Raw genomic sequence first — 56,870 nt, 5'->3', positions numbered from 1 at the left:
CGCCTTTACGCCCGGAAAGGTTTTGGTGATTCCCCGCATTTCGAGCAGGATATCAGTCAAAGCTATCACCACGCCTTCAGTTGGATAAGGAATACGGAAAATGATTTAGCAACGGCTTTGAGGCCGTCGCTAAATCATTTGGCTGCCGCAATGCTTCAATACGATTATTTCAGTTCATCTTCGGTGTAGTAGCCCGAATCGACCAGAACCTGCTTGTAGTTGGCGCTGTCTACCGATACCGGCTCCAGCAGGAAGGAAGGAACCACCTTCACGCCGTTGTTGTAAGTTTTCGTGTCGTTCACTTGCGCTTCTTTGCCTTCGATTACCGCTTGAGCCATGCTAACCGCTACCTTCGCCAGCTCACGAGTATCTTTGAAGATCGTGGAAGTTTGCTCGCCGGCAATGATGGATTTCACCGAAGCAACCTCGGCGTCCTGGCCCGTAATGATTGGCATCGGCTTATCCGCCGTGCCGTAGCCTACACCCTTCAGGGAGGAGATAATGCCGATACTGATGCCGTCATACGGCGACAATACCGCGTTTACCGTGTCGGTAGCGTAATTCGCGCTCAGCAGGTTATCCATCCGGGATTGCGCGGTTGCGCCATCCCAGCGGAGCGTTGCAACCTGCTCCATTTTCGTCTGGCCGCTCTTCACGACCAGCTTGCCGCTGTCGATGTAAGGCTGGAGAACGGACATCGCGCCGTCAAAGAAGAAGTAAGCATTGTTATCGTCCGGGGAACCGGCGAACAGCTCGATGTTAAACGGTCCTTTGCCGTCCTTCAGGCCAAGCTTATCTTCGAGGTAGGAGGCTTGCAGCACGCCTACTTTGAAGTTGTCGAAGGTTGCGTAGTAGCTGACATGCTCGGTATTTTTGATCAGGCGGTCATATGCGATTACTTGAATGTTCTGGTCCGCCGCTTTTTGCAGCACGTCCGTCAGGGACTCGCCGTCGATTGCCGCAATAACAAGCACCTTAGCGCCCTTCGTGATCATGTTCTCGATTTGGGAAACCTGGTTCTCGATCACATCCTCCGCATATTGAAGGTCTACCGTGTAACCAAGCGCTTCGAATTCTTTCTTCATGTTGGCGCCGTCGCCTACCCAGCGCTCCGACGATTTCGTCGGCATGGAGATGCCGATTTTGCCTTTTTCGGCGGAGGCACCCGTATTTGTGCTTTCCGTGCTGTTTCCGGCCGACGCGTTATTTGTTGCTTTCTCGCCGCCATTGTTACTGCTGTTGCCGCCTTTGTTACTGCTGCCGTTCGCGCCGCAAGCGGCAAGCACCACGATTAATGCGGTTAACATCAGGATCGATAACACTTTTTTCATTTCTGTCTATCCCCTCTCGATTTGTGAGATGATTGAGCCGATAGACAAATCATACAAGCGGAAGCCTTTTAAATCTTTTCACTTCGTTAACTCGTTTTTATAAAAAAACAAACAAAAAAGACTTAAGCAGATTTATCTGCTTAAGTCTTTTTTGTTTATCTCAAGGCAATATCGCCTTCTCGAATATCGAGTGTTTCCCGCATAAATGCCTTTATCTCCTCAACTGCCTTCTCCTCGGCTTGAGCCGCCTGTATAAGCTTGGAGATCATCGGTTCTGTTAGGCCGTCATTCCGCGCTAAACCTTCCAGCTCACCGAAAGCCTCCGCCACGTAGTCATACTGAACCGATGCGGCTAGAAGCGAAGGCCAATAGGTTTCCAACACGGTAAAATAGTCGCGAATATCCCTCTTGGAAGCCGTATAGGATCGCAATGTTGCCTGCCATCCCTCATGATCATAGTCTCCGCTTTGCAGTGCTGATACTATTGCCGCATAAGCTTCTCGGCCGCAGGCATACTCCGTCTCGGGCAGGAGCGGATTATGGGTTTCCCAGCGGTATACCGCCTGCATCAGCGATTCCCTGCATATTTCCATATGGTCTAACGCAATCCTGTTCTCGAAGATCTGGTAATACCAATAAGGCGAGATCGGACTGCCGAAAGAGTTATACAGCATATATTCCACTTCATCGCTTCCGTTCGAGAGAATAAGGGATTGCTCCGCATCATCATAGCCAGCAACCACAACAAATTGATTCCTCCAAATGACGGCCCCTATTCCACTGTCTATTGCTTTTTTAATCTGGAATACAGCCGCTTCCCTATAGAGCGGTAATGTAGCATCAAAGCTAAAACCCGCATTTTGCGAAGAACCAATTCCTATAAAGTCCGCTGCGAGAAAATTCTCGGCTACCCAATTGTAAGCTGTCGGAGCTTCCTCCGTTAAACGCCGGTTTACGGTAAAACGGAAAGCCATTGAGGTCATGCCGGCCAACATCGCTTTTGAGCCATTTATCCAACCTTTATGATGAAGAACAGCATGCATAGCATCAATATAAGATTCCGAATCCACTGTCATTTTCAAGTCTGCGAGGATAACCATCGCTGCTCACCTCTCGTCATGTAAATCATTTAGGGGTATGAATGCCCCACCTGGGAATGATGGACCTTTTCGGATCCGGGCAACGGTCGGATATTGGGCGGAATTCGTTAACCGCTTGATCCTCTAGCTGCTTTGCTTCCGTTATATGGCCAATTAAGGCATCCAATTGATTGCGATCTATTTGTCTGGAGTCCTTGTTATGGATAATGGCATTTCGAATCAGCGGGAGCAGCTCATTTAGCTGCTTATAGAGCCGTATAGCTTCATCTATTTCAGGCCAAAGTCCTTGCGCCTCTTGCAAATAAGAAAGAATTTCCTCTCTTGAATAGCAATAGGAATCAAGGATATAGACGGCGCCGCCCTCATCATAGTCTCCTTGCCGAAGAGACTGGATCAAGAAGTCATACGCTAGCTTGCCGGATGCAATATCTGTATTGGGCAGTGTTTTATAAGGAGTGTCCCAGTCATAAATAGCAAGCCGCAGCGATTCAAGAATCATCAGCTCTCTTGCAATATCCACCTTCCCGCCAACCGCCTGACAATACCAGAACTCCGTAAAATTAAGACCCAAATTGTCATACAGGACAACATGCGGTTCATCCGACCAGCCATCTTTCACGAAAAACACCCGGTCCTCGTCATCATAGCCGTCAATAACTCCAAACTCCGGAATCCAATAAATAACCCCTGCCCCTTTATCAAGACTATCCTTCACCCACTCAACGGCATCCTGCTGGTAATGGCGGAAGGTCGGATGTCTCGTCCGTCCGCAATCATACACCGTATAAACACCAAGGTTGTCCATACCCGGCTTATGCTCGTTTATCCATTGCCCATACGCTGACACGGACAAAGGCAGCAGTCTTTCATGGACCGTAAATTTGAAGGCCATTCCGGTAAGTCCCGAGAGCCGATATTTAGGGCCCTCAAACAATCCGGCTGCAGTTAGGACGGCATAGAGACTATCGATATAAGATTTGGATTCCCGTTTCATGTTCAGCCCCAATTGTACGCTTGGCATAGCCCTCCCCCTAACTAAATTCCGTCGTTGTGCCTAATCGCTGTGCGATCTGCTCACACTTATTTTGCAGCTTACTTTTAAGCCATCTCGGAGCAATCAGCTCTTCCCATTCGGTAATAAGCAAATGCTGAAGAAAGCTGTCCGTATCATAAAAAGCAATGGTATAGATAAGCTCTTCTTGCGCATGTATGGTAAACCCCCTCCAGCTATTGCCGCTCAAAGGGGAGCTAAGTCTAATCTTCGCCATATACGGAGCGCGGGCTGGCTTGCTGCCATGTTCCAAGCAGTCGAATTCATTCCTCTTGGGCTCGCACTCGGATGCCCCATCCGCAATGGAAATCTGCAGGATTCCGTCCAGTCTAAGAAGAACCTGACGTTCATCCGCTCCGTTATACACGGCAACATAATCCGCATGATAACGGGATACGAAGCGGACTGGGACAACAAGCAAGTGACGTTCGCCTTCTTCATCCTTATAGAGCAGGTGAACGGATTTTTTGCCCGCTATAGCCTGGGAAAGCAGCTCCATGGCTTGAATAGTCCTCGGATTGGCATCAAATATGGGAAGCCTGATTCCGTCCGAATGATCGGAAGCCTCAAACCTGCTTAGCAGATCGGCCACGCGCTTTACGGACTCGGCGTTATCATAATTGTAGTGACGGTATCGAAGCGCAAGATATTTCAATATTTTTTGCTCTTCTTCCGACAAATACAGATGCGGCAGAACAAACGCCTCATCCTCGTAGCAATAGCCCCGATACTTCGCCACATATTTGAGCGGAGCGCGAAGTGACATTTCCATATACTCAATATCCCTGGCCGCTTGTCTCTTGGAAATCTCGAATTGTTTAGCTAGAAGGCTGCTATTCGGATAATGTCCCGCACGTACTTGTTGATCGAACCATCCAATGCGATGCATATTGCTCATCCTCACACAGCCTTCCTTAGTCGTTTCTATTTATTACATCATTTTCTAGAGATGGACTGCAATTAAATTTTCTAAGAGATTGCTGCGTCCACTCTCTCTTGTGCGGCATTTATGCACCGTTTGCAGACTTTCAGCGTTTTCCCTTCCGATGTCGTCTGCGTATACAAAAGCTTGATTCTTGTTCTGCTGCATACGGGACAAGTCCCTCTGCCTCGGGATGGAAGGTTCCACAATACGCGTCCTCGTTTTGTTTTTGACATTGTTCATGACCTCGTTTCGTTGTAATGTGCCCATTATAAAACAAGCGGTATGACATAAAATGTCATACCGCTTGAGAAGTTTTTAAAAAAATGATTCTCTTATGGGGCCAGTAAAAAGGACCTGAAAACGCCGCGAGCGTCCAAATGAGCGCATTATGCTGTACTCAATCCAATCTAGCATGAGAGACCGGACAAAAACGTTCCCTACGCTGTATGAAATCCAATGTAGCTCTTGCCCCACATAGAATTCGCTTTTGCCGCAAGAACTAGAGTATAGTAGGACTAGATAAATATATTCCAGGAGGCTAGAGCCATGTCACAGGAGATTTGGATTAACCTGCCGGTCAAGGATGTTCGGAAATCAACTGCCTTTTTTAATCAAATCGGATTCCAAGCAACTAACGTAGGCAGCGAAAGGGCCAAGCTTACGATCGGCCAGACCACGTTCCTGCTATTCCCCGATGCGGCGCTTGAGAAATTTTCTGGAGCGAAAGTTGCCGATACCTCCCAATATGCAGAGGTGTTGTTCTCGCTTGGCGTTAACAGCAGAGAAGAAGTTGATGAATTTATTCAAAAAGTAGAGTTTGCCGGCGGCAGCATCTTCGGCAAGCCTAGCGAATCGGACGGCTGGATGTACGGCGCGGGCTTTGCCGACCTGGACGGTCACCGCTGGAATCTGCTGTACATGGATGAGAGCAAAATGCCGAAAGGCTAATGAATAACGCCGGTAACCCTAGCCAGGTTACCGGCGTTGTTTTATACCCCGTACAATCTCCGGTATGCCGTTGGCGTCATCCCTTCATGCTCCATAAACCGTTTGTTGAAGTAGCTTACGCTCGGATAACCCGCCTCCTCCGCAATCTGGCCGATGTTATCGTCCTTCCGCTCGAGCAGCCATTGCTTTGCCGCCTGCAAGCGGCAGCGGGTAATAAAATCCATGGGCGTCATACGCGTGGCGTTCCGGAACAGCTTGCAGAAGTAATAAGGCGACACTCCCACCCGCTCTGCCCACTCCTCCAGGATAAAAGGCTTCACCGCATCCTGCTGCATAAGCGGAAGCAGCTCCATAATCCGCTCGCTTGAAGTCCCCGTCTTGTTCCCTTGCAGGGCAGACGCGTGCTCAACAAAAACCGTCAACAGCATATAGATGAGCATAGATAACTGGGCTGGCCGCAGCATCCGGTGAGTCTCCGCTTCGCATAACAGCTCTTCATGCGCCTGCTCCCAAATCTGGGGCTGCCTGAGCTTCCATAGCGGACTTTTATGAAAGCCCTGCTCGATCAAATAATCCCGAAGGCCCGTACCCCCGTAGAAATGAATCCATCGCACGTCCCACGGCTCATCTTGACTGCTGTAATAGCGCTGCTTCTGCAGCGGAAAATACAGCACGGCTTCCCCTCCCCGAAGCTCATGAACAACGCCGTCAATCTCCGCGTAGCCTTTGCCGGAAACACAATAATGGATGTTGAAATTGTTCAAAGCGCCCGCCTCCCGGTAAACGCTATGCTCGTGGTCAAACCGATAATGGCCAACCGATTCAGGCATGCAAAAATACGGCATATTCGGAAGCGTAAGCAGATGGCTTTGGCGTTTCATAGCAGGCACCTCTTTATGACAATATTGTTCTAATGGTATACAAAATAATATCATTTTAATTTTAATTATCTTCTCCTATAATCGCAATATAGTCATAAATCATTCAAACGAAGCGAGGGTGAAGCATGAGCAAAAAGCTTAGATGGGGCATTCTGGGATGCGCTAATATTGCAAAAAACGCGGTAATTCCAGGCCTTCATTTATCCGATTCGAACGAAGTGGCCGCAATCGCGAGCCGCGACGGAGAGAAAGCCAGACAAACGGCTGAAGAGTTGAACATTCCTACTGCCTATGACAGCTACGAGGCGCTTCTTGCCGACAGCTCGATTGACGTTATTTATATCCCGCTGCCGAACCATCTACATAAGGAATGGGCCATTCGCGCAGCCGAAGCAGGCAAGCATATTTTGTGCGAGAAGCCTCTCGCTCTGAACGCACACGAAGCGGCAGAGATGGCCGAAGCAGCCGACAAAGCAGGCGTTCTTCTGTCCGAGGCGTTTATGTATCGCTATCATCCGCGCTATCAACAGATTAAAGAGCTGATTGCTTCCGGTGCAATCGGTCAGATTCGCGGAATCCGAAGCGCGTTTACTTTCAACAACCCGAACGACTCCAAGAATGTCCGCTTCCGCAAGGCTTGGGGTGGCGGCTCCATCTATGACGTAGGCTGTTACCCGATTAACGTTGCGCGTCTGCTCTTGGATAAAGAACCGGAAGCGGTTACGGTTAACGCCCTCTTCTCGCCGGAGCATGACGATGTCGATATGATGGCCTCCGGCCTGATTGAATTTGACGGCAACGTATCGCTTACCTTCGACTGCGGCATGTGGGCGGCATTCCGCAATCCGCTGGAGATTCTTGGAACAGACGGTATTATCGAAGTTCCGTCCGCGTTTGTTACGCCAACGGCGGAAAGCAGCCAGATCTACCTGAACGCAAACGGTGAGCGCCGCCAGATTGAGGTACCGTACGTGAATTCGTATACGGCGCAAGCGGATTCCATTGCGCGTTCCATTACAAATGGTATTCCTCTGGAATTCCCGACATCCGATGCCATCCGCAATATGAAGGTTATTGATGCTTGTCTGTTATCTGCCCGTGAACACGCGAGAGTCCCAGTGTTGTAAAATAATAATCTCTGAGGAGGCTGCTAACTATGGAATTCTTAAAGCTGCAAGGATTGGACAAACCGGTATCCCGCTTGATGAAAGGGACGGACTATTTCTACCATGACTCTTATGAAAAAGCTGCTGCCAACATGGACGCCTACTTCGCTATTGGCGGCAACTGTTTTGATTCCGCTCATATTTACTGCGGCGGACAAAGCGAGGAAGTGATCGGCCGTTACCTGAAGGAGCGAGGCAACCGCGATCAATGGGTGATCTTGACCAAAGGTGCCCATCATGACCATAACGGCCCGCGCGTCAGCCGCGAAGCGATCCGCAGCGACCTGATGACCAGCCTTGAGCGCCTCCAAGTCGATACGATCGACATGTACGGTCTGCACCGCGATGATCCCAACGTCCCTGCAGGCGAAGTGATCGAGATTCTTAACGAGCATATCAAATCGGGCGCGGTGCAAACGATCGGCGTATCCAACTGGACTTGGCAGCGCATTCAAGAGGCGAATGACTACGCGGCGGAAAAAGGGCTTGTCGGCTTCTCGTTCAGCAGCCCTAACCTCAGCCTGGCCAAAGCTAACGAGCCGTTCTGGGCAGGCTGCGTATCCGTCGACGACGAGACTCTTGCCTGGCATGAAGCCAACCAGCTTCCGCTGTTCTCCTGGTCTTCCCAGGCTCGCGGCTTCTTTACGGGCCGCTTCACGCCGGAGGATCGCAGCAATGCCGATCTGGTCCGCGTCTTCTACAGCGACGACAACTGGGAGCGTTATGAGCGCGCGAAGCAGCTGGCCGAGCAAAAGAACGTCACGCAAATCCAGATCGCGCTCGCATACGTGCTGAACCAAGCATTCCCGACCTGTGCCCTCATCGGCGCCCAATCGCTCGAGGAGCTCCGCTCCTGCGACGAAGGCTCGCGCATCAAGCTGACCCGCGAAGAGATGGCTTGGCTCGACCTGAGCTCGGATAAGAAGTAAATAGAAGTTAAGAACGCTCCTCAATAGCAGGAGCGTTCTTTTTTACAAGTAAATGAATGGCTAGGTTCCCGGCCTCCTTACCATAAACCGCTCCGCATTACGCTTAAAGCCGAACTGCTCATATAATCCATGGGCATCCAGCGTACCCAGCAGTCCCGACAGTCCTTCGTATTGCTGCACGATCCACCCCACAAGCTCCTTGCCTAAGCCATGGCCCCGATGTTCTTCATCTATATAAACATCAGCCAAATAATAGACGGTAGCCCAATCCGTTATGACCCGGGCAAAGCCTACTTGCCTGCCTTCGCAATAAATTCCGTAGCATGTGGAGTTCTGGATCGATTTTTCAATCGTCTCCCTTGTCCGCTGGTTTGCCCAATAACTATTCGCCAGAAAGGCCTGAATCGTATTCAAATCAAGCAAGGACTTATCATCGCTAAACCGGTAATTGTTATATAGATGCTCCATGATCAATGGCCTCCTAAATTAACATTGTTGTAAAAGCAACTCGGTCATACCCCTCGGCAAAAAAGTTTTTCTCCTCATTAGCCAGATCAAACCCGATACTCCGGTAAAAATCAATCGTTCCTTGATTTCCCCGATGACCAAGCGTATACAAAATCACCTGCTTCTCTCCGAGCTCTCTCAGTCTATCGCAGATTTCGCTTAGCAGTGCCCGGCCAATACCTTTCCGTGCCGCACTCTCTTTAACAACAACGCCAACAATTTCGTAAAGACCAACCTCGTCATTAAAAATATAACCTGAGTGTCCGGTGACCTGACTCTTATCCTCCGCAACAAAATAATCGCTTCTGCTGCTAGAAGGAGAAGAGGCGAAATAGTTCGCCCACCTTACGGGATATCTAGCAATAACGAAAGGCGGAAATTGCAGGGGGTACTCTTGAAAGATAGGAATAACACGATCTTGATCGTTTTGTTGGAGCTGGCGGATAAGCAATCGAGTACCTCCTTCTGGCAGTGATATCATTACCCATATTTTACAATTAAATCTCTGTGCCCACACCCGTATCTTCTAAAATCACGCGAAAAAAAGCTGATGGAGGCCTTTGACCATCATCAGCTAATTTAAACGCATTATTTTTTATCCCGCTCATACCAATAACCCGGTATGCCGCGTTCCAATCGCATTAATGCTTCCAAGTAATAATAATCTCCCCAGATCATATAGTCATCCAGACCATTATTTCCCCGGACATGATAAGAGCCATGCTTCAGCAAGCCCTCCGCCTCTTCGCCAATCGTAGCATACTTGCTCACGAGGGAGCGCATCGTTTGATCCAGCCCCTGCTTGATCCAGCCGCGGTCGGCATCATCTACAGGCAGCAGCTCCAGCAGCTCCAGCATCCCGCAGGCCGTTATGGCCGACGCCGAGCTGTCGCGGCTTGTATCGGCCGTAATCGGGGCATTGAAATCCCAGTAGGCGACATGATCTTCAGGCAAATGCTCAAGAAAGTAGCTCAATAACCGTTTTGCCGTCCTGAGGAATGCAGCATCCTTGGTATACCGGTAGGAAAGCGCGAATCCGTATATGCCCCATGCCTGACCGCGCGTCCAGGTTGAACCATCCGTATACCCTTGATGGGTGCCGCCGCCAAGCGGCTCCCCGGTTTCTCTATCGAAATAAAAGGTATGGTAGGAGGAATCGTCACCGCGCACCAGATATCTTCTGGAAAGCTCGGCCTGCTTACGGGCAACCTCCGCATATCGCGGCTCTCCCATCACTTCCGAAGCCCAATATAACAAGGGCAGGTTCATTAAGCAGTCGATAATGATCCGGCCGCCGTTAAGCTCGTCGTTTTCCGGTCCCCATGCTTGCAAAAAGCCTCCTTGCTCACGCCATCGGCCGAGTAAATGATCGGCCGCCTTAAGCGAAAGCACTTGATAGCTGCCGTCCCTCTCTACAAACCATCCGGCAAGTGCCGATAATCCAAACAAAAACCCGATATCGTGATGCTCGATGCTTATTTTCGCATCCAAACGCTTCTTAAAGTCGGCAATCTGCCGCTTAGCCTGCTCTTTGAAAAAGACATCCCGGCTATATTCATAGCTTAGCCAAGTCAGCCCGGTATGAAATCCTTCAATCCAATCCACATTCCCGGACCATTCATAGCGCTTTTCGTTCGTAATATGCGGAAAAGCTCCTTCATGCATTTCCAAATTCCGCCGAACCTTGCCGACTGCATCTTCAATCGCTTCACGCCACATTGCCGTATCCTCCCTGCCCTTTAAGGCTAATTGGTCATGGCCCTTATACCAGTTCAAACGGATCCTGCGTGACGTCTAACCAGCCTTGCAGCTCCTCTTCCAACGCCAACAGCAGCCCCGTTTGCGGCCGCTCCTTCATCCTAACGGGATGAAGCTGGTACGGGTCTTTCTCCAGGTCATACCAGATGCGCTGCACTTCGGAGCCTGGCGTGTACCCTTTATGAACGACATACGTGTACTTTCTTGTTCGAATGCCCCGCCATCCGTATTTCCGGTTATCCAACCCCAAGGCGGAGTAGCTCTCGATTGCATCTTTTCTCCCAGGGAAGGCACAAAGAAACACCGATGAAATATCCGTATGGCTGGTTCCGAGAATATCGCCCGATACATTCAGCCCTTGGGCAGAGGCAGGAACGGGAATTCCGGCTAGCCCAAGCAGCGTAGGCATGATATCGACGCTATTAAAAAGCACATCCGTGCTGCCCTGCTTGATCGTGCCTCTCCAGCTCATCAAACAAGGGATGCCGATGGATTCTTCATGCCACGAATGCTTCGCCATCAAGCCATGCGAACCCATGAGCTCCCCGTGATCGGAAGAAAGCACGATTAACGTGTTCTCCGATAGCCCCAGCTCCTGCACCTCCCGCCAGATGCGGCCAAATTGCTCGTCCATTCCGGTTATCGCCGCGAAATAATCACGCGTATACCGGAGCAGCGCATTAATCCCGCTCTCAAACGGCTCTCCCGTATGGGCGGCTAGCTGATCCGGGCTGATATTCGGCCGTAAATTCAGCTCCCGTCCGTTGTATATGTCTTTGTATCGCTCAGGTACAAGCTCAAATGGACTATGCGGCGGATTCCAAGAGACAAACAACGCAAACGGATCCTTGTTAACCTCGCGTCCTTTTGTCCGGATAAAGTCCAGCGCCACATCCGTTTCATGCTCCAGAGACCACTGCTCCACTTGAATCATCTCCGGCGTGTCCTTCCAATAATGCGGCCTCATGTGATGATCGTACGCACCGTAGGAATACCAGAAATCAAAGCCGTGCCGTTTCGGCCCCGGCGGGGTATAAGCATCCCACTCCCGAGCACCGGATTCCGGCTCCGGGCATTCGTTCTGCTCGGGCAGATCCAAATGCCATTTGCCGATATATCCGGTCTGATACCCCGCTTCCTTCAAAACATCGCCGATACAGAGCTCATCCGGACTCAGCATGACGTCCGCCCCGTTCTTGCAGTTCGTATACACGCCATTGGATTGCGGATACCTGCCTGTCATAAGCGCTGCGCGGTGAGGGGAGCAAAGCGGCGTACAAGAAAGCGCATGGTTGAATACCAGACTCTCCTGCGCGAACCGGTCGATATTCGGCGTAAACACCTGATCTTCGCCCACAAACCCGGCAGCCTGCTTGCGCCATTGATCTGCAAATATATAAATGATGTTTGGCTTCATCTGATGTTCACCCTTTAACCGCGCCAGCGGAAATGCCCTCTACAAAGTGGTCCTGGGCCAAAAAGTAAATAACTATAGTCGGTATAATCGCGCACACGGCTGCCGCCATTAAAGGTCCATACTCCGTCGCATGTTCGGATTGGAAATGCTGCATGCCAAGCTGAAGGGTAAACAGGCTGTCCGAATTCAAGTAGATTAACGGACCCAGAAAGTCGTTCCAGGAATGCATAAAGGTAAAGATAGTCAAGCTGGCAATCGCCGGACGAATAAGCGGCAGGATAATACGCGCATACACCCCAAATTCGCTTAGTCCATCGATTCTGGCCGCCTCCGAGAGTTCTTCCGGAATGGACATAAAAAACTGTCTGAACAGAAAGACGCCAAACGGGCTAAAAGCTCCGAGCAGAATGAGCGACCAGTGCGAATCCATCAGTCCGATTTTCTTGATTAACACAAATTGGGGAATCATCATGACTTGATAAGGCACCATCATCGTTGCTACATATAAGAAGAACAGCTTATCGCGTTCCGGAAACTTCACTTTGGCAAAGGCATACGCAGCCGTCGAGCATGTTATGATCTGCAGCAACGTGGTTAGCACGGCGATTTTTATCGTGTTGAGGTAATAGGTGAAAAACGGAAGCTCTGTCCATACCTTGCTGTAATTCGACCAGAAAAAATGGCTTGGAATCCACTGAATCGGAAAACTGAATATTTCCGATTCCGATTTCACTGAAGCGGACAGCATCCACAGGAAAGGAACGACCATCGACAGGGCTACGGCAGTGACAACTGCGTACAGCGCTGTTTTTCTAAACCATTGTCCAAATTGCTGACGCCTTGCTATTGCGATCATTGTCTGACTTGCTTCTACTCGCGTACTCATTGCTTGCTTCTCCCCTCTCTAACCCGCTATATCCGTTAGGAATAATTCACCCATCGTTTTTGGCCTCTAAATTGAATCAGCGTAATGACGAGGATGATCGCAAATAGGACATAGGCCATGGCAGAGGCATAGCCATATTCGTAACGCTTGAAGGCTGTATCGTAAATATCGTATACAAGCATATGCGTTGAGCGGCCCGGTCCTCCCTTGGTCAAAACATAAACCAGGTCGAATACCTTAAACGAATTGATAATGCCCATGATAACCGTGAAGAAAATAACCGGCGACAGCATCGGCAGGGTAATATTGCGGAATTGGGATACCTTGCCCGCGCCGTCAATTTCCGCCGCTTCATAGAGATCCTTCGGAATTCCTTGCAGGCCCGCCAAATACAAGACCATGTAATAACCAATGGAGTGCCAGATACTGACGATAATGACGGATATGAGCGCCCATTGCGTTGACGCAAGCCAGGCGGGAGGATTAGCAATGCCGAGGCTTCTCAGTAATCCGTTTATCGGTCCCATGGTCGGGTTATAGAGCAGCTGCCATACGACGGCTACGGCAATGGTTGCTGTAATGTGAGGCAGGAAAATGGCCGTTCTAAACAACTTAACGCCTTTTATCCCTCTGTTAAGGGCGACTGCTGCCAAGATAGCGAGCATCAACGTAACGGGTACGGAGACCGCCGTCATAACCAAGCTGTTAATCAAGGAAATCCGAAACGTGTCATCGCTCCAGAGGCGCGTATAGTTTGATAATCCGGTAAATTGGATTTCGCCGAATCCGTTCCATTCGGTAAAGCTTATCAGGAAGGATGCACAGACCGGAAAGCAGATAAAGATTAAGAATCCCAGAATGTTGGGAAGTAAAAACGTATACCCTGTCAAACGATTACGCCTTAGCGACTTACTTGACATTTCCTCACCTCATTTGAAGCAGCCGGGCTTTGCTCTTCAAGCAAAGCCCGCCCTCTCTGCTCTGTGCGTTCCTTATTTTCCGGCTTTGTAATCGTCGGCGTATTTATCAGCCCATTCGGAGGCTATGCGCTGGCCAATCTTGTCGATGGCCTGTTCGGCCGATTGAGCACCCGTTAAGGCCAGCTCCCCTTCTTGCAAGTACACGCCTTGCACAAGAATGTTTTTTACGCCCGGCAGCAGCGGATATTCCGGATATTCCTTTTGCTCGACGAAGTAGTGAATGTTTTTGGGCTTCAAGCTGCCATCGCCAATATAGATCTTGCGAATATCGTCATTCATGTAGCCGGTGAGGAAGCCCTTAGCCGCAAACTGCTCTGCGCCTTTCGCGCCGCTCATGAATTGAACCACTTTAAAGGCCTCTTCTTTATGCTTGGAATCTTTATTTACCATCAGAGATACCGGAGTAGCCAGGCTTGTATTGGCAGCTACGCCATCCGGATGCGGGATAGGCACAACATCCCAATCGAAGTCTATCTTTTTCTCCGCCTCGGCTTGTCTAAGCTGAGCGACATGCCAGTCCCCGATCAGGTTCATCGCAACATTGCCTTTCTGGAAGGCGGAGTTGTAATGAGCCGAGGTCGAAATTTGCTCCGCCCAGCCCATAATGGAGCCGTCCTTTTCCAGATCCATCCGGAATTGCAGCCCTTCCTTAAACGGCGTTAGATCCTTGTCGATAATGGAAGCGCCGGTCTGAACGCCCTGCATATACCAGGTTTGCGCCCAAGGCTGCAGGAACGCGCCGTAAATTTTATTCGCCCCTTCGCCTTTGGTCATTTGTTTGGCCAGTTCGCGGAATTCGCTCCAGGTCATGTCGTCTTTCGGATAGGCTACGCCCGCCTGATCGAATAGCGTTTTGTTGTAGTACAGCATCCAGTTGGATTTCCGGTAGGGAAGTCCGTATACTTTGCCGTTTACTTTCAAGGAGTCGTATAGCGGACCATAACCGGAGACGTCGACGTTTTCTTGCTTGATATAGTCATCGAGCGGCTCCAGAATGCCCGTGTCCAGGAATACGTCCATGTTGCCGCCGAACAAATCGATATTGTCCCCGGAGGAGAGCTGCATGCGAAGCTTTTCGTAATATTGCGCTTGCGGTATAGTTGCGAATTCGACTTGAATATTAGGATTTTCCTTGCTGAACTCCGCGTAAGCGGCCTTGAACGTTTCCAAATCATCCTGGAGGACCGTGGCCTTCAAGTGAACGACCTCCGTCTTATCCTGCGCAGATGAAGCTGTGCTGTTATTGTTTGCAGTCTGCCCGTTAGAACCGCAGCCGGCCAGCAACCCCATCAATAATGAGCCCGTTACGGCAAGCTTTAAACTTTTCCTCATTGACACTCACCCTTTTTTTGATATGATTTGTGTGCGTTTTCTTAATTTGAATATTACGTAAATGCCGGGCTGGCCGATAGATGAATGTTTTATACCCCCACTTTGCACGAAGAGAAGGAAGTGACTTTTTTGCTGTTCATTACACTCTTACTGCTCATCTTCACGATTTTGTTTACGTATAAAAAGCTAAATCACGCCTCGACCCGCTTCATGTACGGAATTATTATCGGTTGGGTGCTTTCTTTCATCTCGTTCACCTTGTACCTTAGTAAATTCAATTATTACTTTAATGTCATTCATAGCTTCTTTGACTTCAGTCCAGGAACCTGGAACTATCTTGTATTAACCCAATTCAATCCGAACTGGCTTATCCGTATTCTGAATATCGGCGTCGGACTCTTCTACTGCTCATTGCTAGGCTTCGCCATAGCCTTTACGCATAGCCTTGGCCCGAAGAGTCAGAGAATCGGCTACGCGAGCATCCTATTCTATTTTGCGATTCAAACCGTCTACTTTGATCCTTCCATTCAAATCTCTTTAAGTAATGAAATTCATCATCCGCTAGTGTTTAACATGATAGAAACCGTCTTAAAAGGCTTTCGCTACCTCATACTTTTTGTTGCGTTTGGCTTGCTGCTCAATTATTATTTGAATTATCCGAAAATTAGGTTCATTAAAAATTTAACCTTATATCATGTCCTGCTCTTTATTCCGCTTGTCGTCATCCATCTGTTTCTTTTCTCATGGGCCCCGAAAGTACTGGTGAGAGCCACCTATTTGAAAGGGTATTATAACTATTTGCAGCCGCCGTTAAGCTATCAATCCATTCTTCTTCCGGTGTTTCCGTATGCGATTTATTTGATTCTATTCTTGATGATCTATCTGGTCTATAAGTTTAATTCGATAGAGAATTACCGCAAAAATCGCGATATCCAAATCAACAAAAGCATTGATACGGCCACTCTCGGTACGCGAGCTTTTACCCATGCCCTGAAGAATCACTTGATCGGTATTCAATCTGAAGCGGCTTATCTAAAAGAGCGCCATCAGGCTGATCACGAATCCTCATATAGCCTTGATTTGATCCTCGAATCTTCTCATGCTGCGTTAAACAGCATCAACGACGCCGCTGAAAAATTAAAAAATATAAACTTGAATCTGCAGCCGATGTCTATCGACCTGCCGGTACAACAAGCGGTTGCCCGGCTATCCGAGCTGAATGTCCGCTGCAAGGTGGAGTCTTCGCCAAGTTTGTCGCCAGCCATTTGCTATATAGATTCGAACCATTTGAGCGAAGCCATTTATAATCTGCTTCTTAATGCCAGCGAATCCTTGCAATTCCGGGAGGACGGCCATATCGCTATCGAAAGCAGCCAGCAGAACGGCTGGGCGCTTATCCGGATTTCAGATAACGGTCCCGGCATCGCGGACGAGCATTTAGAGACGATCTTTGATCCTTTCTTCACCACGAAAGCTTCGGTAAACAACTGGGGAATCGGCTTGTCCTATTGCCATAAAATTATCCTGGGACATGACGGCAAAATTGTAGTAGACAGCAAAAAAGAGGCGGGAACAACCTTTACGGTGTTCTTGCCGAGCATTTAGATAGAGAAGCAGATGAAAGGGGATTTTTGTACCATGACACAACAAACCATCCGTATTCTCATCGCCGATGACATGGAAGCCCATCTTCGAAGGCTGGAGAGAACCTTCGCAGGGCATGATGAATTTATATGCGTGGCGCGTGCTTCCTCTGGACATGATGCGCTCCTCCAGGCCGGCCTGCACCAACCCGATGTCATTCTCATGGATATCGAGATGGAATCCCAATATGCGGGTATTCAAGCAGCAAAATTAATCAACGAGAAATACCCGCGCATGAAAATTATCGTCCTCACCGTTCACAAGGATGAGAATTTCATTTTTGCAGCTTTCCAAACCGGCATTACCGATTATTTATTGAAAAACGCAGCCGACATCGAGGTTCTGGACGCTGTCCGCGCAGCCTACATGAATGCCTCTCCCATCCGCCCGATGATTGCCGAGAAAATCCGCGAGGAATTTGCGCGCGTGAAACGAGCCGAGAACAGCCTGATCAATATTATTCAGATCATTTCCGATCTTACGCCAAGCGAGCTGCAGGTTCTAAGGCTGTTATGCGAGGGCAAGAAACGGAAGCAAATCGCGGAGGAACGCTGCGTCGAATACGAAACGATAAAGAAACAGATTAATTCCATTCTGCGAAAATTCCAAATGCCCGACTCGGCGATGGTCATTCAGACGATTAACGATCTTCGCATATTCGAGGTCATGAAGAAGCTCTAAAAAAAGCTGATGGCGGCTCGATAACCGTCATCAGCTTTGCTTTTTCACAGGCTTTGCAGCTGCTTATAACCCTCTGCGAAATTCTCGTAAGCCCACTTGATATGATCCTTGCTTTCGTATTTGCGGTAGGTGCATTCAATGACCATGATGAGATCGAGATAGAAATCGTACAACACGCGTCTTCGCTGCTCGGACTCGGTTAAGCCGTCGATGCCGTATCCCCCGCAGAACGCGCTCAACGTATTCTTCGCGAAACGTCCGAAATAGAACTCGCTAAGCGGATCGCCCCAAAAGGCACGCTCGAAGTCGATCAGCCCGGAGATTCTGCCTTCATGGACAAACACGTTGCCGTCCCACAAATCCCAATGGATAAGCGAAGCTTCCTTAACCACACCCAACAGCTCCCTGTAGCGAAGCACTTCCTTCTCAATCTGCGCATAGGACACCGGCAGCTCGACGCCTGCATCCTTGCCATCGGCCAGCACATCCGCCATCATGCCCTCAAACGCTTCCGCCCAGTTATCCTTCCTGCGGCCCTCCGGCTGAAGCGAGCCAAAGAAGCTGTTCTTATAGGCATTAATGGAACGGCTGTAGCCGCCAAGCTCGCGTGCGATGTTCTCCCGCTCTTCCAGAGAGAGAGAGTCCCTTATTTTATTCATGGCTGTTCCTTCTACATATTCCATGAAAAAATACTCCGCCGGTATGATCGCACAAGCAGCATCGTACGCATAGACGCGCGGAACAGGCAGTCCTGGCGTATTCGCAACGAGGCGCATGGCTTCTACTTCCGTCCGCATCATATTCCTCTCGTAACGCATGACCAGCTTATCCGCGGAAGGTGCAATCTTCAGGACGGTCTTCCGTCCATCCCCCAGCACAATCGAGTAAGCCATGTTTGCCCAGCCGTCCGTAAGTTCGCTTGCCGAACTATAAACCTGTCCAAAAGCTTCCCGTACGATCGTTTCGATCTCTTTGTCATTCAACCTGTACTTGTTCGCATTTTCCATTGCGCCTGACAACCTCCGGACTTTGGGATAGGTGTTAGCGGTGAACCTTGTACACGCCAGCTTTGCTTAAGCGGCGAATAAGCTGTACTTCTTCGTCCGTCAATGGCGGAATATCCGCGGCAGAGATATTTTGCAGAAGCTGCTCGCGGGAGCTTGCTCCCGGAATCGCCACGGCTACTGCCGGATGGCTGAGAGAATAACGAATCGCAAGCTGCGAGAGACTCCGCCCCTCCGATGTCAATTGCTCTAGTTGACCGCGAAGCTCAAGCAGCTCATCGAGCTCATAGTCCGGCACGCCTTTGGCCGGCTGGCGGTTTGCCGCAAGCGCGCCGCTCGCAACAGGCCCGCGCGCGATCAGGCTAAGACCCTTTTCCTCCAATAGCGGAAGCACCGTTTCCTCTGCGCGACGATCCACGATGCTATATTGATTCATAACGCTAACGATGGAAGACCGCGAAACATACTCCCGAATGACATTCGGACGGATAGACGAAATGCCGTATTCCCGGATTACGCCCTCCCGCTTCAATTGCTCGAACGCTTCGATTGTCTCGTCAATCGGATCCTCGATCGTCCCTCCGTGCAGCTGGTACAGATCGATGTAGTCGGTTCCCAGCCGTCTAAGGCTGTCTTTCACCGCGGATAAAATATAATCCTTCGACGGATCCCAAGCCCAGCCCTCCTGTCCGGCTATTCTCCGGTTGCCGACCTTGGTCGCCAGCACCACCTGCTCACGGCGTCCGCGGATGGCCTTGCCAACAAGTTCTTCGTTCCGGCCGCTGTCATACAGATCGGCTGTATCCAGCAAAGTAACTCCACGTTCCAGGGCTTCATGAACAAGGGAAATAGCCTTCTCTTCATCCGTGCCCAGCGACATGCAGCCAAGTCCAATCTCCCCTACGTATAATTCCGAACCGCCCAATTGATTTTTTCTCATCCGAATCTGCCCCTTTCTGCTATTCACCTTAAAGTTTAAGTCCGTTAACTTTCTTCTGCATCCTCCAGCAGCCATACCCCAACACGCCGAATAAGAATAGATAAAGGACCAGCAGCGGTACGCCTACCGTCCATAACCTGTCGCTAAAGAGGTTCCTCAGATTGAGCATATTGGCAAGCATGATGACCAGGTTAACGAGCATCATAACGGCCATAACCCCTTGCAATCTTTTGTACAACTGAATCAATGAGTCTCGGTCCGTATAGAGCCGAGGCTCCTCCCCAGGATGCCATTCCCTGCGAAAATAATGCCAGAGCGAGCCGTAAGAGCTGACATATTCCCAGCCTGCGTCCCGATACAAATCAATATACTCCTGAAACTTGCTGCTTCCAAGCGTTTGCCCCGTCTGGTAATCCAGTCTGTACGTATACCGGACCGATTCATCCTTTGCGAAGAAGCTGCTTGCCATACTCGCCTTCTTGAAATGCAATCCGTCACGGGACATATCGTTAAGCCACTGCTCTTCCTTCTCAAAGTTCCAGCTCATCGTCAGCCGGCGCCGCTTAATCAGCTTGTCACTCATCCGCCTCACCCTTTCTTCGCAATCAGAGCTTGCCGCCCTACGTTCAGAAGCTCTTCCAGTCTTGCGATCTCCGCTTCGACTACCAGCATGCCGTTCTCCGTAATGGCATACATTTTGCGGCGCGAGTCCGCTCCTTCCGGAACGGGATATTGCTCAATCAGCCCTTTGCCCAGCAAGGTATTAAGCGCCGTATATAAAGTGCCGGCACCAAGCTTAACGCGTCCGCCGCTCCTTTTCTCGGTATCCTGCATAATGCCGTATCCATGCGATGGCTCCGTATAGAGAACAATCAGGATATAATAAAACGCTTCAGTAAGCGGCAGCATCTCTTTCACACCATTCATCCTTCCCACTACTCGAACTATATCGTCTATCGATATATCTTATGCTTATATATTAAGTATCGATATATCGACTGTCAATATAGTTTATGGAAAATTTATCAAAACAAATCTCACAAAAAAAAGAACATGCCGAGAATTTCGTCATGCTCTACTAGGTTTCTTCTTTGCTTAGCGAATCGGGATATAGATGGTCATGCTGATTTTCTGCGGTGTGGAGTTCAGAACATCCGTCACTTCAAAGTCCGGTCCCTCTCCCCGCTCGTAATTGCTGTTAGGCAGCCAGGTTCCATAGATGTATTTCCATGCGTTTTGTCCAACTTCGGGCATCGTTCCGTTGCGGAAAGCCGCATATTTGCCGGCGGGAAGCTCCAGACAGGCGAAGCCGTCCTCTACCTCCGCAAACGAAGTGACCTCCTCGCCGATAAGGAACGAAAAGGCGCCATCCTCGCTGTAGCCATGGGGGATGCCATAAGCAAAAGCCGGCCGCGCTTTGTTAGGAATGCGCATAAAGTATTCATGATTGCCAAAGTGCGCATAGAAACCCGGAATCTCCTCGAAATACCGCTCGTTGTTCAGATTGGTCGGGTAGTTATAACCGATAATACGAGTCGCAGGCCGTTCAATGATGTCCGGTTTGTACATCGTCAATCCTCCTCGGATATTAGCCGTTAGTGCAACGAGATCAATGGGGAGCTGCAAGGCAACCTTCCCCTGATGCTTCCTGTACTGTGCCGGAGCCATGCCGAAATAACCGGCAAAAGCACGGGTAAACGCCTCCTGCGAGCCGTATTGGTAAGACACCGAGATATCAAGCACCGTTTGACGGGTAACTCTCAGCTCTTCGGCAGCTCTGCTTAACCTTCTCTTCCGAATGTATTCCTGCACCGTAAAGCCCGTAATGGCATGGAACAACCTTTGAAAATGGTACAGCGAAAATCCCGCCCGGGCGGCTATCGCCTCCAAGCTAAGGGCCTCCTGCAGCTGTTCTTCTATAAAGGTAATCGCGTTTTGGATTCGTGCGTAATGTTCCATTCGTAAGATTGATCCAGCTCCCTCGCTCATCGTTACGGCTATCCTATCAGGAAAACGTCTTTTATATTTGATCAGAAGTGCTCTTTTTGCACCCAATCGTATTCCATCAATTTTGCGGTATGCAAGGCTCTCTCCTTGCCATGAAGGCGACTGATGACATAGAGGGACATGTCGATGCCGGCGGAAATGCCGGCAGACATTACGATTTTCCCGTTATCCACATATCTGGCGGTCTCGGAGATTTCGGCGGATGCCGGGGCGACCTGCCTTAGTTCGTCGGTTGCAAGACGATTCGTCGTCAGCTTCAGCCCTTCCAGCACTCCCGCCTTCGCAAGGAGCAGCGATCCCGTGCAGACGGATAGAAGCAGCTCCGACTCGTCAGCGCATTTCCTGATCCAATCGGTCAGCACCTTGTTGTGCATTTCCTGACGGGAGCCCAAGCCGCCTGGGATAAGTACGATATCGGGCTTGGGACAGTTATCAATGGTATAGGCCGGATTAACGCTCAGATTGCCTAGGGCCTTAACGGGAGCTGTCTTTTCCGACACGGTGAACACATGAAAATCCTGCCCTCGATTGCTGCCCGTAATAAACACTTCGAACGGTCCCGTAAAGTCCAGCACTTCCACGTTGTCGTAGATCAGAATAGCTACATTTCTTCTCTTCTGCATCCGCTTCATCCTCCCCAATAAAAAAGAGCATCGCCTCTCTTCACGAGAAACGATACTCTGCCCAGGCGTACGGCTGATGACATATGTGCTCCCTCGTGGTTCTCCACGTTTACGCCAGTCGCACATACCATATATTTACTTTTATCATATACCGGGCATATTCGCGGAGCAAGCTAAATATTGCGGAAACAAATAAGGACAAGCTGACGTCTATGTATTGGAGTGTTCAAGGTAAAATTAAAGGCAGGTACAAAGGATGGGTGGCTATGAAGCTAAGCAGATGGCAGAAAAGCACCGCGTGTATACTGCTGCTCCTTATCATTTCCGGCGTTTTGGAATATAAGGGCATCATTTGGCATAACAACCTGTTTGCGTCTAAATACAAGGTAAGAGGGATCGATGTGTCCCACTATCAGGGCGAGATTGATTGGGGCAAGGTTGCTGGCAGCGGCAAATGGCAGTTCGTCTATATCAAGGCAACGGAAGGAAAGGATATGACGGATAAGGAGTTCAAGTCGAATTGGGAGCAAGCCAGAAGCCAAGGAATGAGGATCGGCGCTTATCATTTTTTCACAACTCAGAGCACCGGCACCCAGCAGGCGGCGCATTTTATCGAAGAGGTACCCAATGATCCCGCTAACCTCCCGCCCGTTATCGATATCGAGATTGCGCTTGATAAGGATGTCGCCCGCATTCAGCGGGAACTGACCATCCTCTCCAGCCATCTGGAGGAGCATTATAAGCAGAAGCCTATCCTGTACGTAACTTACGATACCTTTAATACCTATATAGATGGCAGCTTTAAGGATTACGAAATCTGGATCAGGGATATCGTCAAGCATCCGCGTTTACGAGGAGACCGTAGTTGGTTATTCTGGCAATACAACAATCGGGGCCATATCCCCGGTATCGATGCGTACGTCGACATTAACGTTTTTAACGGAGACAAAGAACAATTTAAGGCCAGGTTTGATCGCTAAAAAAATAGAAGCCGAAGCTTCTTGGGAAGCATCGGCCAATGGATTACTTTTCAATTTTATAGGTAAACTTCCACTCAGCCGTGTTCCCTGAATACCTGCCGCGATTCTCCGTCACAACGACCTTCAACGCTTTATTGACGGTTTTTGTGATAGACGATACCTTTACGGTATCGTTGGCTGAGTTGCTATCGGGAATTTTGTCCTGCTCTTCGGCATATGCCTTCAGCTTAATGCTATCCGTTGATTTCAAGCTTAGGGTAATGCTTTTGCTTTTCTGAACTTCCTTGCCATTCACGTAAGCCTTAGTCAACCACTCGTTACCGACATGGTTATTCTCAACCAACTCCACGCTGACAAGCGTCACTTTGAACTTGGTTGTTTTGTCCGAAGCCGAGACCGGTTGCATAAGCAGGGCAAAAACAGCCGTAACCGCCATAGCTACCTTCACAAGCTTACTCAATGCGAATGCCTCCCTCGAAATTTTTCTTAAAAGAAACTTCTCCGGGGCGCATGTTTATCCTGCTTCTTTACCATTTTCGCAATAATTAGACTTATTGCTCCGAGGATAATGCCTCCTCGATGGCCAGTTCCAAATCGGCCGGCTGCGTCGTTGGCTCGAATCGCGCGATAACTTTTCCTTCCCGGTTAACGAGGAACTTGGAGAAGTTCCACTTTACGCCGTCGCCTTCATACAGGTCCGGATGATTCTGCTTGAGAAAATTCTTCATCCAAAGCTCATCGGAATTGTCCGTGTCAAAGCCCCGGAAAGGTGCCTGCTCCGTCAAATATTGGAAGAGCGGATGAACGGATTCACCGCGGAGCTCCACCTTTTCGAACAGCGAGAAGGTTACTCCAACATTGCGCCGGCAATGCTCTTCCACCTCCGCATTGCTGCCGGGCTCTTTGCCATTGAACTGATTGCACGGGAAACCCAATATTTCGAAGCCGTGCATCCAATATTTTTCGTACAAATGTTGCAGGCCTTCGAACTGCTTGGAATAGCCGCATTGGCTTGCTGTATTCACGATTAGAAGAACCCTGCCGTAAAAAGCAGACAGATGAATAGGCTCCCCATTTATCTCATTAACCTGAATGTCATAGATGGACTTGTTCATCATTAATCCCTCTCCCCTTTTATATATTTAATCCATCATATAACCAAGAAGCCTATTTGAATAATATATAAAAACAATAATCTTCATAGGCAATTTCAATAAAGTATATATTGGAAAAAAGGCCTATAAAAGACCTTCTCCTTCCATAATTTCCGCAGCTTCTTTCAGGATAATCCGGTCACGCATCAACATAAAAAAGTTGGAATGATTATCCTCTTCGCCCGCCACTGCTTTTCCCATAATATCCAACGCTTGTGAGACAGACAGCCATTGAACGGACATTCCGAGCTGTTTTTCGGCTTCGGTGAGTGCAGCCGTACCCTCGCCATGCCGCGCTTTTGCCAGATAACAATGCGAATGCTGCAAAAAGCCGTTTCGATTCTTATGCTCCTCTATAAAGCCAAGCCTGCGGATTACTTCCGCTTCGCAACCGGTCTCCTCTTTTATTTCCCTAACAAAAGCCTCCTCGGGGGACTCCCCTTCTTCCATTCCCCCTCCAGGCAGCTTGTAGAGATCAGGCTCGGCCATATACATCATCGCAACCTGTCCCCGGTTGTTGAATAAAACTCCCCTGGCGGCACAACGCGAGACGGTATCCAAATAGGAAGGGCGGCCCCCGATAAAATCGCTGTCGGTTATTTTTATGTTGAGCATAGCCTTACGCCTCCTTCTTCTCCCTAATAAGTTCAAGAATATCAACAATCAATATTTTATCATCAGGCACCTTTACCCCAAACTCATCTTCGACTCGCCGCAGCTTCCTGTACATGGACTCTTCGGACGAGCATAGCTCCTTGAACGTGGACTTATCCGAAATAAACAAATCATAATAATCCCACCCGAATATTTTGTAAAAAAAACTAACCGCTTCCTCCTCGAGTTCGTCCATCCGAGTCTGGCTGGCGGCCCCAAGTACGGTAGTCCCCGGACGTGGCAAAGTATTTCCTTCTTTTTTATAAGCATCAAATGTTTTGACAAGGTCTAAATAAGCATCTTCCCTGTCATTTCCGTGTCCGCTCATCCAGCTCCAGCCTTTTATGCCTGCTTTCCAGCGAATCGCTGCTGCATTGGAATTTTGTTCGGAATATTCGATCGGATAATCATCCACGGACCAGTTCTTTTCATAGTCACGCCTTTTTCTAAAGACATATCGCGCTCCTTCAATCAGCACTGCCATGCAAAGGCTGGGAATAAGACTATTAACGGCGTTATCGGGATTAAAGTGCCTCGCAGAGGAATAAATGCCGTCGCATAATAGGAAAAGCATTAAAGCATATAAGAGCCATCTCAACCCTTTGGACAGCTTCCTAAGCCGTTTAAAGTTCAGCAAAGTTAAGTAAAATGCCACGATAAGAATGATCAGAATCATTGCCACTTCCGTTACGCCTCCCCTGCAATTTTAGGCCGAACCTTATAAATAACTATATTAAAAATATCCGTAGCCTGCGGGATTGAAATCGATTAATATAAGAGCATTGTAATTGTAATATTTTACATATGAAGTCACTTTTAAGGGGGTTAATATGCTTCAAGCTTACTGGTACATAACGAAAATGAAGCTTCTCGTTAATCTGACTTACCGGTTTGAAGTATTCACTTCCGTTGCAACCAATCTTATTCTGATGCTGGCTTCCGTATTCTTATGGCAGACGGCTTACAAAGGCGGCTCCGGATCGGTAGAATCGCTTAGCCTGCAGGATATTACGACCTACACCATTCTCTCGATCATTATCTCTACCATCTTCGTATGCGATGTACAGAATACCATCTATTACAAAATACGGGAAGGCCAAATTGTGACCGACTTCTACCGTCCTATCCCTCTTTTTGCCTGCTACCTGGCCGAAGATATCGGAGAGATGCTTAGCTCCTTGTTAAACAGGGCGCTTCCGCTAGTCGTATTTGCCTCCATCTTTTTTGGCATTCCATGGCCCGCTTCCTTCCAAAACTTCCTGCTTTTCCTTCCAAGCTGCCTGCTAAGCTACGCCATTCTATGGCTGCTCAGCGCGCTTATCGGACTGATTGCGTTCTGGGTGATGGAGCTTGGCAACATGGGCAATGTCAAGGACGCTATCGTCCGCGTATTGTCCGGCAGTATCGTTCCGCTGTGGTTTTTCCCGGAATCGGTGCAGACCGTCTCGAAATTTCTTCCGTTCCAATACACGTACCAGACTCCGCTCGGCATTTATATCGGCAACACAAGCATGCCAGAAGCCTTTACCTCCATGGCTGTTCAAGCCGTCTGGATCGCGGTATTGTATCTGATCCTGGCAGCCGGATGGGCGCGCACGAAGAAAAAAACGTTAATCCAGGGAGGCTGAGAACGTCCTTATGGTATCTACGATCAAGCATTATGTTTCCGTCGCTTCCTGCTGGGCGCGTCTCGCCGTGCAGCGGCAGCTGGAGTATCCGCTGTTCCTGTTCAGCTGGCTCCTCATGATTCCGATTCAATACTTCTCCGGCATCTGGATGCTCAAGATCATCGTCGACCGCTTCCAGGCCCTTAACGGCTGGGATTTCCCGCAGCTTACCTTTTTGTATGGACTTGGCCTGATCAGCCACGGCATCTTTGTCGTCTTCTTCATCAATACGTGGAGTATCGACCATATGGTCATTAACGGCGGCTTCGACCGTCTTCTGCTCCGGCCGATGAATGTTTTCTTCCAGCTCGTTGCGAGCTACGTTAATTTTATCGGGTTAATCGATTGCATACCTGGCGTTATCATCTTCCTCTATGGGGCCGAAATCGCCGGCTTTGACTGGACGATTGCGAACATCGGCAAGCTGATTCTCGTCCTGATCGGCGGTATTCTGATCCGTGCCGCGCTGTTCACCAGCCTTGGAGCTATCGCTTTCTGGACCAAGCGCAACGGCTCCATGGTTGGCTTCGCCCTGACGATGCTCGAGCGCGCAACCATGTATCCGCTTAGCATGTACCCGTATTTTCTGCAGGCGTTATTCACCTTCATCATCCCAATCGGGTTCATCAGCTTCTATCCTGCCGCCGAGTTCCTGAATGCGGACAGCGGCGGCCTCGACCTTCCGCTAAGCTTTGCTCTGTGGACACCGCTCGTGGGCGTGATCTGCTTCCTGATTGCGGGCGGCATCTTTAAATTCGGCATGAAAAATTACGAGAGCGCAGGCTCTTAAGCCATAGGGGGATCGAACTGGAATGGAAACCGTTATCGAGGTTAAGGATCTCGTGAAAGAATACATTATCGTAAAAAAAGAAAGCGGGCTGCGCGGCTCGATCAAGAGCCTTCTTTTCCCGAAAAAAACGAAATTTAACGGCGTAAACGGCATCAGCTTCTCGATCGCGCCCGGCGAGATTGTCGGCTATATCGGACCTAACGGCGCCGGCAAAAGCACCACCATCAAAATGCTGACCGGCATCCTTCATCCGACCTCGGGCTCCATCAAGGTATGCGGCATCTCCCCGCAAGCCGACCGGAAGGCCGTCGTCCGCAAGCTTGGCGTTGTATTCGGGCAGCGCACGCAGCTGTATTGGGATTTGCGTCTCGGGGAATCGTTTGAGCTGCTGCGCCGGATTTACCAGATTGATCAACAAGCCTACGACGACAATCTCGCGATATTAACCGACGTGCTGAAGCTGCAGGAATTCATCAATACCCCGGTGCGCCAGCTGTCGCTTGGCCAGCGCATGCGCGGCGATATCGCTGCGGCCATGCTGCATTCGCCGTCGGTCTTATTCCTCGACGAGCCTACGATTGGGCTGGATGCCGACGCCAAGCATGCGATCCGCAACTTCATCAAGGAGATTAACCGAACCCGCGGCGTTACCGTTATTCTGACCACTCATGATCTCGATGACGTGGAGCAGCTGTGCAGCAGAATTATTGTAGTTAATAACGGCAAGCTTGTAGAGGACGGTCCCATCGGCTCCATCATTCACAAGCTTACTCCTCACCGTATGCTGGTAGTGGAACTTCACGAGCCTGCCCACGATCTCACGACTCCTCACGCTACGGTTATTAAGCAGGAAGGGCTGAAAATCTGGTACCAGTTCGAAAAGGAAAGCATCTCCGCATCGGAGCTTATCGCGGCCCTCTCGCAGAAGCTTCCGATTCAGGATATTAGCGTCAAGGAGCCTAATGTAGAAGACGCTATCCGCGAAGTCTATAAAACAACGGCAACTATGTAAGTACGGAATGAGAAAAGCCGGGGTTTACTCCATTTGGAGTGCACCCCGGCTTTCGCTATTATTCATAAAGAGCCATACCGCTTGGGCTGGCAGCTGTATCAATCTTGTTCGTCACCTCAAAGGTCTCTCCGTCAATGACGGTTACCCCGTCGCTTACCGCTACATAGATCCGGTTGGTCTTTGTATGAACGGCCACCGCCTTCGGGCAGCTGCCGACCGGAATGGTTTCGATAACCCTGTGTTTGGATGCATCAATAACCGAGACGCTGTCGCTTCCGGAATTCGTGACGTATACCAGATTGGCGAAGGTATCCACTCCGGCAGCATAAGGATTTTTGCCGATCCCTTCCGTTATTGTTTTTAAGACCGTGTTGGTCCCGCCATAAATAACGCTTAAGCTATCGCTTAAGTAATTCGGCACATAGAGGAGATTCGCGTCCTCGTGAATACCCGCAAGGCCCGGCTCATGACCGACAGGAATATCCGGGAACAGCCTTGTATGAGTATATCCGTCTATAACCGAAATATCATGATCCGGGCTGCCGTTTGCTACATAAATCCGGTTCGTATCGGTATTAATAACGATTCCGGCAGGAATGTTGCCGACGCCAACGGAATCGATAAGATGGTTGGCCTCTCCATCCAGAACATCTACGGTGTTAAGAAGCGAGCTTGTAATATAGACGCGGTTGGTCTTCACGTTAACGGCTGCGAGCGACGGAAACGGGCTTACCGGTACAATGGCTACCACTTCCTTCGTGCCCCCGTCCAATACAAAAAGCTGATGCTTGCTGCTGTTAATCGCGTAAATCCGGTTCGTCACCGGGTTAAGAGCTATCCCCTTAACGGAGCCGGCAGACGGTAACGGAATCGTATCGGTGACGGTATCCGTCTCCCCGTCGATAACCAGAATCTGTCCTTCATCCGATGAAGACACAAAAAGCTGATTACCTCTCATTACTGCCGCAGCTTTGGACTCAGTTGGAGCCGACATAGGAATTGGCGTTAGCGTAGGTGCTGGAGTTGGTGCTGGAGTTGGTGCTGGAGTTGGTGCTGGAGTTGGTGCTGAAGATGGAGATGATGTTTGAGCTGCTGTTGGTGTTGATACTGGTGATGGTGGAGCTACTGTTGGAGTTGATACTGGGGCTGGAGTTGGTGTTTGAGCTGCTATTGGAGTCGGAACGGCAACCGCTAGTTGCGAGACCTGGACTTCGGCCGAAGGCGGATTAATCGAAGGAACCGGTGCCTCTATAAGTTCGGCCTCGGATACCTCTTCCTCTTCGTAATCTTCGTAATCAATCTCTTGCCCGATCTCATCGTCAAGCATATCCAGCCATTGCGGCAGCGGCTGCAATTTCCTTTTCCGTAACTTCCGTAACGGATGTCTGTGCCGTTGTTGAGGAGTTACGGTTACAGCAGCAGCTGCCGGCGTTGTCTTCGGAACGCTTGGCTTTACTGCTTTTTTCTGTTTTTTCTTTGGTTTCATTGTTTGTTCTATGCGACTAGGGGGGCTTAGAAAGCCCGACTGCTTCTGAGGCAGGTACATCAGCAGCGGTGCGGATTCTTTTTTGCCCCGGCTATACATTTTCACTCGCTTCCCCTCCTCAAGCATACATAACCGCTTATTTATTATAAGTAGGTATGTATGGAATGGCTTGGGTATTTGCTTATAATTTCATGCGGCTTCTTACCATTAATGCGGCACCCGTCACAACCGCGTCTTCCTTTAATCGGCCCATCGAAAACTGCGGGATATACGCTTCGCCGTAATACGTCTTCTTAACCGCTACCTCCGTCGCTACCCGATAATACATCGGATTGGCGCTAATCAGAGCCCCGCCAAGAATAATCAGCTCCGGGTGGAACGTATTGATCAGATTCGCCAGCCCTACTCCGAAATAAGAGGCGGATTGCCGGAACATCTCCCGTATAAAAGGATCGCCGGCGTTTAGTCCCTCCGTAATCGTATCCAGATTTACTTTTTCCGGTACAACGTTACTTAATAATAAACTGCCTCCAACCTTCAGCCTCGTCCGCACCTGTCTTTCCAGCGCTTGCACCGAAGCAAAGGTTTCAAGCGAGCCATAGTTGCCGGATTCCTCCAGCCTTGGGCCGTCCACATCGATAATCATTTGTCCGATGGAGCCCTCCATGTCTACCTTTCCGTACACGATTTGCCCATGGGACATCATGGCCGAACGCAGGCTGATCCCCGCGGAGACGTACAACGCATGCTCCACGTTCTCTTGCCTCATGGACCAATGCTCTCCGACTAAAGCCGTATTAGCCCCATTCTCAAGCAGGGTTGGCAGCCCCGCGGCCTCCTCGAACATCGCGCAGATCGGGACCTGCTCCCAGCCTTTAGCCGGAAAATACTGAGGATTAATAATAACCCCGGTGCTGCGGTCAAGCGGTCCTACTGCCCCGATCCCCAGCCCAAGAATACGGCTTTGAGATAGGGCGTGATCCTTCATGAAGGCAAGCATCATACTGACCGTATGGGCAACCAGACGTTCGGGCGTCATCGTCTCGTCCATCCGCCACCGGACAACTGACTTCTGATTCATATTCATGTCAAATAAACCAAGGGTCGAGGTGAACCTGGAAATCTCGAGGCCAAATATATATCCGTAATCGGGATTAATTTGATAGAGAAGCGGTTTTCTGCCGCCCTTCGACGGACCTAATCCGGTAACGAGGATAAGCCCCTCCTTGGCCATATCGTCCAATAGACGGGTCATTGTGCTGCTGGTAATATCATGGGCTTCAAGCAGCTCCGCTTTTGCAATTGGTCCAAGATTAGCGATGTAATCGTAAATAAGCTGTTTATGCGAGGGGACGGAACGCAGAGAATGACTCATCGTTTCATCCTTTCCGGGTAGATTGTCGTTGCTACCAGCAATTATACCCCAGATCAAGAATAGGGGCTATGCCGATTGGTTTTCTCCACTTTATTCAATTTTGAACAAAACTAAACAAAGTACAAAGGGTTATTCACTCGTTTTTATCGGTATAAGCATTTCTTATAATCCAAATTGTCCAAACTTTAATTCAAAATGAATTTAAGTTGCTATAATAGCTATGTAAGAGTCAAAAGGAGAGAGTGTATATGCAGACAAACTGGAAAGAACGACTCTATTTTTTGGCACAGTTATTCTGGGTATTTGTACGGATCGGTCCTTCCACCTTTGGCGGCGGTTATGCCATGATGCCCGTCATTGAACGTGAGGTCGTTAATAAGCGTAATTGGATTGCCGAGAAAGAACTTGCTGATGTCGTATCGCTAGCCGGATCCGCTCCGGGCGGCGTTGGCGTCAATGCCGCAGCCTTCATCGGATACCGGAAAGCCGGCATACCGGGAGCGGCTATGGCGGTTATTGGCGTAACATTGCCAACCTTTATTATTATCATCACGCTTAGCCTTTTTTATCTGAAGTTTCAAGACAATCCCAAGGTTGTGGCTGCCCTGAAGGGGGTTCACGGCGCGGTTGTGGCGCTGATCGCAATGTCCGCGTACCGAATGGCCAGAGCCGCTATCTTTGACAAGACAACGTTAGTCATGCTGGTCCTCGCGCTTCTCATTCTGCTCGCGCTTCCGCTTACTCCGTTATATATCGTTGCAGCAGGTGTCCTGGTTGGTATAGGCATGGTTCGGGTCAAGGAGAAAACGGGCAAACAAGCCAATACGGAAAAGCCATCCTCCAGCAGCCAAGAGCTGATGTATCCGGAGTATTATATTTGACAAGCGCAAGGGAGAGTTACGTATGATCTGGGACTTATTCCTGACTTTCTTCAAAATTGGATTTATCTCGTTTGGCGGCGGTTATTCCGTTATTCCGATGATACAAACAAAGGTGATCTCGCACGGGTGGATGACAACCGCCGAATTTCAGAAGGCCGTTTCCCTTGCCGGAATGGCGCCGGGGCCAATCGCTACAAATGCCGTTACGTTAATCGGCTACGATACAGCGGGAATAGCCGGCGCCATTGCTGCCTGTGTGGGAATTGTCCTCCCTTCGCTGCTCGTCGTAATCGTGTTGTCGGCCTTCTTCTTTAAGCTTCGGAATAACAAGACGATGAAATCCCTCTTTTACGGCCTGCGGCCCGTCGTTACCGGGTTAATCCTTTATGCGGCGCTTCACTTCGGCGGCTTCGACAAGCCGGGCAGCTACACCTGGACGACCGGGTTTACGCTGCTGGTCTGCGCAGGCTGCCTTTGGCTTTTATTCAAATACAAGCTGCACCCGTTAACCGTTATCGCGGCGGCGGGAGCAGCCGGAATTATCTTTCTATAGCCCTTTTGAATCCTCCGCGGCAATCTGGTAATCTTGCATGAGATACCATTTTGAAAGCGGGGGATTTCGTTATTATGCTGGCCGCGATTGCGAAAGAAGGCACAGGTTATACCGTAACGTTCGAACGCAGATTGAATCATTCCAAGGAAGACGTCTGGTCTTATTTTACCGATAACGAAAAGCTCCCCAAGTGGTTCTCCGAGCTTCGCGTCGAGGATCTGCGGGAAGGCGGGCATCTCAGCTTCAACATGGGCGATGGCAGCTATGAGACGATGGCTATCACGGCTTACGAGCCTCAGGCCGTACTAGCCTTTACCTGGGGAGAGGACATGGCCGTGCGCTTTGAATTCCGCGGGGAGGACGGCGGCTGCAGGCTTGTGTTGATCGAGAGCATCTACAAGCCATCCGAGCATACGCCTAAAGACCTTGCGGGCTGGCATGTCTGCCTCGACGTCATTGTGTCGCTGCTTGACAGCGGACAACCCCTTGCGGACCGCAAGGCGCACTGGCAGCACTGGTACGCGAAGTACGCGGAGGCCTTGCAGCAGCTGCAGTGAAAGATAAGCGGGCTGTCCTGTAATGGACAGCCCGCTTTTTTGTTTTGCATTAGTGCTTAACGATGTCGTACATCATTAAGCCCGGCCGCCGCACGTCCGCAACACTTACACTTCCCGCCAATCTAAGCAAATAAGACCCTCTCAGGGTCTTATAATGACTAATATTACCTCGTATTCGCCCGATAAGGCCCTGCCAGGGTCTTATCCCAACGCCGCACGCCCGCACAGGTCGGCAAGCGCCGACTGCTATAGCTCCAGCCTCCTGAAATTCGGAAACGGCTGGGCGGCTTCCTTCAGCGATCCAAGTCCCGTCATTTCCGCGACTGCCATCATACGTTCCCAGATCGGCCAAATGACCGGAGAGCTATGCGCCTGCCTCTTCGCCTCCTCGGATTTCCATTCGAAAATTTCGATAACGGTACCGTCCTCCGCTTCAAGCTGAAGCAACGGCAGCTCCGAAATCAGTCCCTCCCTCTTAAGAGCCGGTCCATGCTCCCGAACGATCTCATGAAGCTCTTGCTCCTTGCCGGCATGGGGCCGGTACAAGGCAATCGCGATATTTTTATCCGACATCTCTATCTCCCGCTTTCCGCCGGCAATAATTCATACAGCTCATTAACCGAGCAACCAACGGTATCCGCAATGGAGATCGCCGTCTTTAACGGCATTAACCGCTTATTCTCCATATAGTCGGCCAACCGTTCCGGTTTATACAACAAGGCTCCGGCTAATGCCTCCCGGCTTATCCCCCGCTCCTCCAATCGTTCCTGCAGCAAGCAGCGGCCCAATTCATATTTCATGGCATTAATCTCCTATGACCTTAAGTTCCGCAGAACGTCCGGTATGGACGCGGCGATTGTTCCGGAAGGGAGGCGTAAGCCTCTTGCTCATCCGAATAGGCATAAGGCTTCGCAAGCGCGGCAAGCAGATTATCCAATATGCACAGATCCCCCTGCTCCGCCGCCTCGAGTGCTTCCTCTACCCGGTGATTGCGTGGAATAACGGCCGGATTGCTGCTCCGCATCAGCCGGAGAGCTTCTTCCTTGGACTCCGCTTGCCGTCCTAGTCTCGCCTGCCATTGCTGCTGCCATTCCGCAAACTCCGCCGTCCCGTGCAGCACGGTATTCTCCGGTTTGTCCATCGATAAAGCCCGGAACGTATTGGTGTAATCCGCCTGGTTCCGCTGCATCAGCAGCACAAACGCTTCAATCAGCGCCTCATCCTCCGGCTCCTCGTTAAAGATTCCAAGCTTCGCGCGCATGCCTTGCAGCCAGTACTGTTGGAACAGCTCGCTGTAATCCGACAACGCATCTTGAGCCAGCTCAATAGCCCCTTCTTCCTCCTCGTCCATTAACGGCAGCAAGGCTTCAGCCAGCCTCGCGAGGTTCCATGCACCGATGGATGGCTGATTGCCAAACGCATAACGGCCTTCACGGTCAATGGAGCTGAACACGGTAGCCGGATCATAAGCATCCATAAACGCGCATGGCCCGTAATCTATCGTTTCTCCGCTAATCGCCATATTGTCCGTATTCATAACCCCGTGGATAAAACCTACCAGCTGCCATTTCGCAATCAGCGCCGCCTGGCGTTTGATCACTTCCCTAAAGAAGCTGACATACCGGTTCTCGCCATCCTCCATATCCGGGTAATGCCTCTTGATCGCGTAATCCGCCAACGCTTGAAGCTCCTCGAGTGTCCCCCACTGGGCAGCGAACTGGAAGGTACCGACGCGGATATGGCTTGCGGCAACACGGGTCAGAATCGCGCCTGGGAGCAGGCTCTCGCGCACGATTTCTTCGCCCGTCGTCACAACCGCAAGGCTGCGGGTTGTCGGAATGCCAAGCGCATGCATCGCTTCGCTGATGATATATTCCCGAAGCATGGGACCTAGCGCCGCGCGACCGTCCCCACCTCGGGAATAAGGCGTTCTTCCGGAGCCCTTCAACTGAATATCAACTCTCTCTCCTTGCGGAGTAACCTGCTCGCCAAGCAGCACGGCGCGGCCATCGCCAAGCCGGTTGAAATAAGCGAATTGGTGTCCGGCATAAGCCTGGGCAAGAGGCTCCGCGCCTTCGGGGATTTGATTGCCCGCAAATGCTTGGATGCCTTCGCTGCCTCGCAGCACATCGGCATTCAGCCCCAGCTCCGCCGCCAACGACTCGTTTAACTTGATTAACCCGGGAGCGCGCACGGGGGCAGGGTTTTGCTTCGTATATAATAAGTCCGGCAGATCGGCGTAGCTATTCTCAAGGTTCCAACCCGCGGTTGTATTATAGTCCGTCATCTTTTGTCTCCAATCTCTTTTTTCCTTATTATACCCTTTTCTTTCGCTTAGCCATAAAAAAAGACCGCCGGCCGTAAAAGGCCAGCGATCCTCATTCTTATTATTCCGTGTACATCGCTTTCAGCTTCGCGCGTTCTTGTTTCGTAATGCCGAGGCCTTTTTCAAGGAAATTGTCGATCGAGCCGTATTTCGCCTTCATCTCGTCGATGGCCGCTTGCAGGAATTCCTTCTGAACGCCCATCATAGCCGTAATCGCCGCGACAACATTCTCATCCTTCACCTGAGCTTTAACGGCTTCAATCGCCTTCTTGTTCGCTTCCGCACGGTATACGTTGCTCAAGAGGTAGTCATCCATAACCGTCTTCTCGTCTACGCCAAGCGCCAGAAGAATGATCGCGGAGCCCAGGCCCGTACGGTCTTTACCGGCTGTGCAGTGCTGAACGAGACCGATATTGTTCGGGTCGTTAAGCAGCTCCATCAATTGGACGTAGAACTTCGGAGAGTCGACCATCTGTTTGTTAAAGCCAGCCATCATGGCAACCGCGCTAGCTTCGTCTTTCATCAGGCCGGAAGCAATCATGGAGTTCAGATCCGCTGCCGAACCTGCATTCCCGGCATCCGTGCGGATATTAGTGATACCCGGGATTACCGGATCCGCAAGAGCCTTAACCTCTGCATCCGTACGGTAGTCCACGTTTGTTTTGATGCCCATTTCCTGAATCGTCTTGATGTCCGCGTCCGTCAAATGCCCAAGCTCTTCGCCGCGGAACAGCTTGCCCCATTTTACGGTTTTGCCGTCGGTTGTTTTGTAGCCGCCGAGATCGCGGAAGTTGTATGCGCCTTGCAGGTTTACTTTGCGTTCCGCAATCGTAACGGTCGCGCCGCCGCTTGTCTTAATGTAGAAATATAAGCGGGAGCCCGGCTTTGGATCCGTTGTTACGTAACCGTTATAGTTCGCATTAATGCGCTTCAGCTGCTTGCCGTTTGTGGCGATGTTGTCCGGCGAAGTGCTCCAGAGGATTTTTGCGGCGCCAAGGTCTGCATTGGAGTTCCAGTGAATTTTCAGCTTGCCGTCAGACGTGCGTTCAACGCTTGCTTGCGTGAATACGCCTTGCACTTTCTTCTGCGATACCGCAGCCGGTGCCGCGAAGCTTGCTGCCGGTGCAACTACCGCGCCAAGCGCAAGAGATGCAGCGAGTACGGTTGCTGCGTAAATTTTGGATACTTTCATTTTCATTTTTCCCCCTACAATGTGGTTGTGTTTTGTTGTTTCATCATTGTGTTCAGGTTGTATATAAGTTGTATTCTTGTCCTTATTGTAGGTGGGCTTTATAATGGCAATTTTAAAATTTGATAAAGAAATTGTAAAAGCGAGAGGCCGCATATTTGCATGCGAATCCAACCATATTATGGCTATGCCTTAGGGATAACGGGAGGGTTCTATGCTTAAAACATCTCGGGAATGGGTGAGCCGGCGTTCGCCTGCCCAAGTCATTACCGGCTACTATATTTTGGCTGTGCTTATATCCATTCTTCTATTCAGCATTCCCGCCGTGCGGAGGCCCGGGGTCGAGGTCTCTTTCTTCGATACCGTCTTTACGGCCGTCAGCGTCGTAAGCGATACCGGTCTGAGCGTATTTAACGTGGCGGATACCTACAGCGTGTTCGGTTATTTTGTTATTATGCTTGTCCTTCAGTTCGGAGGAATCGGTATTATGGCGATGAGCACGTTCTTCTGGCTCTTGATCGGGCGCAAAATCGGGCTCCGCGAGCGCAGGCTGATTATGGTCGACAACAATCAATTCGCCTTATCGGGCCTAGTCCAGCTCGTAAAAGAAATATTGCGGATCACTCTTCTGACCGAGCTGATTGGCGCAGTCATCTTTGGGGTACGATTCCTCCGATATTTCCCTACCTGGCAGGAAGCCTTCATGCAGGGTCTGTTCGCCTCCGTCAGCGCAACAACCAATGCCGGAATGGACATTACCGGCCAATCCCTAATCCCGTTCAAGGACGACTATTTCGTCCAGTTGGTGACGATTCTGCTTATTATTTTCGGTGCGATCGGTTTCCCGGTCTTAATCGAGCTGAAGGCATTTCTCTCCCGCAACAAGCTGGATCTGAATCATCCTTTCCGCTTCTCGCTATTTACGAAGCTTACCACTTTTACCTATTTCGCTTTGCTTGGGATTGGCACGGTCTGTATCCTGCTATTCGAGTCGCAGCATTATTTCAAAGGCTTAACCTGGCACGAAAGCTTCTTCTACGCCTTCTTCCAGGCGGCTACGACGCGGAGCGCCGGCCTTACGACGATGGACATTACCCATCTGACGCTGCCGACGCTTCTGCTGATGTGCGTCTACATGTTTATTGGAGGATCTCCCAACTCGGTTGGCGGCGGGATCCGGACAACCACCTTCGCCCTCAATATGCTGTTTATCTACCACTTCGCCAGAGGGCGGCGGGATTACAAGGTATTCAAGCGCGAGCTTCATATAGACGATATTCTAAAATCCCTCGCCATCTCGATGATGGCGATCGTCATGTGTTCGTTGTCCGTGATTGCCATCAGCTTCTCCGACAAGCAGCATCAGCTGGTCGCGATCATTCTGGAGGTGTGCTCCGCCTTCGGTACGGTAGGCTTATCTACCGGGATTACGCCGGATTTGAGCATTTTCGCCAAATGCATTCTCATGCTGCTGATGTTTATCGGAAGAATCGGACTGACGTCCTTCCTCTATATCATTGGCGGCCAGCAGACAACCTCGAAGTACCGTTATCCGGTAGAAAGAGTGATGACGGGATAGCCGTCTTCAAAATAATCCGATCGGAGTCTTGCCCAATTTCCCGGACCGCGTTATGCTGGGTGTAATCATATGGGATAGGAACGTTGTGAACTATGACGATCGGTATTTTCGACTCCGGACTCGGAGGACTAACGGTACTGGCGGAAGCGCTGAAGCGTCTTCCTGCCGAGAATTATTTATATATGGCGGACACGAAGCATGTTCCGTACGGGACCAAATCGGAAGAGGAGGTCCGCGACTTCGTGCTTCAGACGGTTGAGCAGATGGTTGCGGAAGGGATCGATGCGCTGGTCGTAGCCTGCAATACGGCGACGAGCATCGCGATTAACGAACTGCGGGAGCGGTATTCTTTTCCCATTATCGGGATGGAGCCTGCCGTGAAGCCTGCCGTGGAGATGAACCGGGCAACGGGGAAAAAGGTTCTTGTCTGGGCGACTCCTCTAACCCTTCGAATGCCGAAATATTACGCGCTGGTCTCCCGCGTTGATGAAGAAGGAATCGTGGATTCCCTTCCAATGCCCGAGCTGGTGCAATATTGCGAGTCGCTGCAATTCGATAAAGAAGTGCTGAAGGATTATTTTCTCACCAAGCTGGCGCCTTACGACTTGAACGAATACGGCATATTGGTGCTGGGCTGCACGCATTTCCCGTTCTACACGTCTATTCTCCGGGATGTTCTGCCTCCGCATATTCAGATTGTGAACGGCAATCTGGGAACGATCCGGCGTTTAACCGCGATGCTGAGCCGTTACGGAATCGGCACGGGGCGCGGTAGCGGCCAAGTACGGTTCATGTGTACAGGCGGAGAAGCCGCTTATATCGAGAAGATGCGCTCTGCGCTCTCTTATTTGAAAGAACAGGATCTATAGAACCGGTACCGCCCTGATGCGGTGCCGGTTTTTTTGTTTGCGCCTTCCACCGATACATAAGATCGCACATGTTCATCGTAGGAATGCATCTTCAGCCTGGCAGGCAACTGGATTATGCTATGCACATACGACTGCTCTTCCGATTACAACCTCATGACGAAAAGATTCGAGACCGCCAATACCGCGTATCCCGTTAGGTATTGGCTTTTTGTTCATCGAATGGATGCTTGCGAAGCAAGAATGGTCGGATATACCGAACTCTTCTTAGGAGGTGGTTGAATGCAGCTATGCAATAAAATGTAAGCGCATTAATGATTGACCATTCTTAATACTAGGAGGTTTTTTATGTTCGCCAATAGTAAAAGACTAAGCCGCAATCCGCTGATGATGTTCTCTCTTGCACTGGCTATTTTGTTATCGCAGCTTACGCTCTACCCTTCTGTCTCGTCGGCGGCGGGCGGTTCCAACCTTGCCATAGGCAAGACGGTAACGGCAAGCGGCTACGCGGATGTTTATGTCGCGGGCAATGTAGCCGACGGGAATCAGGCTACATATTGGGAGAGCACGAACAATGCTTTTCCGCAATGGATCCAAGTCGATCTTGGCGCAAGCACCAGCATTGATCAGGTCGTTCTGAAGCTTCCTGCCGGCTGGGGCACGCGCACCCAGACGTTGTCCGTGCAAGGCAGCACGAACGGATCGACATTCACCGACATTGTTGGCTCTGCCAGTTACGTTTTTAATCCTTCCGTCAGCAACAACGCGGTAACCATTAACTTCTCGGCAGCAAGCACCCGTTACGTCCGTCTGAATATTACGGCCAATACAGGCTGGCAGGCCGGCCAACTCTCCGAATTCGAAATTTACGGAGCAGCCGTAACTCCTCCGCCATCCGGCACTTATCAGGCCGAGAGCGCAGCGCTGTCCGGCGGCGCTAAAGTAAACACGGACCACACCGGCTACTCCGGAACGGGCTTTGTTGACGGCTACTGGACGCAAGGCGCTTCAACGGCCTTCACGGTAAACGCAGCTTCCGCAGGCAGCTACGACGTCACGCTCAAATACGCTAACGCCCAAGGCTCCGCGCGTACATTAAGCATTTACGTCAACGGTACCAAGATCCGTCAGACTACGCTGAATACCCTATCGAACTGGGATACTTGGGGCACCAAGACCGAGACGTTGACTCTTAATGCAGGCAACAACACGATCGCCTACAAATACGACTCTACCGATTCCGGCAATGTAAATCTGGATCAGATCTCCGTGGCAGCTTCGGCGACACCAACTCCTACGCCTACGCCGACTCCAACACCAACACCAACACCAACACCGACTCCTACGCCGACTCCAACTCCTACACCTACACCTACTGCGACGCCTACACCAACACCGACACCTACACCAACACCGACACCTACGCCTCCGTCCAGCGGGAACGTAGCTTTAGGCAAGACCATTACAGCTTCTTCTTCAACCTTTACGTATGTAGCGGCAAACGGCAATGACGGAAGCACTTCTACTTACTGGGAAGGCAGCGGCAATCCAAGCCAGCTGACCGTTGATCTTGGCGCCAATCATGACATTACTTCCGTCGTGGTGAAGCTGAATCCGGCCGCCGAATGGAGCACGCGTACCCAAACGATTCAAGTATTGGGCGCCAATCAAAGCACAACAACCTTCGGCAATCTGGTATCCGCACAGTCCTATACGTTTAACCCTTCCTCCGGGAATACGGTTACCATTCCGGTTACCGCTACCGTGAGCAAGGTTCAACTGAACATTACGGCGAACTCCGGCGCGCCCGGCGGTCAGGTAGCGGAATTCGAAATTTACGGCACGCCTGCACCAAACCCGGATCTGACGATTACAGGCATGACCTGGACGCCAACCAATCCGGTTGAGACGGATGCCATTACCCTTAACGCAACCGTAAAAAATATCGGCAACGCCAGCTCCCCTGCCTCTTCGGTGAACTTCTACCTGGGCAGCGAGCTTGTTGGCACGGCTCCCGTCGCTGCCTTGGCTGCCAATGCGACAGCTACGGTATCGGTTAATGCCGGGGCAAGAAATGCCGGCAATTATCCGGTAAGCGCGAAGGTCGATGAGAGCAATACCGTTATTGAGCAAAACAATAACAACAACAGCTACAGCAACTCGGCGGGTATCACCGTTGCTGCCGTGCAAAGCTCCGACCTGACCGTATCGACGACCTGGAACCCAAGCAACCCAAGCGCGGGCAACACGGTTACTTTTACGACTAACCTGAAGAACCAAGGGAATATCGCTTCCGCGGCCGGCGCTCATCCGATTACCGTGGTATTGAAGAACGCTTCCGGCGCAACCGTTCAGACCTGGAACGGCTCGTATACCGGATCCCTTGCGGCAGGCCAATCCGTTAACGTAACGATGGGCACCTGGACTGCGGTTAACGGCAGCTACTCGGTAACCACGACGGTAGCCGCCGACGGCAGCGAAGTGAGCACCAAGCAAACCAATAACAGCAATACGGTAAGCTTGTACTCGGGCCGCGGAGCAAATATGCCGTTCACTATCATTGAGGCGGAATCGACCTCCAATGCGACTAACGGCACAAAGCTGACTCCTAACTTCAAGCCTGGCGATTATGCCGGCGAAGCATCCGGCCGTTCATCCGTCTATCTGGACGCTACGGGAGAATACGTGGAATTTACGCTGACTTCCCCGGCGAACGCGTTTGTTCTCCGCAACGCGGTTGCCGAGAATACGACCGGAACGGTAAGCATCTATGCGGATGGCGTAAGCAAAGGAAAATTCAACGTTTCCTCCAAGTTCTCTTACCTGTACGCAACGCCTAGCACGCTTGGCCGTCTTGGCTACGACAATGCGCCTGGCGCAGGCTTAACGGCTTACTGGCTCTATGAGGACGCGCAGCTGATGCTGGACCAGGTGTATCCGGCCGGAACCAAAATCAAGATTCAGAAGGATGCCGGCGACGTATCCTGGATCTACGTCGATCTGCTCGAAACCGAGAATGTGGCACCGCCTCAAGCGAACCCGGATCCAACCAAATACGTGGCCGTATCGGCGTCCAAGTCGATTGATCAGGCGCTGACGGAGTTCAGACAGGATAATACGAAAAAAGGCATCTACATCCCGGCCGGCGAATGGACGATCAACAGCAAGATCTTCCTCTATGGCCGCGCAACGGAAATCGTAGGCGCCGGTCCTTGGTACACGAAGCTGGTTGCTCCTCAAAGCCAGTCCAATACGGATGTTGGCTTTAACATCAGCGCCGCGGCTAACGGTTCAACGATCCGCGACCTGTCGGCATGGGGCAACTACATTAACCGGGTGGATGGACCGGGCAAATTCATCGACGGCAACGGCATGCAGAACGTAACGGTTCAGAACATCTGGGTCGAGCATTTTGTCTGCCTCTACTGGGGGGTTAACTCCTCCTACAACACGTTCAAGAACAACCGGATCAAGAACACCTTTGCGGACGGCATCAACATGACGAACGGCTCCTCGTACAACGTGATCGACAACAACTATGCGCGTGGTACGGGCGACGACTCCTTCGCTCTATTCAGCGCTACCGACTCCGGCGGCTCTTACAACGTTGGCAACAAGTACACGAACCTGACGGCGACTAACGTGCGCCGCGCGGCTGCTTTTGCCGTATACGGCGGTTCGGATAATCTGTTCCAGAACCTGTACGGCGCGGATACGTTGACGTATCCGGGCATTACGATCAGCAGCTACAGCTTCGGCTACAATACGCTTGGCTTCGGCGACCAGGATACCGTCATTGACGGAGCAACGCTGGACCGCACGGGAGGCGACTTCTGGACCAGCGTTGGCGCCGACGACAAAATTAACGAGTACCAGAACTTTGGCGCAATCTGGATCTACGGCGGCGACCGGGCGATCAAGAACATTCTGATCAAAAACGTGGACATCAACAATCCGGTCTACTTCGGCCTTATGTTCCAATCCATGTCGCCAAACAATATGGTGATGCAAAATATCAGAGTCGAGAACGTCAACATTAACAATCCGTCCCGCTACGGCATCAAGCTTGTCGTACGCGCCGAGCAAGGCCAAGGCCCTGCTTACGGGGGAGCAAGCTTCACCAACGTGAAGGTCAACAACCCGGGCATCTCCGCCATTTACGGCGAAGCGCAAAGCCCGAACTTCACCGTGACCCGCGTATCGGGGAATAACTGGTAAGAAATAACGAAGGCCCTCCCAGTCACCGATGACTGGGAGGGCCTTTCTGTTGTGCTGCTAGCCGCGGGCGACTTTACTCGTAATACTTGCTCCTTCTTCGTATAATATAGTCAATAACGTTAAAGGAGCTGATCAAATGAACTTACTGGATGTCGCGATCGAGTTTGCAGCAACCGCCCATCAAGCCCAATACCGCAAAGGAACCGGCATACCTTACATCTCCCATCCTTTCGGAGTGGCGATGCTCCTATCCTCGTACAACTACGGCGAAGAAGTGATTATAGCAGCCCTTCTCCATGATGTGCTCGAGGATACGGATACAACCGAGCAGCAGTTAACCGAACGGTTTGGACCAGAAATCACGTTTATTGTGAAGGGCTGCTCCGAGCCGGATAAATCCTTAAGCTGGGAAGAACGGAAAACCCATACGATCGAGACTCTCCCCTCTTCTTCGCTGGAAATCCGGTTGGTAGCCTGTGCCGACAAACTGCATAACCTGCGAAGCATGAAACGGGAGTTTGAGACAACCGGTCCATCTTTCTGGTCCCGGTTCAAAAGAGGCGAAAAAGAGCAAGCCTGGTATTACAAAAGCCTGGCCGAAGCGTTCGCTAAGCCTGAGGATAGCTCCTCGCATCCCCTGTTTGCCCTCTTTATTCAGGAAGTGAACGATTTTTACGGTTAACCCGCCAGAGCGGCGGAAGCTGCGGCACAATCATGCCGACCAGCATAAACATACAGCCGATCCCTGCGCGGACGCCGAGCACTTCGTCCAGCAGCAGGTAGCCGCCGATGGCGGCAAACACCGTCTCCAGGCTCAGAATGATGGCCGCCTGCGTAGGATGAGCGTTCTTCTGGCCAACGATCTGCAGCGTATACGCAATACCCACGGAACAAATTCCGCCGTATAACAATGGAATTAGGGCATCGGACAGACCTGAGAGTTCCACCTTTTCCGTAGAGAAGGCTGCGATAAAGCTCAGCACCGAGCACGTCGCAATCTGCACAAGCGATAGCTTTAGCCCGTCCGTCCTGCGGGAGAAACGGTCGATCATCAGAATATGAACGGACCAGAATAAGGCGCCGACAAGCTCGTACAAATCCCCTTTGCCCAACTTGAGATCATTGGTCATGCATAATAAATATAGGCCGATAACCGCCAGAACGGCGCCAATGCCGCTGTTCACGCCGAGCCGCTGCTTCAGAAACAGGCCGAAGAACGGCACGATAACAATATAAAGTCCCGTAACGAAAGCCGCTTTGCCCGCGGTTGTATACATCAGCCCGATTTGCTGCAAGGAAGCCCCGATGAACAGGATAAGCCCCGTGCATACTCCGTATATAGAAGCGCTCTTAAAGGAACCGCGAAGCTGCGCCTTGGTCTGGCCGGATTTCCGGTCCATGATCCAAATTAACGGCAATAACGATACGGCTCCCAATACAAATCTAACGGCATTAAAGGTAAACGGCCCTGTATGCTCCATCCCCTGACGCTGGGCTACAAAAGCAAACCCCCATATAAAGGCAGCAAGTATTAATAGTAAACTGGATTTCAATTGCGCTTGTTGTTTCATGAACGTTCTTCTCTCCTACCGGCTGACTAACTGCTGAAAGATTCATTATACAAAAAACAAAGCACAGCGGTAACCCGCCATGCTTTGTTTTACAAAATTCAATTATTCAGTTTCCGTCTAAGGAAGCCCGGCAAGCCACTTGATCAACTTCCATTCCCATCGTAGATGATTGCTCAACCAAGCTGCGAACCGGCACTTCAAGCTCCTGCTCCGGATTGGATAACGGATAAATGCGCGCTGTCTCCCTCGCATCATCCACATGCTGAATATATACCTGCATTTCGTTATACTTCACGTCCTCCATTACCGGAGATGCGGCAATTTCTTTGGCGCGGTTAATGTCCACTGTATAATCCTCCTCTGCTTCAAGCTCCTTACAGTATGAGCGAAGGAGGAATGGAATATGCGCCCATTCCGTTAGGGAACGTTGCCTTCTTGGGCAAACCGTTCATAGTTATAACGCAGCAGCTCAATGGCATGGGCAAGATCGTCTTCGGTGTTCAAATAGACGGAGACCCAGCCTGATTCCGGCAGGATATGATGAGACCTGGCTTTTCCGGTCGTTACCGCCTCATCCCGCTTGGCCTTCGGCAATAACAGATCCACCAGCCGCTCGCCGTGAAGATGTCCGATCTCCTTGCCGTTCACCGCAAATTCGATACCGCCGAACCGATGAGGGCCCGTCGTTAAGCCCGGCCAGGATAACAGCAGCTCTTCCAGTACAGCTTTATTCCCCATAAGCCCACCTCCGTATTTACACCGTTAAAAAGCCTTATTTCAATCGTATTCCGGGAGGCTCGGAGAATTGCCCTTTCACTTACAATTCACTTATCTCGCAATCACCTGATCGCGTCTTGGTCCAACGGAAATCGTCGTGATCGGAACGCCAATTTCGGACTCCACGAACTCTACGTATTTTTGGGCCGCAAGAGGCAAATCATCGAATTGCCTAATATCCGAGATATTGCTTTTCCAGCCGGGCATAGATTTGTACACGGGCTTTGCTTCTTCAAGCTTGGAGGTAATAGGGAAGCAATCGATAATCCCTTCATCCGTTTCGTAGCCGACGCAAACCGGGATTTCGTCTAAATAACCCAAGACATCCAGGTTCGTTAATACGACGGATGTCGCTCCCTGCAGACGGCAGCCGTATCGCGTAGCAACGGCGTCAAACCAACCGACGCGTCTAGGCCGGCCGGTCGTTACGCCGTATTCCCCTGCATCTCCGCCCCGCTTCCTAAGCTCCTCCGCCTGTGCTCCATGAAGCTCGGATACAAACGGACCGGCGCCAACGCAGCTGGAATAAGCTTTTGTTACGGCAACGACCTGTTGGATGGCATACGGAGGAATTCCTGCCCCAACCGCCGCAAAGCCCGCAAGCGTCGAAGAGGAGGTGGTAAAAGGATAGATCCCGTGATCGGGATCCCGAAGCGCCCCTAATTGTCCCTCCAGCAGAATAGGTTCTCCATGGATACAGGCTTTCTGAAGCAGCGATGCGGTGTCGCCTATATACGGTGCCAGAAGCTTCGCTTGCTCAAGCAGCTCCGGCATCAAGTCTTCCGCCTGCACGGTAGGACGGCCGTAAAGATGCTGCAGAAGTACGTTTTTCGATTCTAACAGCCGCTCCAAGCGCTTAAGCAAACGGGCAGGCTCCAGCAAATCGGCAGCCTGAATCCCAAGCTTGGTATATTTATCCGCATAAAAAGGAGCAATGCCGCGTCTCGTGGAGCCAAAGCTGTTGCTTCCCAGCCTCTCCTCTTCCAATTCATCGAACAGCCGGTGCACCGGCAATACAATCTGGGCTCTATCCGAAATGATCAATTTAGGAGCTGGAACTCCCCGTGCCGACAAAGCCTTCAGCTCATCCAGCAAAACTCCCATATCCAGTGCCGTGCCGGGACCAATCACATTCGTAACGTTTGGGTTAAAAACACCCGAGGGAAGCATATGCAGGGCAAACTTCCCGAAATCGTTAATAATCGTATGCCCCGCATTGCTTCCTCCTTGGAACCGGACAACATAGGAGGATTGCGCAGCCCATGCATCGGTCATCTTCCCTTTTCCTTCGTCTCCCCAATTTGCGCCTACAATCGCCGTTACTGTCATTCTCATAACCTCCGCTTCATCAATTGCTTACTTACTAATGATAAAGCCCGGGAAGTATATTAGAATAATTCATATAACTAATATCTGATATAAATGTGAGGAATACCTATGGAAGTGAATTTGGAGTGGTACCGCGTTTTTTATTGGATTGCCAAGACCGGAAGTTTATCGAAAGCCGCCGAGCAGCTGCATATTACCCAGCCTGCGGTAAGCCATACGGTCAAGCAGCTGGAGAGCACGCTTGGAGGACAGCTATTCTTCCGTACGCCTAAGGGAGTCACTTTAACCCAAGAAGGAACCGTGCTGCTGCAATATATCGAGCAAGCCTTCCAATCCGTTCAGATTGGCGAAAAAGCGATAGCCGAAATGAATAATCTCAATACCGGGGAAATTGCGATAGGAGCGAGCGACACGTTGTGCAAGCATTATTTGCTGCCTTACCTGGAGCGGTTCCATGAGCAGCATCCCGGCGTCCGCGTCAGGGTTACCAACCGGACAACCCCCGAGACGCTTGCGCTCCTTAAAGAAGGCAGGATCGACTTCGGCATTGTCAGCCTGCCCGTATCCGACAAGCAAGTCGCTATACGCGAAAGCACGCTGCTTCAAGACTGTTTTGTCGGAGGCAAAGGTTATCAATCGCTCTCTGACGGCCCGCCACTTACCTTGGAGCAATTGAATCCCTATCCGCTGCTATTGCTCGAAAAGGGGAGCAGCACGAGACGTTACCTGGATGATTACGCGGCATCGCACGGGATCGCGTTTACCCCTGAATTCGAGCTCGGCAGCGTGGACCTGCTTGTCCAATTCGCCAAAAGCGGCTTTGGCCTGGCCTTTGTTATTCGCAACTACGTCATGGAAGAGCTACAGCGCGGAGAGCTGGTTGAAATCCCTCTAGCCGAGCCTTTGCCCGGCCGTCATATCGGCATTGCTACGCTGCGGGGAATACCGATGTCCTCGGCGACGAAGTCCTTCCTGGCTCTATTGCCTTGAGGAAAGCTGATCATGCCAAAAAGCCCTCGCCATACACTTGCAAAAAGTGCCGGGCCAGGGGGCTTTCCGCACTAACGAAACGTCATATGCTTATTTGGCGAAAATCGGCCGTTTCCCGAGTCTAACGAAACGTAGTAACGCTATAGGACATTTTGACGGTAAAAAGCAGGGTTGAAGCATGGAATAGCATGATGTAGTTTCGTTAGGCGAGATGCAGATGGCACAAGGGTGCACAAGGCGCACGATTGGTTCCACGACGGCTTCTGCTATACGTTTCGCACAAAACCAAAGGCCGGAGCCCTCCCGTAAGAAGCCCCGGCCTATCCTATCCGAAGATGCCCAGCCCTTGTTTAACGGCTTGCCGACTGCTGCATCCAACGTGGATTATAATTTTCCTTTCAAGTCCATGAGATACTTCAGGAGCACTGCGAGCGCGCCCAAGTAATAACCAACCAGAACGACCCAGCCTGTTACGTCCATCAAGGAAAGTCCCGCAAGAAGAAGCAGCGGCATTACGTAGTACAACAGGTCTTTCAGGTAGCCCAATACGAAGTCCATCGAGAATTTGCCGCCTGTTACCGTTTTGAACAAGTCAACCAACAGGTTTGCACCCATCGAGCCCAGCACGACCCACAAAGCAACTTCCATCCAAAGTGTAAGCGATCCTAGCACTTTTCATCACCTCCGAATTCGAGGAATGTGATACGCTTACATTTTATGCGGGAGGCGCGAAAGTTGTCTCCTTCAATAGCCTGTATCATCGACATATTCTTTAAAATAAAAAAAGACCCTCTGAAGGGCCTTATCGTACTTTATAATCGCCGGGCTCAATAATGATTGGCTTCGCATGCGGATAGGTTACCCGCCCGCTCCTCGGCGCTTCACGCTTATCCTTTTTCACCGTCCATACCCTGTAAACCGTAAGCGCCACTACAATAATGCCTGTCGCCCCGTACATCGCCTGCGCCCAAGGATAGCTTGAATCCGAGCCGATCAGCAGACCGTGCAGGAGGGCTAGAAAGTAACCGGGAAATGCCAGCATATGCGTCATCTTCCAAGCTTTCTTGCCAAGCTTTTTCATCATGTCGGAGGACAGGATAACAATAAAGCACATATAAAACGACAATGTCCCCATGCCCGTTAGAACGGGATGCGATTCGGCCGTGAACGGGATGAGCAGTCCGCTTACGGAATAACCCACGTATTGGTCGAACAGCAGCACGGCTCCATGCATCATGCCGAACAGGAAGCCGAACCAGCCCGCGGATTGATGAATGGTCAGCACCGTCGCTTTGGCCTTATTTTTGATTAGTCGCGATCCCATTGAAATACCGGCAATCGTGGACAGAAACAGGAACAAATACGACGTAATGCCCGAGGCGCGAGTTGTGGTCCATACGCTTAGAGCATCCAATATCTGATTCATACGCATAATCCCCTTTCCTCTACATACTGACCGATAGCGCCAATCGTCCGGATCGATCCGTCATGCAGCACGCCTACTGCCGCGCAAGCCGGATGGTTGCCGGCAAGCCATTCGAAGCCCTGCTCCCGGCCGAGAAGAAGAACGCATTTCGCGTATACCTCGGCATCCGCCAGATTTGGCGCAAACAGCGTCACCTGAGCCAGATCCGATTCGACCGGCGCTCCCGTGCGCGGATGAATAATATGATGGCGGCTTTGACCGGCGCTGTCCTTCCATTGCCTTCTAACTGTATTGCTTGTAGCGATCCCAGCCGGGTATCTTACCTGAAGCGTCATCAGATCCCGGCTTGCTTCCCATGGATCACCGATGCTGACCGACCAGCCTTCGTCCGGCACACCCCACAACGCAATATCTCCTCCCGCTCCAATCGCGCCGGAACGTACGCCCGCATGCTGAATCATGAGAGAGAGCTGATTGGCGCTCCAGCCTTTTGCGAATCCCCCCAAGTCGACCGCAAGCTTCGCATTCAGCGTTAATGCTCTCGTGCCGGGGTCCAGAATCAAAGGCAGCTCGCAATCAAAAGGGTTAGTCGTAAACACCGGATTCACATGCGCGGGCCTCTCCGCCAAGGATTCAAACGTCCCGGAATATCCAAGCTCGCGAATGACATGTCCCATATAGGGATTAAACAGACCGTCCGTTGCTTCATAGTAACGGTTGGCTTCAGCCATTACTTCATAGAGCAGCGTGGAGGCGGAAAAAGGTTGTCCGGCAGATTGGTTCATTTGGGACAGCTCACTGCGCGGATTAAACCGGCTCAGCTTCTCCTCTACGACAGTGATCCAGCTCTCCGCCATCGCCTGCGCGCCTTCATGCAGACCTTTTGTGAAAAACTGCGAATTCATCGCCCGGAATCTATGCAATGCCATCTATATCCCTCCCTGCTATGAAGCATGCGTTCGCATGCCTTCGTCGCCGGAACTTGTTCCGGAGCCCGTTCCCGAGCCGAAATCCTGTCCCATGCCGCGTCCGCGGCCAAACGGCCTTTGCTCGAAGGAGCCTGTGCCGTCATTGCCCTGGATTCCTCCATCGGATGGACTGCTATTTAGAACGTCGCTGCTGACCGGAGCTGTTGTAGAATTTGCCGATGAATGATTAATAACGCCGACCATTCCCGTGAATAACGCTACGCTGGAAAGCCCGACAACCCATTTCACCCATTTGGAATTTGCCATATTATTGCCTCCTCTACATCCATCAAATGTCCTATAATTGACAGTGTATCTCCTATTCCTTAAACGTAGCTGAAATAGATTCCGGATTAATTTTACGAATAACGTCTTCCAACCGTTTCCTGCATCCTGATATAATCGGCAGTAACGGATATTTTTCTCGTCAGGCTGGTGACCACCATTAGCATACTGCTGGATTCGACAACGATCCTCATCTTTCTTGGAATTGCCTATTTATTTACATTCATACTTATAAGCGCTTATTGGCGGGATGTGATCAAAGCCTCGCCGGTCAGAATCTTTTTCCTGGCCAAATGCCTTCAGTCCTGCTCCTGGTTTCTTGTTGTCCTGCGCGGAGATATCCCGGACTTTCTTACTATCTCCGTTGCCAATTCCCTCATGTTTGTCGGAGCCTCCCTTGAGACCATCTCCATGTTACGATTAAGGAACGAATGGCGGACGCGCTATAAAATCATGTACAAGCTGGTTATCCCTCTCAGCATTGCGGGGTTTCATCTCATCATGCTTGTCCATAACGAGGAGGAAGCCCGGATCGCCTATTGCTCTGCCGCTCTCGCCATCATACTTGCCCCTATGTACAGGCTGATCAAAGGACCATCCCCGCTAATGAAAGTCATAGGCTATATTTATCTGTTTGTGATCGCGGCCAATCTGGTCAGAGGAACAACCGCTCTCTTTACGGATATTCCCGCAAGCTTCTTCACGCCGGGGATCTACCAGTTGTTCTATCTGGTGACCATCTATATTCTTACGATCCTGGGGATAATGGGCTTTATGCTGCTGTGGAAGGAAAAGACCAACCAAGAGCTGCTTCATTACGCAAGCTACGACGATCTGACCGGCGCGCTTAATCGAAGAACGTTTATGACCAGCGCCAAAAGCTACTTGAATCATTATGCCAAGAAAGGCGAAGCGGTCTCGTATCTGCTGTTTGACATCGACAGCTTTAAGGACATTAACGATAATTACGGCCATCATATCGGCGATCTCGTGCTGCAGGACGTAACGAAGCGAATCCGGCATTACTTGGACAAGGACGACTTATTCGTGCGTTACGGCGGAGACGAATTCGGCATTCTGCTTCCCGGCAAAGACGAGCAGGAATCAAGCGCGCTGGCCGAACGGATCAAGATCATGCTGCAATCCGCGCCAACCAGCCTGCCTGTCTCCTACACCATAAGCATGGGAGTGCTCACCGTCGTTCCGGATCAGCACACCCATATGGAAACGATGTATACGAGATGCGACCAGGCCCTCTACACGGCCAAAAGAAACGGCCGAAACAACATCTACCGAAGCCAGTTCGGCTAGAATTGGCCGCTGCGGAAGAGCTCGCCGGATAACCGGCGGGCTCTTTTTTCGCTGCTCCAAGCATCGCTTACACTCCCTAATATTTTTGAGGTAAAATAAAATAGATCTACATTCGACAGCAAGCAGGTGAGCGCATCATATTAGTCATTGACCGTAACGTTGTATCCGAACTATTAACGATGGAAGCCTGCATTCCGCTTATGGAAAACGTTCTGTCCGATTTGTCCGCCGGACAAGCCGAGCAGCAGCTCCGGTCCGTTGTTCCCGTCCGCCAGGGCGGCTTAATGGGACTAATGCCGGCCTATCTCGCCTCGCAGGAGGTCGTTGGAGCGAAGCTGATCAGCGTCTTCCCTCACAATCATAACCGCGGCCTACCCTCCCATCAGGGCGTTATTGCCTTGTTTGACGCGGAGAATGGCGCAATAAACGCCATTGTTGACGGCCGTAACGTAACAGCTATACGTACCGCCGCCGTCAGTGCGGCCGCAACGAAGCTGCTCGCGAGAGAAGACTCGCGGGTTCTTGCGTTAATCGGAACAGGCGAGCAAGCCCGCACTCATCTCGAGGCGTTGCTTCTTGTCCGCCCGATCAAGCATGTCCGTATATGGAGTCCTAACCTGGAGCATGCAACCAGATTTCAAAAGGAGATGGGCGCCAAATATGCGGAGCTGACGATCGAAATTTCGGCTGCCGCACAGCAGGCTGTCGCGGAGGCCGATATCATCTGTACCCTCACCTCCTCGACAACTCCCGTTCTGCAGGGAGAGTGGATTCCCGAAGGCGCGCATATTAACGCCGTTGGCGCCTGCCGCGCTCCGGACCGGGAGCTGGCAACAGGCGTTGTCCGGCAGGCTAAGCTATACGTCGACCGGTATGAATCGGCCGTAAACGAAGCCGGGGACTACCTGATCCCTCTTCAGGAGGGGGCGATTGGCAGCGATCATATTATCGGCGAGATCGGCCAGGTCCTTCTTGGCCGTGCTCCGGGCAGAGCCTCGGACAAGGACGTTACTCTCTTCAAATCGCTTGGCCTAGCCGTTGAGGATTTGGCCGTGGCGTCTTATCTGCATGAGCAAGCCAAGCTTCAAGGCAAAGGTATAACTATCGCAATCTAGGAGCGTGTCATCATGAAGGAGCATCAAGGATTGTACGACTTTCACCTCACCCCGGAGCAAGAAAAGCGGGCACTGGACATCCATGAACGCAGCATCGTAATCGACCTGCTGTTTCAGGGACCTCTATCCCCCCGCGTTGTTCCCGCCGAAGTATCGGCGCTAATCAAAGAAGAATGCGAAGCCCTGAAGGATGACCCGATGGCTTACAGCGCCCTCCCTGCCAAACGTCTGCGGCAAATGTCCGTTAGCGGCGAGCTGCCTGCCTTCAAGGAAGAGTGGTACCGCTCCGGAATCACGGCCGGCAACCGGGAAGTGGACTTGTCCAGCCCGGAAGCGATCATAACCAGCATGGGCGAAATGCAGGAGCAGTTCGACCGGTTCGACTGGCTTGTGAAAGCTCTGACGGCGGACGATATCCTCGAAGCCAAGCGCAAAGGTCTTAAAGCCGGCATCGTCACTTCGCAGGATCCGGGCGGTCTCGGCAAGAACATCGACCTGCTCGAAGCTCTTCACGGCTTTGGCCTTCGGGTGCTTCAATTAACCTATAATAATCAGAATGCCATCGCATCCGGCTGTATGGAGCTGGCTAATGGCGGCGTCTCTAACTTCGGCATGACGTTTATAAGCCGCATGAATGAGCTTGGCATCGTTGTCGACACCAGCCATTGCGGCGAGCAAACAACGCTGGATGCCTGCCGTCTCTCCACCAAGCCGGTTATCGCTTCCCATACGGGCGTAGAAGCGATCTATCCTCACCGCCGCTGCAAAAGCGATGCCGAGCTTCGCGCGATTGCCGCTACGGGCGGCGTAATCGGCGTATTTGCCATGCCATGGTTCGTTCATGGCGATCCGCAGGCTACAACCATCGATCATGTGCTCGATCACATCGATTATATCGTTCGCCTAATTGGCGTTGACCATGTCGGCATCGGTACCGACTGGCCTATGAGCGATGTCGACTGGTCCCTCGTCTATTTCAAGGAGCATATCGCCCCTAAGCTTGGCTTTGCCAAAGGAGACGGACCGTCCACCGAACTTGTCGCCGGACTCGAGCAATACGGCTTGTTCATCAACTTCACCCGCGGTCTTGTCGCAAGGGGTTATTCCGATGAAGAGGTCAGCAAGATCATTGGCGGCAACTGGCTGCGTATTTTCGAACAGGTATGGGGATAGGAGGAGCTGCAAAATGGCGATTTACAACTTTTATTGCGCGGGTGTTTACGAGGGCAAGATTCGTTTTACAGAGGATAAAGTGATGCATGCCAGAGTAGACCGCAGACGGCGCACGCAGATGCGGGAGCATGCGCTGGACCCGCAGGCGAAATATATTCTCCCGCTTCAGCAAATTCGCGAGAATCTCCCGGTCTACAGCCAGACGGAATGGTCCGGGGAGCGCGTTGTGACCGCGAATGGCGAAACCTATCACCGTCACCTTGCTTATACCGATGAGCAGGGACGCACTTCGCAGGTATGGGCCAAACGCGTCGATACCGCCGTAGATATCGTAACGCTGGACGGCACCGTTATCGCCTTCCTCTGCCCGAATCGCTACGGCATGGAGATTATCGTGCAGGAAGGGCTGGAGAAGCTTACTCCGCTTGCCGTGTACGACGATCCCCTGCTGTCCAAGCCCGAATACGGCGTAAATGATCTCGGAACGTTCCTTGTTCCGATGCGTGACGGTCTGAAGCTGGCAACCGACGTCTATTTGCCGGAAGGCATTCAGCCGGGCGCAAAGCTGCCGACGATTCTTGTCCGTACCTGCTATGACAGGGCTGGCAAGAAAGAGCATTTCCTGCGCTGGGCGAACAAGGGGTATGCGGTTGTGAACCAAGATGTCCGGGGACGCGCCGATTCCGAAGGCGAGCTCGTCCCGTTCTATTACGAACGCGAAGACGGCAGCGATACGATCGACTGGATTATTTCCCAGGAATGGTCGAATGGCGATGTTGGCATGTGGGGTGCCTCCTACCTTGGTTACGTCGTCATGGCGGCGGCCACCAGCGGACATCCGAATCTGAAGGCGGTTGTGAACGAAGTTAACGTCGGATCTCCGTTTGTCGATACGGTCCGCCGCGGCGGCACCGTCTGCTCCTGGCCGCTGCTCTCCTGGACGCTTGCCCAGTCGGTTGGCACCCGGACAGATTTCGAAATCTTTGGCGGCATTACCGTTGATCCGGCCAAGGCTGTTGAAGCGCGGCCGATCCGAGACATCCCGCAGCAGATGATCGGCAGGAATTCCGGTCCCTGGGACTTCTGGAGCCAGCATCCCGAGTACGACGATTACTGGAAGAACTGCACCCACTCGGAGCGTGCGGATCGGATTAAAGCTCCGATGTTTGTCATCTCCGGCTGGTATGACGGCGACAGCCCCGGCGTATCGGAAACGTGGCGCCTGCTCACCGAGTACGACGTTCCGAACCGGAAAATCTGGCTTGGCCCTTGGGAGCACGGTCCAAACCGCGCCCGTGACTTGGAAGGCACCGCCTTTGGCGAGGATGCCGTCGTCTACGACTATGACGTTAACGTCCTCCGCTGGTTCGACCATTTCCTGAAGGGTACGGCAAACGGCATTAACAAGGAGCCACGTGCCCGCTACTACGTGGTAGGCGAGAACAAATGGCGGACATCGGCGGATTGGACGCCGGTCGAAGCGGCTGTTACGCCATTCTACCTCGGAGGCGGCGGACGGGCGAACTCGGCATTTGGCGACGGCAAGCTGCGGCTGCGGCAGCCGCAGCAAGGCAACACGCCGGATATTTATGTCTATAACCCGGCGGATCCGGTCGTGGATTCCGGGGAGCGGATTCCGGAAAACCGCCGTACGATCGAGCTGCGCCAGGACGTGCTCTGCTATACCGGCGACAAGCTGGAACAGCCGCTTAAGATTGCCGGCGAATTGTCTGCCGTGCTCTACGCGGCAAGCTCGGCGGTGGATACCGACTGGGTTGTTGCGCTTAGCGACGTGGATGAGGCCGGCAACTCCATTCTGCTCTCTAGCTACATCGTCCGCGCCAAATACCGTCACGGCTATGACAAGCCGGAGCTGCTGACCCCCGGCCGGGTGGAGAGGTTCGATATTTTCTTGCCGAATATCGCGCATCAGTTCCCGGCCGGGCACCGCATCCGCTTGTCGATTACGTCGTCCAGCAAATTTGTTGCTTTCCCAAATTCCAATACGGGTCTGAACCCGTATGACGATCCGGGGCCGATTCCGGCTACGCAGACCATCTATCACTCCGAGCAATATCCAAGCCACGTTCTGCTTCCCGTGCTTGGCGAATAATACGATGCAAGGCCGGGTTTCTCTTCCAACGAGAGATTCCCGGCCTTTTTCTCATTCTATAAATGCGATCCGCCGCTTACATCTATGCACTGCCCCGTAATCCAGCGGCTGTCGGAAGAAGCGAGAAACGCAGCTACATCCGCGATATCCGAAGGCTCTCCCCATCTGCCGAAGCTTGAATACCCGGCGCCGAATTGATAGCCCGATTCATCCTGCAGCATAGCCTTGTTCATATCCGTGGCGACAAATCCGGGCTGCAGGGCATTAACGGTTATTCCGCGGGGCGCAAGCTGGGTGGATAACGATAACGTAAGCGTATTGACCGCCCCTTTGCTCATGCTGTACGCCGCGACCCCCGGCAAGGAAATTCTAGTTACCGCAGAAGACAAGTTAATGATCCTCCCGCCGTCTCTTA

The 56,870-nt window shown here is 51.2% G+C and carries 60 protein-coding genes and 1 riboswitch (2 of these 61 only partly in view); of the genes, 21 read left to right on the top strand and 39 right to left on the bottom strand.

The features are described from left to right. The 6 genes from mmsA to WFJ73_RS25640 form a co-directional block, all read right to left on the bottom strand. A protein-coding gene (gene mmsA / locus WFJ73_RS25665; protein WP_336775791.1) for a multiple monosaccharide ABC transporter ATP-binding protein crosses the window boundary here: on the bottom strand, positions 1-60 show its beginning. It extends 1,470 nt beyond the left edge of the window; only the first 60 of its 1,530 coding nucleotides appear in the window; its start codon is at positions 58-60; the stop codon falls past the left edge of the window. 104 nt (positions 61-164) lie between these two features. Beyond that, the gene (chvE, locus tag WFJ73_RS25660) at positions 165-1,331 is read right to left on the bottom strand and encodes a multiple monosaccharide ABC transporter substrate-binding protein (RefSeq protein ID WP_336775790.1); all 1,167 of its coding nucleotides are present in this window, start codon (positions 1,329-1,331) and stop codon (positions 165-167) included. 155 nt (positions 1,332-1,486) lie between these two features. Beyond that, on the bottom strand, positions 1,487-2,431 hold the full coding sequence (locus tag WFJ73_RS25655; RefSeq protein ID WP_336775789.1) for a hypothetical protein: 945 nt from the start codon (positions 2,429-2,431) through the stop codon (positions 1,487-1,489). Between the two features lie 25 nt (positions 2,432-2,456). After that, the gene (locus tag WFJ73_RS25650; protein WP_336775788.1) at positions 2,457-3,452 is read right to left on the bottom strand and encodes a hypothetical protein; all 996 of its coding nucleotides are present in this window, start codon (positions 3,450-3,452) and stop codon (positions 2,457-2,459) included. 10 nt (positions 3,453-3,462) lie between these two features. Continuing rightward, entirely contained in the window at positions 3,463-4,380 is a 918-nt protein-coding gene (locus tag WFJ73_RS25645; protein ID WP_336775787.1) for a helix-turn-helix transcriptional regulator, read from the bottom strand. Positions 4,381-4,451: 71 nt separating this feature from the next. Continuing rightward, complete coding sequence (locus WFJ73_RS25640; protein ID WP_336775786.1) at positions 4,452-4,640, bottom strand: hypothetical protein; 189 nt, start codon at positions 4,638-4,640, stop codon at positions 4,452-4,454. Between the two features lie 313 nt (positions 4,641-4,953). Here WFJ73_RS25640 and WFJ73_RS25635 point away from each other — a divergent pair, with 313 nt between their 5' ends. Further along, the gene (locus tag WFJ73_RS25635) at positions 4,954-5,355 is read left to right on the top strand and encodes a VOC family protein (RefSeq protein ID WP_336775785.1); all 402 of its coding nucleotides are present in this window, start codon (positions 4,954-4,956) and stop codon (positions 5,353-5,355) included. A 41-nt stretch (positions 5,356-5,396) separates the two neighbouring features. Here WFJ73_RS25635 and WFJ73_RS25630 read toward each other — a convergent pair whose 3' ends face one another. Beyond that, on the bottom strand, positions 5,397-6,236 hold the full coding sequence (locus WFJ73_RS25630; RefSeq protein WP_336775784.1) for a helix-turn-helix transcriptional regulator: 840 nt from the start codon (positions 6,234-6,236) through the stop codon (positions 5,397-5,399). A 125-nt stretch (positions 6,237-6,361) separates the two neighbouring features. Here WFJ73_RS25630 and WFJ73_RS25625 point away from each other — a divergent pair, with 125 nt between their 5' ends. Both WFJ73_RS25625 and WFJ73_RS25620 read left to right on the top strand, forming a co-directional pair. After that, complete coding sequence (locus WFJ73_RS25625; protein ID WP_336775783.1) at positions 6,362-7,363, top strand: Gfo/Idh/MocA family protein; 1,002 nt, start codon at positions 6,362-6,364, stop codon at positions 7,361-7,363. Positions 7,364-7,392: 29 nt separating this feature from the next. Further along, positions 7,393-8,331: an aldo/keto reductase gene (locus tag WFJ73_RS25620; protein ID WP_336775782.1), complete on the top strand. Its 939-nt coding sequence runs from the start codon at positions 7,393-7,395 to the stop codon at positions 8,329-8,331. A gap of 60 nt (positions 8,332-8,391) precedes the next feature. Here WFJ73_RS25620 and WFJ73_RS25615 read toward each other — a convergent pair whose 3' ends face one another. From WFJ73_RS25615 to WFJ73_RS25585, 7 genes are all read right to left on the bottom strand, one after another. Next, the gene (locus tag WFJ73_RS25615; RefSeq protein ID WP_336775781.1) at positions 8,392-8,799 is read right to left on the bottom strand and encodes a GNAT family N-acetyltransferase; all 408 of its coding nucleotides are present in this window, start codon (positions 8,797-8,799) and stop codon (positions 8,392-8,394) included. 13 nt (positions 8,800-8,812) lie between these two features. Next, complete coding sequence (locus WFJ73_RS25610) at positions 8,813-9,289, bottom strand: GNAT family N-acetyltransferase (RefSeq protein WP_336775780.1); 477 nt, start codon at positions 9,287-9,289, stop codon at positions 8,813-8,815. Positions 9,290-9,426: 137 nt separating this feature from the next. After that, a complete protein-coding gene (locus WFJ73_RS25605; protein WP_336775779.1) occupies positions 9,427-10,557 on the bottom strand; it encodes a glycoside hydrolase family 88 protein in 1,131 nt (376 codons plus the stop codon). 43 nt (positions 10,558-10,600) lie between these two features. After that, positions 10,601-12,013, bottom strand: coding sequence for a sulfatase family protein (locus tag WFJ73_RS25600; protein ID WP_336775778.1), 1,413 nt, complete (start codon positions 12,011-12,013; stop codon positions 10,601-10,603). A 7-nt stretch (positions 12,014-12,020) separates the two neighbouring features. Beyond that, complete coding sequence (locus WFJ73_RS25595) at positions 12,021-12,899, bottom strand: carbohydrate ABC transporter permease (protein ID WP_336775777.1); 879 nt, start codon at positions 12,897-12,899, stop codon at positions 12,021-12,023. Between the two features lie 35 nt (positions 12,900-12,934). Further along, positions 12,935-13,819: a carbohydrate ABC transporter permease gene (locus tag WFJ73_RS25590; protein ID WP_336775776.1), complete on the bottom strand. Its 885-nt coding sequence runs from the start codon at positions 13,817-13,819 to the stop codon at positions 12,935-12,937. A gap of 72 nt (positions 13,820-13,891) precedes the next feature. Next, positions 13,892-15,211, bottom strand: coding sequence for an ABC transporter substrate-binding protein (locus tag WFJ73_RS25585; protein ID WP_336775775.1), 1,320 nt, complete (start codon positions 15,209-15,211; stop codon positions 13,892-13,894). A gap of 129 nt (positions 15,212-15,340) precedes the next feature. On the opposite strand from WFJ73_RS25585, the gene WFJ73_RS25580 reads away from it, so the two are divergent. Both WFJ73_RS25580 and WFJ73_RS25575 read left to right on the top strand, forming a co-directional pair. Next, positions 15,341-16,816 carry a sensor histidine kinase gene (locus WFJ73_RS25580; RefSeq protein ID WP_336775774.1) on the top strand — a complete coding sequence of 492 codons (1,476 nt, stop codon included), beginning with the start codon at positions 15,341-15,343 and terminating at the stop codon, positions 16,814-16,816. 33 nt (positions 16,817-16,849) lie between these two features. Then, positions 16,850-17,536 carry a response regulator transcription factor gene (locus tag WFJ73_RS25575; RefSeq protein ID WP_336775773.1) on the top strand — a complete coding sequence of 229 codons (687 nt, stop codon included), beginning with the start codon at positions 16,850-16,852 and terminating at the stop codon, positions 17,534-17,536. A gap of 44 nt (positions 17,537-17,580) precedes the next feature. Here the strand turns inward: WFJ73_RS25575 and WFJ73_RS25570 are convergent, their stop codons facing one another. From WFJ73_RS25570 to WFJ73_RS25545, 6 genes are all read right to left on the bottom strand, one after another. Further along, entirely contained in the window at positions 17,581-18,543 is a 963-nt protein-coding gene (locus tag WFJ73_RS25570) for a phosphotransferase family protein (protein WP_336775772.1), read from the bottom strand. Between the two features lie 34 nt (positions 18,544-18,577). Further along, positions 18,578-19,480 (bottom strand): aldo/keto reductase, encoded by a 903-nt coding sequence (locus WFJ73_RS25565; protein ID WP_336775771.1) that lies wholly within the window; start codon positions 19,478-19,480, stop codon positions 18,578-18,580. 28 nt (positions 19,481-19,508) lie between these two features. After that, positions 19,509-20,063 (bottom strand): DUF2812 domain-containing protein, encoded by a 555-nt coding sequence (locus WFJ73_RS25560; protein WP_336775770.1) that lies wholly within the window; start codon positions 20,061-20,063, stop codon positions 19,509-19,511. 5 nt (positions 20,064-20,068) lie between these two features. Continuing rightward, on the bottom strand, positions 20,069-20,407 hold the full coding sequence (locus tag WFJ73_RS25555) for a PadR family transcriptional regulator (protein WP_336775769.1): 339 nt from the start codon (positions 20,405-20,407) through the stop codon (positions 20,069-20,071). Positions 20,408-20,575: 168 nt separating this feature from the next. Then, positions 20,576-21,439, bottom strand: a complete 864-nt coding sequence (locus WFJ73_RS25550; protein WP_336775768.1) for an effector binding domain-containing protein — start codon at positions 21,437-21,439, stop codon at positions 20,576-20,578. A gap of 71 nt (positions 21,440-21,510) precedes the next feature. Continuing rightward, the gene (locus WFJ73_RS25545; protein ID WP_336775767.1) at positions 21,511-22,110 is read right to left on the bottom strand and encodes a DJ-1/PfpI family protein; all 600 of its coding nucleotides are present in this window, start codon (positions 22,108-22,110) and stop codon (positions 21,511-21,513) included. Between the two features lie 52 nt (positions 22,111-22,162). Continuing rightward, a riboswitch (ZMP/ZTP riboswitch) is annotated at positions 22,163-22,242 on the bottom strand. Between the two features lie 134 nt (positions 22,243-22,376). On the opposite strand from WFJ73_RS25545, the gene WFJ73_RS25540 reads away from it, so the two are divergent. Beyond that, the gene (locus WFJ73_RS25540; protein ID WP_336775766.1) at positions 22,377-23,090 is read left to right on the top strand and encodes a glycoside hydrolase family 25 protein; all 714 of its coding nucleotides are present in this window, start codon (positions 22,377-22,379) and stop codon (positions 23,088-23,090) included. A gap of 43 nt (positions 23,091-23,133) precedes the next feature. Here WFJ73_RS25540 and WFJ73_RS25535 read toward each other — a convergent pair whose 3' ends face one another. The 4 genes from WFJ73_RS25535 to WFJ73_RS25520 form a co-directional block, all read right to left on the bottom strand. Then, positions 23,134-23,550 (bottom strand): hypothetical protein, encoded by a 417-nt coding sequence (locus WFJ73_RS25535; RefSeq protein WP_336775765.1) that lies wholly within the window; start codon positions 23,548-23,550, stop codon positions 23,134-23,136. Between the two features lie 91 nt (positions 23,551-23,641). After that, entirely contained in the window at positions 23,642-24,205 is a 564-nt protein-coding gene (locus tag WFJ73_RS25530; RefSeq protein ID WP_336775855.1) for a glutathione peroxidase, read from the bottom strand. 123 nt (positions 24,206-24,328) lie between these two features. Next, positions 24,329-24,859, bottom strand: a complete 531-nt coding sequence (locus WFJ73_RS25525) for an NUDIX hydrolase (protein ID WP_336775764.1) — start codon at positions 24,857-24,859, stop codon at positions 24,329-24,331. A gap of 4 nt (positions 24,860-24,863) precedes the next feature. Next, a complete protein-coding gene (locus WFJ73_RS25520; RefSeq protein WP_336775763.1) occupies positions 24,864-25,580 on the bottom strand; it encodes a hypothetical protein in 717 nt (238 codons plus the stop codon). 148 nt (positions 25,581-25,728) lie between these two features. Between WFJ73_RS25520 and WFJ73_RS25515 the strand changes: the two genes are divergently transcribed. Genes WFJ73_RS25515 through WFJ73_RS25505 form a run of 3 tightly spaced genes read left to right on the top strand, consistent with a single transcriptional unit; the run spans position 25,729 to position 28,367 of the window. Next, positions 25,729-26,526, top strand: coding sequence for an ABC transporter permease (locus WFJ73_RS25515; RefSeq protein ID WP_336775762.1), 798 nt, complete (start codon positions 25,729-25,731; stop codon positions 26,524-26,526). A gap of 10 nt (positions 26,527-26,536) precedes the next feature. Next, positions 26,537-27,355, top strand: a complete 819-nt coding sequence (locus WFJ73_RS25510; RefSeq protein WP_336775761.1) for an ABC transporter permease — start codon at positions 26,537-26,539, stop codon at positions 27,353-27,355. Between the two features lie 22 nt (positions 27,356-27,377). Beyond that, positions 27,378-28,367: an ABC transporter ATP-binding protein gene (locus WFJ73_RS25505; protein WP_336775760.1), complete on the top strand. Its 990-nt coding sequence runs from the start codon at positions 27,378-27,380 to the stop codon at positions 28,365-28,367. A gap of 58 nt (positions 28,368-28,425) precedes the next feature. Here WFJ73_RS25505 and WFJ73_RS25500 read toward each other — a convergent pair whose 3' ends face one another. Further along, positions 28,426-29,952: a YncE family protein gene (locus tag WFJ73_RS25500; protein ID WP_336775854.1), complete on the bottom strand. Its 1,527-nt coding sequence runs from the start codon at positions 29,950-29,952 to the stop codon at positions 28,426-28,428. Positions 29,953-30,034: 82 nt separating this feature from the next. Further along, positions 30,035-31,228 carry an ROK family transcriptional regulator gene (locus tag WFJ73_RS25495; RefSeq protein WP_336775759.1) on the bottom strand — a complete coding sequence of 398 codons (1,194 nt, stop codon included), beginning with the start codon at positions 31,226-31,228 and terminating at the stop codon, positions 30,035-30,037. A 248-nt stretch (positions 31,229-31,476) separates the two neighbouring features. Here WFJ73_RS25495 and WFJ73_RS25490 point away from each other — a divergent pair, with 248 nt between their 5' ends. From WFJ73_RS25490 to WFJ73_RS25480, 3 genes are all read left to right on the top strand, one after another. Beyond that, complete coding sequence (locus WFJ73_RS25490) at positions 31,477-32,109, top strand: chromate transporter (protein ID WP_336775758.1); 633 nt, start codon at positions 31,477-31,479, stop codon at positions 32,107-32,109. A 22-nt stretch (positions 32,110-32,131) separates the two neighbouring features. Then, positions 32,132-32,662 carry a chromate transporter gene (locus tag WFJ73_RS25485; protein ID WP_336775757.1) on the top strand — a complete coding sequence of 177 codons (531 nt, stop codon included), beginning with the start codon at positions 32,132-32,134 and terminating at the stop codon, positions 32,660-32,662. A 74-nt stretch (positions 32,663-32,736) separates the two neighbouring features. Beyond that, a complete protein-coding gene (locus WFJ73_RS25480) occupies positions 32,737-33,219 on the top strand; it encodes an SRPBCC family protein (RefSeq protein ID WP_336775853.1) in 483 nt (160 codons plus the stop codon). Between the two features lie 246 nt (positions 33,220-33,465). On the opposite strand, the gene WFJ73_RS25475 is transcribed toward WFJ73_RS25480, so the two are convergent. From WFJ73_RS25475 to WFJ73_RS25460, 4 genes are all read right to left on the bottom strand, one after another. After that, the gene (locus WFJ73_RS25475; protein ID WP_336775756.1) at positions 33,466-33,792 is read right to left on the bottom strand and encodes a hypothetical protein; all 327 of its coding nucleotides are present in this window, start codon (positions 33,790-33,792) and stop codon (positions 33,466-33,468) included. Positions 33,793-33,794: 2 nt separating this feature from the next. After that, on the bottom strand, positions 33,795-34,019 hold the full coding sequence (locus tag WFJ73_RS25470) for a helix-turn-helix domain-containing protein (protein WP_336775755.1): 225 nt from the start codon (positions 34,017-34,019) through the stop codon (positions 33,795-33,797). A gap of 20 nt (positions 34,020-34,039) precedes the next feature. Further along, positions 34,040-35,506, bottom strand: a complete 1,467-nt coding sequence (locus WFJ73_RS25465; protein WP_336775754.1) for a protein adenylyltransferase SelO — start codon at positions 35,504-35,506, stop codon at positions 34,040-34,042. A gap of 100 nt (positions 35,507-35,606) precedes the next feature. Next, a complete protein-coding gene (locus WFJ73_RS25460) occupies positions 35,607-36,737 on the bottom strand; it encodes a tyrosine-protein phosphatase (RefSeq protein WP_336775753.1) in 1,131 nt (376 codons plus the stop codon). A 211-nt stretch (positions 36,738-36,948) separates the two neighbouring features. Here WFJ73_RS25460 and WFJ73_RS25455 point away from each other — a divergent pair, with 211 nt between their 5' ends. The 4 genes from WFJ73_RS25455 (at position 36,949) to WFJ73_RS25440 (ending at position 44,079) form a co-directional block, all read left to right on the top strand. Further along, the gene (locus WFJ73_RS25455) at positions 36,949-38,313 is read left to right on the top strand and encodes a TrkH family potassium uptake protein (RefSeq protein WP_336775752.1); all 1,365 of its coding nucleotides are present in this window, start codon (positions 36,949-36,951) and stop codon (positions 38,311-38,313) included. A gap of 92 nt (positions 38,314-38,405) precedes the next feature. Next, positions 38,406-39,182 (top strand): glutamate racemase, encoded by a 777-nt coding sequence (murI, locus tag WFJ73_RS25450; protein ID WP_336775751.1) that lies wholly within the window; start codon positions 38,406-38,408, stop codon positions 39,180-39,182. 345 nt (positions 39,183-39,527) lie between these two features. Further along, entirely contained in the window at positions 39,528-43,397 is a 3,870-nt protein-coding gene (locus WFJ73_RS25445) for a discoidin domain-containing protein (RefSeq protein WP_336775750.1), read from the top strand. Between the two features lie 136 nt (positions 43,398-43,533). Then, complete coding sequence (locus tag WFJ73_RS25440; protein WP_336775749.1) at positions 43,534-44,079, top strand: HD domain-containing protein; 546 nt, start codon at positions 43,534-43,536, stop codon at positions 44,077-44,079. Here WFJ73_RS25440 and WFJ73_RS25435 read toward each other — a convergent pair. From WFJ73_RS25435 to WFJ73_RS25420, 4 genes are all read right to left on the bottom strand, one after another. Further along, positions 44,048-44,968 (bottom strand): DMT family transporter, encoded by a 921-nt coding sequence (locus WFJ73_RS25435; protein ID WP_336775748.1) that lies wholly within the window; start codon positions 44,966-44,968, stop codon positions 44,048-44,050. The genes WFJ73_RS25440 and WFJ73_RS25435 overlap by 32 nt on opposite strands. A gap of 106 nt (positions 44,969-45,074) precedes the next feature. Continuing rightward, entirely contained in the window at positions 45,075-45,314 is a 240-nt protein-coding gene (locus WFJ73_RS25430) for an H-type small acid-soluble spore protein (protein WP_336775747.1), read from the bottom strand. A 71-nt stretch (positions 45,315-45,385) separates the two neighbouring features. Then, the gene (locus WFJ73_RS25425) at positions 45,386-45,706 is read right to left on the bottom strand and encodes a luciferase domain-containing protein (protein WP_336775746.1); all 321 of its coding nucleotides are present in this window, start codon (positions 45,704-45,706) and stop codon (positions 45,386-45,388) included. 90 nt (positions 45,707-45,796) lie between these two features. Further along, on the bottom strand, positions 45,797-47,074 hold the full coding sequence (locus WFJ73_RS25420; protein WP_336775745.1) for an adenylosuccinate synthase: 1,278 nt from the start codon (positions 47,072-47,074) through the stop codon (positions 45,797-45,799). Between the two features lie 108 nt (positions 47,075-47,182). Between WFJ73_RS25420 and WFJ73_RS25415 the strand changes: the two genes are divergently transcribed. Further along, positions 47,183-48,064 carry a LysR family transcriptional regulator gene (locus WFJ73_RS25415; RefSeq protein WP_336775744.1) on the top strand — a complete coding sequence of 294 codons (882 nt, stop codon included), beginning with the start codon at positions 47,183-47,185 and terminating at the stop codon, positions 48,062-48,064. Between the two features lie 384 nt (positions 48,065-48,448). On the opposite strand, the gene WFJ73_RS25410 is transcribed toward WFJ73_RS25415, so the two are convergent. The 4 genes from WFJ73_RS25410 to WFJ73_RS25395 form a co-directional block, all read right to left on the bottom strand. Next, positions 48,449-48,736 (bottom strand): hypothetical protein, encoded by a 288-nt coding sequence (locus WFJ73_RS25410; protein WP_336775743.1) that lies wholly within the window; start codon positions 48,734-48,736, stop codon positions 48,449-48,451. Positions 48,737-48,866: 130 nt separating this feature from the next. Next, positions 48,867-49,490 (bottom strand): ferric reductase-like transmembrane domain-containing protein, encoded by a 624-nt coding sequence (locus tag WFJ73_RS25405; RefSeq protein WP_336775742.1) that lies wholly within the window; start codon positions 49,488-49,490, stop codon positions 48,867-48,869. Further along, complete coding sequence (locus tag WFJ73_RS25400) at positions 49,487-50,419, bottom strand: FAD:protein FMN transferase (RefSeq protein WP_336775741.1); 933 nt, start codon at positions 50,417-50,419, stop codon at positions 49,487-49,489. Before WFJ73_RS25400 ends, WFJ73_RS25405 begins: the two co-directional genes overlap by 4 nt. A gap of 15 nt (positions 50,420-50,434) precedes the next feature. Beyond that, on the bottom strand, positions 50,435-50,725 hold the full coding sequence (locus WFJ73_RS25395; protein WP_336775740.1) for a hypothetical protein: 291 nt from the start codon (positions 50,723-50,725) through the stop codon (positions 50,435-50,437). A 168-nt stretch (positions 50,726-50,893) separates the two neighbouring features. Between WFJ73_RS25395 and WFJ73_RS25390 the strand changes: the two genes are divergently transcribed. The 4 genes from WFJ73_RS25390 to WFJ73_RS25375 all read left to right on the top strand — a co-directional run bounded on the left by WFJ73_RS25390 (position 50,894) and on the right by WFJ73_RS25375 (position 56,455). Continuing rightward, entirely contained in the window at positions 50,894-52,054 is a 1,161-nt protein-coding gene (locus WFJ73_RS25390; RefSeq protein ID WP_336775739.1) for a GGDEF domain-containing protein, read from the top strand. A 104-nt stretch (positions 52,055-52,158) separates the two neighbouring features. Beyond that, complete coding sequence (locus tag WFJ73_RS25385) at positions 52,159-53,169, top strand: ornithine cyclodeaminase family protein (RefSeq protein WP_336775852.1); 1,011 nt, start codon at positions 52,159-52,161, stop codon at positions 53,167-53,169. Between the two features lie 12 nt (positions 53,170-53,181). Then, on the top strand, positions 53,182-54,342 hold the full coding sequence (locus WFJ73_RS25380) for a dipeptidase (protein WP_336775738.1): 1,161 nt from the start codon (positions 53,182-53,184) through the stop codon (positions 54,340-54,342). A gap of 13 nt (positions 54,343-54,355) precedes the next feature. Beyond that, complete coding sequence (locus WFJ73_RS25375; RefSeq protein ID WP_336775737.1) at positions 54,356-56,455, top strand: CocE/NonD family hydrolase; 2,100 nt, start codon at positions 54,356-54,358, stop codon at positions 56,453-56,455. 56 nt (positions 56,456-56,511) lie between these two features. Here WFJ73_RS25375 and WFJ73_RS25370 read toward each other — a convergent pair whose 3' ends face one another. After that, on the bottom strand, positions 56,512-56,870 hold the final stretch of the coding sequence (locus WFJ73_RS25370; RefSeq protein WP_336775736.1) for an SDR family oxidoreductase. Its footprint extends 406 nt past the window's final position; 359 of the gene's 765 nt are visible here — the last part of the coding sequence; its start codon lies off the right edge, out of view; its stop codon occupies positions 56,512-56,514.

Origin of the sequence: Paenibacillus sp. MMO-58 (genome assembly GCF_037146255.1) — a bacterium.
GTDB lineage: Bacteria > Bacillota > Bacilli > Paenibacillales > Paenibacillaceae > Pristimantibacillus.
The sequence above is the reverse complement of the archived record's forward strand: the minus strand, read 5'-3'. Positions and strand labels throughout refer to the sequence as shown.

Coding starts and splice junctions, on each gene's coding strand:
- WFJ73_RS25590 (WP_336775776.1), bottom strand. CDS start 13,819: ATGTCAAGTAAGTCGCTAAGGCGTAATCGTTTGACAGGGTATACGTTT.
- WFJ73_RS25490 (WP_336775758.1), top strand. CDS start 31,477: ATGCAGACAAACTGGAAAGAACGACTCTATTTTTTGGCACAGTTATTC.
- WFJ73_RS25465 (WP_336775754.1), bottom strand. CDS start 35,506: ATGACGGACTATAATACAACCGCGGGTTGGAACCTTGAGAATAGCTAC.
- WFJ73_RS25570 (WP_336775772.1), bottom strand. CDS start 18,543: ATGGAAAATGCGAACAAGTACAGGTTGAATGACAAAGAGATCGAAACG.
- WFJ73_RS25585 (WP_336775775.1), bottom strand. CDS start 15,211: ATGAGGAAAAGTTTAAAGCTTGCCGTAACGGGCTCATTATTGATGGGG.
- WFJ73_RS25575 (WP_336775773.1), top strand. CDS start 16,850: ATGACACAACAAACCATCCGTATTCTCATCGCCGATGACATGGAAGCC.
- chvE (WP_336775790.1), bottom strand. CDS start 1,331: ATGAAAAAAGTGTTATCGATCCTGATGTTAACCGCATTAATCGTGGTG.
- WFJ73_RS25500 (WP_336775854.1), bottom strand. CDS start 29,952: ATGTATAGCCGGGGCAAAAAAGAATCCGCACCGCTGCTGATGTACCTG.
- WFJ73_RS25550 (WP_336775768.1), bottom strand. CDS start 21,439: ATGGAACATTACGCACGAATCCAAAACGCGATTACCTTTATAGAAGAA.
- WFJ73_RS25405 (WP_336775742.1), bottom strand. CDS start 49,490: ATGAATCAGATATTGGATGCTCTAAGCGTATGGACCACAACTCGCGCC.
- WFJ73_RS25395 (WP_336775740.1), bottom strand. CDS start 50,725: ATGGCAAATTCCAAATGGGTGAAATGGGTTGTCGGGCTTTCCAGCGTA.
- WFJ73_RS25480 (WP_336775853.1), top strand. CDS start 32,737: ATGCTGGCCGCGATTGCGAAAGAAGGCACAGGTTATACCGTAACGTTC.
- WFJ73_RS25440 (WP_336775749.1), top strand. CDS start 43,534: ATGAACTTACTGGATGTCGCGATCGAGTTTGCAGCAACCGCCCATCAA.
- WFJ73_RS25425 (WP_336775746.1), bottom strand. CDS start 45,706: ATGGGGAATAAAGCTGTACTGGAAGAGCTGCTGTTATCCTGGCCGGGC.
- WFJ73_RS25420 (WP_336775745.1), bottom strand. CDS start 47,074: ATGACAGTAACGGCGATTGTAGGCGCAAATTGGGGAGACGAAGGAAAA.
- murI (WP_336775751.1), top strand. CDS start 38,406: ATGACGATCGGTATTTTCGACTCCGGACTCGGAGGACTAACGGTACTG.
- WFJ73_RS25565 (WP_336775771.1), bottom strand. CDS start 19,480: ATGAGAAAAAATCAATTGGGCGGTTCGGAATTATACGTAGGGGAGATT.
- WFJ73_RS25635 (WP_336775785.1), top strand. CDS start 4,954: ATGTCACAGGAGATTTGGATTAACCTGCCGGTCAAGGATGTTCGGAAA.
- WFJ73_RS25455 (WP_336775752.1), top strand. CDS start 36,949: ATGCTTAAAACATCTCGGGAATGGGTGAGCCGGCGTTCGCCTGCCCAA.
- WFJ73_RS25530 (WP_336775855.1), bottom strand. CDS start 24,205: ATGAACAAGTCCATCTATGACATTCAGGTTAATGAGATAAATGGGGAG.
- WFJ73_RS25605 (WP_336775779.1), bottom strand. CDS start 10,557: ATGTGGCGTGAAGCGATTGAAGATGCAGTCGGCAAGGTTCGGCGGAAT.
- WFJ73_RS25600 (WP_336775778.1), bottom strand. CDS start 12,013: ATGAAGCCAAACATCATTTATATATTTGCAGATCAATGGCGCAAGCAG.
- WFJ73_RS25445 (WP_336775750.1), top strand. CDS start 39,528: ATGTTCGCCAATAGTAAAAGACTAAGCCGCAATCCGCTGATGATGTTC.
- WFJ73_RS25625 (WP_336775783.1), top strand. CDS start 6,362: ATGAGCAAAAAGCTTAGATGGGGCATTCTGGGATGCGCTAATATTGCA.
- WFJ73_RS25380 (WP_336775738.1), top strand. CDS start 53,182: ATGAAGGAGCATCAAGGATTGTACGACTTTCACCTCACCCCGGAGCAA.
- WFJ73_RS25540 (WP_336775766.1), top strand. CDS start 22,377: ATGAAGCTAAGCAGATGGCAGAAAAGCACCGCGTGTATACTGCTGCTC.
- WFJ73_RS25415 (WP_336775744.1), top strand. CDS start 47,183: ATGGAAGTGAATTTGGAGTGGTACCGCGTTTTTTATTGGATTGCCAAG.
- WFJ73_RS25485 (WP_336775757.1), top strand. CDS start 32,132: ATGATCTGGGACTTATTCCTGACTTTCTTCAAAATTGGATTTATCTCG.
- WFJ73_RS25400 (WP_336775741.1), bottom strand. CDS start 50,419: ATGGCATTGCATAGATTCCGGGCGATGAATTCGCAGTTTTTCACAAAA.
- WFJ73_RS25515 (WP_336775762.1), top strand. CDS start 25,729: ATGCTTCAAGCTTACTGGTACATAACGAAAATGAAGCTTCTCGTTAAT.
- WFJ73_RS25375 (WP_336775737.1), top strand. CDS start 54,356: ATGGCGATTTACAACTTTTATTGCGCGGGTGTTTACGAGGGCAAGATT.
- WFJ73_RS25555 (WP_336775769.1), bottom strand. CDS start 20,407: ATGAATGGTGTGAAAGAGATGCTGCCGCTTACTGAAGCGTTTTATTAT.
- WFJ73_RS25650 (WP_336775788.1), bottom strand. CDS start 3,452: ATGCCAAGCGTACAATTGGGGCTGAACATGAAACGGGAATCCAAATCT.
- WFJ73_RS25505 (WP_336775760.1), top strand. CDS start 27,378: ATGGAAACCGTTATCGAGGTTAAGGATCTCGTGAAAGAATACATTATC.
- WFJ73_RS25645 (WP_336775787.1), bottom strand. CDS start 4,380: ATGAGCAATATGCATCGCATTGGATGGTTCGATCAACAAGTACGTGCG.
- WFJ73_RS25560 (WP_336775770.1), bottom strand. CDS start 20,063: ATGAGTGACAAGCTGATTAAGCGGCGCCGGCTGACGATGAGCTGGAAC.
- WFJ73_RS25615 (WP_336775781.1), bottom strand. CDS start 8,799: ATGGAGCATCTATATAACAATTACCGGTTTAGCGATGATAAGTCCTTG.
- WFJ73_RS25545 (WP_336775767.1), bottom strand. CDS start 22,110: ATGCAGAAGAGAAGAAATGTAGCTATTCTGATCTACGACAACGTGGAA.
- WFJ73_RS25655 (WP_336775789.1), bottom strand. CDS start 2,431: ATGGTTATCCTCGCAGACTTGAAAATGACAGTGGATTCGGAATCTTAT.
- WFJ73_RS25620 (WP_336775782.1), top strand. CDS start 7,393: ATGGAATTCTTAAAGCTGCAAGGATTGGACAAACCGGTATCCCGCTTG.
- WFJ73_RS25460 (WP_336775753.1), bottom strand. CDS start 36,737: ATGAAAGTATCCAAAATTTACGCAGCAACCGTACTCGCTGCATCTCTT.
- WFJ73_RS25630 (WP_336775784.1), bottom strand. CDS start 6,236: ATGAAACGCCAAAGCCATCTGCTTACGCTTCCGAATATGCCGTATTTT.
- WFJ73_RS25470 (WP_336775755.1), bottom strand. CDS start 34,019: ATGAAATATGAATTGGGCCGCTGCTTGCTGCAGGAACGATTGGAGGAG.
- WFJ73_RS25640 (WP_336775786.1), bottom strand. CDS start 4,640: ATGTCAAAAACAAAACGAGGACGCGTATTGTGGAACCTTCCATCCCGA.
- WFJ73_RS25595 (WP_336775777.1), bottom strand. CDS start 12,899: ATGAGTACGCGAGTAGAAGCAAGTCAGACAATGATCGCAATAGCAAGG.
- WFJ73_RS25495 (WP_336775759.1), bottom strand. CDS start 31,228: ATGAGTCATTCTCTGCGTTCCGTCCCCTCGCATAAACAGCTTATTTAC.
- WFJ73_RS25510 (WP_336775761.1), top strand. CDS start 26,537: ATGGTATCTACGATCAAGCATTATGTTTCCGTCGCTTCCTGCTGGGCG.
- WFJ73_RS25525 (WP_336775764.1), bottom strand. CDS start 24,859: ATGCTCAACATAAAAATAACCGACAGCGATTTTATCGGGGGCCGCCCT.
- WFJ73_RS25435 (WP_336775748.1), bottom strand. CDS start 44,968: ATGAAACAACAAGCGCAATTGAAATCCAGTTTACTATTAATACTTGCT.
- WFJ73_RS25475 (WP_336775756.1), bottom strand. CDS start 33,792: ATGTCGGATAAAAATATCGCGATTGCCTTGTACCGGCCCCATGCCGGC.